Genomic DNA, 57,671 nt, shown 5'->3' on the forward strand with positions numbered 1-57,671 from the left:
GGCCCGCCGTCGGCCCGCCTGCCGTCGGCCCGCCCGCCGTCGGCCCGCCTGCCGTCGGCCCGCCTGCCGTCGGCCCGCCTGCCGTCGGCCCGCCTGCCGTCGGCCCGCCCGCCGCCGTCCCCCTTGCCGAGTCCTCTCCGCCCGCTGCCTCCCCGTCCGCCGGAGGCCGCCTCAGCAGCGGCAGCAGCAGGGCCTCCGCCTCCGCCGTCCGCCCTCGCCGCCGCAGCACGTCCGCGAGCTCCACCTCCACCTGCACCGTGTACAGCGCGGCCCGCTTGGACGCCAGCATGTCCCGGGCGATGCGCAGTTCGCGCTCCGCCCGCTCCAGGTTGCCGTCCTGCGCGTGGACGTAGCCGCGCATCCAGTGGCAGTGCGCCAGGTCGGTGTGGATCCGCAGCTGCTCGTACAGCTCCTGCGCCTTGGCCAGCGAGGCGTCCGCCTCGGCGGTGCGGCCCTCGGCGATGAGCGTGCGGGCCACGCCGCGGTGCATCCGGGCGATCAGCCCCGGGTCGTCCACGCTGGGGGCCAGCGCGAGCGCCAGCTCGGCGGAGCGCGCGGCGCGGGCGTGGGCGCCCATGTCCATGTACGGGGCGATGGCGGCGGTGTAGAGCAGCAGCAGGGCGTTCGGATCGTGCAGCCCCGAGGCGTTGAGCTCGTCGATGGCGTTCTCCAGGAGGTAGCAGGAGTAACGCAGCTCGCCCGACAGGAAGTGGACCACGGCCCGGCCGCGGATCGCCGGGACCCGCCGGGGCAGCGGCTCGTCGGCCAGCAGCCGCTCCGCCGCCTCGTAGTGGGCGCGCGCGGCGGCCAGTTCGCCGGTCTCCAGGACGCAGTCGCCGAGCCCCACCAGGGCGGTGGCCCGCTCGTCCCGGAGGCCGAGCAGCTCCGCCTCGGCCATCAGCTCCTGGAAGCGCCCGGCCGCTTCCTCCGCGTCGCCGGTGGCCAGCGCCTTGCGGGCGTCGGTGAGTCCGGCCCGCAGCCGGATCGCGTCGCGCGGGTCGCGGCCCGTGGTCAGCTCCTCGTAGCTGACGCCGAGGCGCTCGGCGAGATGGCGCAGCGCGGCCTCGGAGGGGCGCACCTTGCCCGACTCGAGGGTGGAGACATACGCGGCGGTATACGCAGGCTCGGCCAGCTGACGCTGGGTGAACCCCCGCTCGGTGCGCAGCCGGAGCACCCGGCGCCCGATCTCGGCGGCCCCCTCCGCCGTCCGTACGTCCCCGGCGCTTCTCTCGCCCACCGTGCCCTCTTCTCCCCGGAGCTAACTTAATTGCCGAGCTAAGTCCATTTACGTGAGGATTGAAAGATGTCGAAGACGATGGATCAGGGGCCGACCGGGCCCGAGGCGGCGACCGTACGTCAGCCGGGACTCCTGCTCACCGACCACCACTTCGACGTACCGCTCGACCATACGGCTCCCGCCGGCGAGCAGATCACCGTTTACGCCCGCGAGGTGATCGCCACCGACAAAGCGGAGAAGGCGGGGAAGGAGAAGACAGGGAAGGCGCGGCGCGACGGTCTGCCCTGGCTGGTGTACCTCCAGGGCGGGCCGGGCTTCGGCGCCGACCGCCCCGTGGGCCGCTCCGGCTGGCTGGACCGCGCCCTGGAGGAGTACCGGGTGCTGCTTCTCGACCAGCGCGGCACCGGCCGCTCCACCCCCGCCAACCGCCAGACCCTCCCGCTGCGCGGCACCCCGGCCGAGCAGGCGGAGTACCTGGCGCACTTCCGCGCCGACGCCATCGTCCACGACTGCGAGCTGATCCGGCGGCGGCTGGCCGGCGACCGGCCCTGGACCGTGCTGGGCCAGAGCTTCGGCGGCTTCTGCGCCGTGACGTACCTCTCGTACGCGCCCGAAGGGCTCGACACGGCGCTCATCGCCGGAGGTCTGCCGGCGCTGGGGTCCGATGTCCCCGCCGACGCCGTCTATCGCGCCGCCTACCCCCGGATGGTGCGCAAGTCGCTCGCGCACTACGACCGTTACCCCGGGGACGTCGCCGCCGCCCGCCGCATCGTGCGCCATCTCGCCGAGCGCGAGGAGGTGCTGCCGGACGGGACCGTGCTGACCGTCGAGGCGTTCCAGCAGCTCGGCATCCTGCTGGGCACCTGCGACGGCTCCCACCGGCTGCATTACCTCCTGGAGGACGCCTTCGCGCCCACCGCCGACGGGCCCCGGCTGAACGACACGTTCCGGGAGCATGTCGCCGCGGTCCTGTCCCGCGCCGACAGCCCGCTCTACACGCTGTTGCACGAGTCGATCTACGCCCAGGACGGCCGCGCCACCGACTGGTCGGCGCACCGGGTGCGGGCCGCGTTCCCGCAGTTCGACGCGGGGCGGGCGATCGCCGAGGACCGGCCGGTGCTGTTCACGGGTGAGACGGTCCACCCCTGGATGCTCCGGACCCACGCGGCGCTGCGCCCGCTGCGCGACACCGCCGAACTGCTGGCCGCCCGCACCGGCTGGGGGCCGCTGTACGACGCGGAGCGGCTGGCGCGCAACACGGTGCCGGTGGCCGCCGCGATCTACCACGACGACCTGTATGTGGACGCCGGGCACTCGCTGGCCACCGCCCGGGCCATCCGGGGCCTGCGCACCTGGGTGACGGACGAATACGAACACGACGCGCTGCGGGTGGACGGCTACCGGGTGCTGGACCGGCTGCTGCGGCTGGCGCGCGACGAAACCTCGTGAACCACGTGTCGGACACCGCGAAAACACCTGCCGCCCACCGGGAAACACCTGCCACACACCATGAAACACCTGGTCAGGACGGTTTCCCGGCAACCATCGCGACACCGGTGACGACAGCCGGCCACGGACGCCGACTAGAGACTTCCCTAATTCCCATTGCCGAACGGCGCCTGGAACCCCTAGGTTGAGCGGCGACTTAATCCTGCTTAACTGGCCGCTTATAAGGCCGAGTTCCGGGGGGTACTCCACCGTGCGCAGACGTCTGCCCGGACGTTTCTCCATACGCACCGCGGCCGTCGCCGGCGGCCTGGTCCTGACGTCGGCCCTGGCGGCGACGGCGTCGGCCACCCCGGCCGAGCCGCCCCCCACCCGCCTCGCGGGGGCCCATGACAGCTCGGCGCACGCCGCCCAGCGCACCCATGAGGTCGAGTACTTCACCCGCCCCGGCGGCCACCCCCGCCACACCGAGGTGCCGGCCGCCACCCCCGACCGCCTGGCCCGCGCCCACCGCGCCCTCTCCGCGTCCGAGGCCGCCGCCGACGGCGACGTCAGCTCGGTCATCCAGACCGGCCCGGTCGCCGACAAGCTCGACGTGGTGTTCGTGGGCGACGGCTACACGGCCGCCCAGCAGGAGGACTTCCACGCCGACGTGCGGTCCAAGTGGGAGCAGATCTCCGCCGTCGAGCCGTACTTCTCGTACAAGCAGCTGTTCAACGTCTGGGCGGTGGACGCGGTGTCCAACCAGTCCGGCGTCTCCGGCGACCCGGGCAAGGACGTCGTCCGGGACACCGCCCTCAAGTCGTACTTCTGGTGCGACGGGATCGAGCGGCTGCTGTGCGTCGACACCGACAAGGTCGAGTCGTACGCCGCCAAGGCCCCGCAGGCCGATCTGGTCGTCGTGCTCTCCAACTCCACCAAGTACGGCGGCGCGGGCTACACCCTCACCTCCCAGGTCGGTTACGACGGCATCGCCACCGCCTCCTCCGACCACGCCGACTCCGACCAGGTCGCCGTGCACGAGACCGGCCACTCCCTCGGCAAGCTGGCCGACGAGTACTTCTACGCCGAGTACGGCACCTACACCGGCGCCGAGCCCAGCGAGTCCAACGCCACCAAGCTGACGGCGGCCCAGCTGACCTCCCAGCAGAAGAAGTGGTACCGCTGGATCGGCCAGACCTCGCCCGACGGCGGTAAGGTCGGCGCGTTCGAGGGCGGCCGCTACTACCCCAAGGGCATCAACCGCCCCACCGAGAACTCGATCATGCGCACGCTCGGCCAGGAGTTCAGCCTCCCCGGCCGCGAGGCGATGATCGCGGGCTTCTACCGCCACGCCAAGGTGCTCTCCAGCCCGACCGGCACGGACACCGCGGTGAAGCGCGACGCGGCCATCAAGGTCACCCTCCCGTCCTCCGCGTCGGTCAAGTGGTCCGTGGACGGCAAGGAGGTGACCGCCGCGCGCGGCAAGAAGTCGGTCACCCCGGCCTCCCTCGGCGTCGCCGCCGACGGCAGGACGCACACCGTCACCGCCACGGCCACGGACAACACCACGGCGGTCAAGGACCCCGCCGTGCGCAAGCTGCTGACCGGCTCCCGCACCTGGAAGGTCGCCGCCTAGCCCACTCGCGCCGCCGCCACCCCCCAGCTGCCGCCCCGTGGACCCCCGCCGCGGGGCGGCTTCCTTTCCCCTGTTTCCGGGGCTGCTTGTCTTCAGGTCCGCCCGTCTCCTGGGCCGCCCGTCTCCAGGTCCGCCCGTCTCCAGGTCCGCCCGTCTCCTGGGCCGTCTGCCTCCAGGGCCGTCTGCCTCCGGGGAGTGTCCGGCGGATCAGGGCCGCCGCAGCAGGCCCCGCTCCATGGCCACCACCACCGCCCTGGTCCGGTCGTTGACGTCGAGCTTCGCGAACAGCCGCAGCAGATGGGTCTTGACCGTGGCCTCCGTGATGACGAGGCGCTTGCCGATCTCCGCGTTGGTCAGGCCGTCGGCCACCGCGTTGAGCACGTCGGTCTCGCGTGCGGTCAGCGGGTCCTGCACCGGGCGGCGCATGCGCGCGATCAGCTTCTCGGCCACCCGGGGCGCGAGGACGGTCTCGCCGCGCGCCGCCGAGCGGATCGCGTCGGCGAGCTGTTCCCGGGTGGTGTCCTTGAGGAGGTAGCCGATGGCGCCCGCCTCCACCCCCCGCTCGATGTCCTGGTCCGTGTCGTACGTCGTCAGGATCAGCACCCGGGTGCGCGGGTGCCGGGCGACGATCTCGGCGGTCGCCCCCACGCCGTCGAGCACCGGCATCCGCAGGTCGACGAGCGCGACATCGGGGTCGTGCCGCTCGACGAGTTCCAGGGCCGCCCTGCCGTCCCCCGCCTCCCCGACGATCTCGATGCCGTCCTCCCCGGCGAGCAGGGCGACCACGCCCGCCCGCATCACGGTGTGGTCGTCCACCACGACCACCCGGACTCGTCCGCCGGTCATCCCGCCCCCTCGCTCGTCTCCAGAGGATTCTCCAGAGGAATCTCCGCAGCAGTCTCCAGAGGAATCATCGCCAGGATCCGTGTGCCGTCGCCGACCGAGCTGGTGACCGTCAGCCGGCCGCCAAGCTCCGCCAGGCGTTTCCGCATCCCGTCGAGGCCGAAGCCCGCCGATTCCTCCGGGTCGAAGCCGGTGCCGTCGTCGGTGATCTCCAGCTCCACCCCGTACGGCCGGCGGGTCAGGTTCACCCCGACCGTGGACGCCCGCGCGTGTTTGCGGACGTTGGCCAGGGACTCCTGGGTGCAGCGCAGCAGCGCGATCCGGGTCTGCTGGTCGCACACCACCTCCGCCAGGTCGGCGGCCTCCGTGAGCCCGGTGTCCTCCGCGAAGCGGTCCAGGACGCGGCGCAGTGTCCGCGCCACCGAGCCGCCCGCCGCACCGTCCTGCCGCCGCTGCGCCGAACCCACCAGCTCCCGCGCCTCGGCCAGGTTCTCGCGGGCCGTCGACTCGATCGAGCGCAGCTGCTGGGCGCTGCGCGCCGGATCGGAGGCGAGCTGGGCCCGGGCCGCCTCCGCGAGCACGACGATCGACGCGAACCCCTGCGCGAGGGTGTCGTGGATGTCCCGCGCCATCCGCTCCCGCTCGTCCGCCGCGCCCTGCCGCTGGTGCGCCTCGGACAGCTCGGCCTGGGTCCGCTCCAACTCGACGATCAGCCGGGCCCGTTCGGCGCTCTGAGCGACCACCGAGTGGGCCCACAGGCCGATCAGGACGCCCACGGCCACGACGATCAGGGTGGACACCAGTGTCTCGCTGAAGAACTCCAGGGACCAGCCCTGCCGGGCAATGCTCCCCGCCAGCGTCGCGGCGGTCGCGAGCCCCAGGAACCCCATGGAGGCCCTGGGGGTCCGCCCGAACATCCAGTAGTGCGGCAGCGTCACCATGAACAGCGCCGCGTAGCTGCTGCGCAGATACGCGAGCCCGCCGAGCGCGAGCACCAGCACGGACAGATAGACGTGCGGCCGTACGACGGGGTTGCCGGGGAAGCGGTCCAGCAGCGCGTAGCACAGCACCACGCAGCCGAGCAGCGCCAGCGCCCCGTACCTGCTCCCGCCGGGCTGGTCCATCGCGGCGAGCCCGACGGCCATCGCGGCGAACAGCACCCAGCACACCGCGTTCCAGCGGCGCAGCGACGCGGCCCAGAAGGCGTCGGCGGAGGGCCCGGCAAGAGCAGTCATACCGATCAACGTACGTCGACCACCGGCTGCCCGTGAGGCGCCTGGTCCGGCACGGCCGCGGGACGCCGCCCCGGCCGCGACGGCCACCAGGTGGCCTCGCCGAGCAGCAGCAGGGCCGCGGGCAGGACCATGACGCGGACGACGAAGGCGTCGAGCAGCACGGCCGCCGCCAGGACGAAACCGATCTGCTTCATCTCGATGATGTGCAGGAAGACGAAGCTCACGAAGACGGTCGTCATCACGACCGCGGCGCTGGTGACCACGCTCGCCGAGGTGCGGAGCCCGTCGAGTACCGCCTGCCGCGTGGGGACACCGGCGAGCGCGGCCTCCCTGATCCGGCTGACCACGAACACCTGGTAGTCCATGGAGAGCCCGAAGAGGATCACGAAGAGGAAGAGCGGGACCCGCGATCCGATCGAGCCGGTGGAGTGGAAGTCCAGCAGCCCCTCGGCCCAGGTGTTCTGGAAGACGAGCACGAGCAGCCCGAGCGCGGCCGCGGCCGACAGCAGGTTCAGGACGACACCGACCAGGCCGAGCACGACGGAGCGGAAGGCGTACACCGTCATCACGAACGTCACCAGCAGCAACGCCCCGATCACCAGAGGCAGTTTGGAGTTCTGGTGGGCGGGATAGTCCGCGTAGCGGGCGACGTCGCCGCTGACGCCGTACTCCGCGCCCTCGATCCGGCCGACGGTGGCGGGCAGGTAGTCGTGGCGCAGATGGTCGAGGGAGGCCTCGGCCTGGGGGGAGTTGCCGAGGTACGGCACCTTCAGCCGCAGGACGCTGATCCGGTGGTCGGCCGAGGTGTCGATCCGCGAGCCGTCGGCGAACAGCGGATCGCGGTCGGCCAGCCCGGCGAGCCTGCGCAGCGCCCCGGTGACCTCCTCGGTGCGCGAGGCGTCGGCGCGTACGACCACGTCGTGGGTGACCCTCCGCTCGGGGAACGCGTCGTTGAGGCGGTCGTACACCCGCATGGCGGGGATGGCGCGGGAGTGGGTGTCCCGGCTCATCTCGGTGATCTTCAGCTGGCCCAGCGGAACGGCGAGGGCGAGCAGGGCGAGCACCGAGACGCAGAGCGTGGCGAGCGGGTGCCGGGCGGCGGGACGCAGCAGCGCCGCCCAGATCCGGCCACCGCCCTCGCCGCGCGTCCGCCGGGCCGGCTTGCCGCGCTCCGCCCGGCGCAGCGCCTTGCGCTCCGCCCGCTTCCCGAGCACGACCAGCAGCGCGGGCAGCGCGGTCAGGGAGCTGGCCACGGCGACCAGGACGACCACGATGGTGCCGGTGGCCAGCGAGGAGAAGATCACGTCGGAGGCCAGATACAACGTCGCCGTGGAGGCCATGACCGCGAGACCCGACACCACCACCGCACGGCCCGAGGTGGCCGCCGCCAGCTCCACCAGCGCCTCGCTGCTCAGCCGGCCGCCGGCGCGGGCCCGCTCCTCGCGCTCCCGCTTGAGGTAGAAGAGGGTGTAGTCGACGCCGACCGCGAGGCCGATCATCAGGATCACGTTGGTGCCCACCCCGACGTCGGGGGACACGTGCGAGACCACCATCGACAGGCCGATCGCCGCCGCGATCGACGACAGGGCGAGCAGCAGCGGCACGGTGGCCATGACGACCGAGCCGAAGGCGATCAGCAGCGTGATCAGCGTGACCGGAAGCGTGATCTTCTCGGACAGCGCCAGGTCGTCGTTGCGCTGCTGATCGACCCCCTTGCTGGTGGAGGGGGATCCGGTCTCCTCGAGCAGCAGCCGGGGGTGGGACTTCTGCACGGCCTCGGTCTGCTCGACCAGCGCGCCGACCTTGGCGTCCGCGTCCAGCTCCTCGCCCTTGATGGCCACCTCGACCATGAGGATCCGGCCGTCGCCGGACCACAGCGGCGCTGCCACGCTCGCCACCTCGGGCACTTGCTTCATCCGCGCCGTGAGGTCCCGCGCGGCCGCCTCGGCGGCCCGCTTGCCGGCCTGGCCGTCGAGGGCGCCGCCGGGGCGGGCGGAGATCAGCACCTGCTCGGTGGGGCGGCGCTCCAGGTGCCCCTCGGCCGCCATGGCCTCCGCCCGCCCCGCCTCGCCGACCCGGTAGTCCGCCGTCGTGGCGCTGTTGGTGCCGACGGCTCCGCCGACGACCAGGCACAGCGCCACGAACACAAGCCATCCGACGACCGCCCGCCAGGGGTGCCGCGCGCTCCAGCGAGCGGCGCGCACAGTGAGTGAATTCATGCCCGAAAGCCTTGTTGACCAGGGCGGTTGGCGGACAGAGGCGTCAGGTTGAACCTGCCGTCCACCGATCGGTGGACCGGCGGGCTGGGGAAATCCCCCGTACTCCCCTGAGGCTGCCCCCCAGGAGACACCCCCGGCCTAGGAGGTCAACTCCCGCTCCAGCGGCGTACGGAACCGGGGCGTGACCCGGACCTCCCCCAGCCACCCGCTCAGCCGCGCCGCCTCCGCCTCCACAGCGGCCGCCCCCTCCCGGCCCACGTCGCTCAGCGCGCGCCAGACCACCTCGCCGTCGGCCCGCTGGGCCCAGCCGCCGACGACGCGGCCGTTCCACCACACCGTGGGGCCGATGTTGCCGCTGCGGTCGAAGAGCGGCTTCACATGGTCCGGGTCGAGGTACCAGCCGCGGGACTGCCAGCCCATGGCGGTCGGGTCCAGGGCGGGCAGCAGCGCGGCCCAGGGCTCGTCCTCCCCGGCCGGCCCGCCGACACCGGGCACATCCCCGGGCACATCCCCGGGCACCACGTACCCCGTGCCCTCCTCCAGCGCCACGCCCTCCGCCCCGATGTCGGCCAGCGCCCGCCGGGTGTCGGTCGCCGTCCACCCCGTCCACCACTTCAGGTCCGCCTCGGTCGCGGGCCCGTACGCCGCCAGCCAGCGGCGGGCCAGCTCGGCCTTCGCCTCCCGGACGGGCAGGTCGGGGAGGGCCGGGGCCGGGGCCCACGGGTAGAGGCTGCTGGTCCAGGAGCCGCGCGGGCGGCAGCGGCGCAGATGGCCGTCGGAGGCGAGCAGCCGCAGCAGCCGGCTGCCCACGGTCTGCCGCGCCGCGTACGGCTTGCCGGGGGCCATCACGATCCGCTCACGCAGCGCGGGCACGTCCTCGGCCACCTCGGCGGTCGTCGCCTCCCCCCGCGCGGCCACGGCCGCCAGCACGGCCTTCTCCACCTCGGCCAGCCGCGCCTCGTCCCAGTGCTCCTCGGCGCGCTCCCGCAGATGCTTCAGCAGCGTGGCCCGCTCCCGGGCCGCGATCGCCCGCGCGGTGGAGGACCCGACGACCGGCGCCAGCTCCGTCGTCACGGCGAAGATCGTGCGGCGCATGCTCAACAGCTTGACCAGCGACACGTCCTCGTACAGCGCCCGCTCCACCTTCCCCGCCCCCGGCTCCCGCAGCCGCGCGCACGCGGACAGATACACGGTGGCCGGATCGGTCGCGTGCAGCCCGACGACCGCGTCGGCCACCTCCTCGACGGTGGCCGCCCGCGCGGAGGGCGCGAGCAGATGCCGCCGCCCGAGGCGGGCGCGGCGCTGGGCGGGGGTGACACGGGGGAGGGAGTCGCTCATGGGGCCGACCGTAGGGAACGTACCTGTCATCTTCTGTCAGGTTTCCGGTGTACGCCACCTCGGCGGGGGCGTGGCGTCGCGGCGGAGGCGCGGGGCCTCAGCGGACGTACGCCACCTCAGCGGACGTGCGGCGTCGCGGCGGCGATGAAGTCGCGGACGCCCTGCCGGGACCGCTCGCGGAGCTCGTCGAGCCGGTCGCGGTCCCCGGCGTGGTGCAGTTCGGTCACGTGCGCCAGGAGCCGCTCGGAGAGCTCCACGAGCGCGGGGTCGTCCGAGAGCATCTGCGCGCGGAACATCGCCTCCTGCGCCGCGTAGCGCAACTCGTAGACGTGCTCCCGCAGCTCCGGGGTGTCCTCGTCGGGCCGGTTCTCGTGCTGCACGAACCACCGCTGGACCAGCACCCGGCGGTAGTTGAGCAGCGCCCCCGCGTAGGCGCAGTACGCGTCGATCCGCTCCTGCCGCAGCCGCTCCGTCCGGGCGAACTGCTCGCTCCGGTCGGCGGACCGCCGCTGGAAGGCATGGGTGACGCCGGAACCCAACACCGTGCCGAGCACGGCTATGACGCTGGCCAGGACCGCTTCCATGGAGGGCAGTTCACCACAGGGCGGGCGGGACCGGGGCGGAGGGCATCGGGGGCGTGGGGCAAGATGAGGCCATGGGTAGCTTCGGGGGAAGTGGCCGGCTCCTGGCCGGGCGCTATCAGCTGGTGTCACGGCTGGGGCGCGGCGGCATGGGGACGGTGTGGCGGGCCGTGGACACCTTGCTGGGCCGGGATGTGGCGGTCAAGGAGCTGCACCACGACGAGGGGCTTGACGGGATGTCGGCCCTGGACGTCCAGGTGCAGCACGAGCGCACCCTGCGCGAGGCCCGTACGGTGGCGCAGATCAAGCATCCGAACGTGATCGTCCTGCATGACGTGGTGGAGGAGGGCGACCGTCCCTGGATCGTCATGGAGCTGGTCGACGGCTGCTCGCTCGCCGACCGGCTGGCCGCCGAGGGGCCCGTCGGGCCGCGTGAGGCGGCGCGGATCGGGGTCGCGCTGGTGGACGCGTTGAAGGTGGCGCATGCGCGCGGGGTGCTGCACCGGGATCTGAAGCCGGCCAATGTGCTGATGGAGTCGGGCACCGGGCGGGTGGTGCTGACGGACTTCGGGATCGCCCAGGTGGCGGGCAGCACGACGATCACGGAGACGGGGACGTTCGTCGGCTCGCCCGAATACACCGCGCCCGAGCGGATGTCGGGGCGCCGCACGGGCCCGGAGTCGGACCTGTGGTCGCTGGGTGTGCTGCTGTGCACGCTGGTCAGCGGCGAATCGCCGTTCCGCCGCGACTCGTTGGGCGGGGTGCTGCACGCGGTGGTGTTCGACGAGATACGGCCGCCCGAGGCCGCCGGGCTGCTGGGGCCGGTGATCGAGGGGCTGCTGCGGCGCGATCCCGACCTGCGGCTGACCGGGGACGAGGCGGCGCGGATGCTGCGGAGGTGCCTGGAGCCGGGGGACACCCCCGAGATACCCCTGGAGTACACGCCGACGCAGCCCGCCGTGCAGGCGCGGGGCCCGGACAGCGGCGGCCCGGGCGGGCACGGGCCGGGGCGGGGTCCCGGGCATGGTCCTGGGCAGGATCTTGGGCATGGGGCCGGGCCGGGTGGCGCCGCCGGGGCCGGCCCGGGCGGGCCCGGTGCGGGCGGTGCCGCTCCGCCGGGAGCGGCCACCCCCGCCACGCCCGTCGGCCCCGCCACGCCCGTCGCACCCGCCACCCCGGCCACCCCCGCGCCGCGCGGCCGGGGTCCGCGTCGCCGTACCGCGCAGGTGGCGGCCGTCGCCGTGGTGGCGCTGGCCGGGATCGGGGCCGGGATCGCGGCGCTGGCGTTCGACCGGGACGGGGACGACACCGCGAGCGACGGCGGGAGCCGGGACAAGCCCACCGCCACGGCCACCGCCACGAAAACCCCGGGCGAGAAGCCGTCGAAGCCCTCGCCGTCGGGCAAGTCGTCGGCCCCGCCCTCCAAGTCCGCCGTCCCGGCCGGCTACGAGCTGGTCGACGACCCGTTCGGCTTCTCGATCGCCGTCCCCGAGGGCTACTCCCGCGTGGTCAAGGGCCCGCGCGTCTACTACAACTCGCCAGGCATGGAGTTCCGGATCGGGATCCACGTCCAGGAGCGGGACCCCAAGGGCCCGCTGCGGCTGAGCCGGGAGGCGGACGCCAGGGGGCCGCAGGACTACCCGGGCTACCGCAGCGGCCAGGTCATCGAGACCCAGCGCGACGGGCTGCCCGCCGCGCTGTGGGCGTTCATCTGGAACGGCTCGGCCGACGACGGCGGATCGCGTCAGACATACGACCTGACCTGGGACGAGGCGGGCAAGATGTACGACGTGTGGGTGTCCGCCCCGGTAGGGAAGAAATCCGAGGGAAAACAGCATTTCGACACGGCTGTCGACAGTTTCTCCCGGCCCGCCGACCAGAACTGAACAGCACCGCAACGGCTTTGTCACGAGCGGCCCCTGCCGCCCCGGAGCCGGTGGCGGGCCGTGGACCGGACCAGGTAATCATGGAGCCATGACGAACGACGGGGGACGGGCGGACGAGCCCACGAGCTATGAGCTGCGGCCGCCGCAAGCCCGGACGGCGCAGGTCCCGGCCGCGCAGGTCCCGGCCGCGCAGGCGTCGCCGCCGACTGTGCCATCGCAGACCGCCCCGCCGCAGACCGCTCCGCCGCCGGCCGCGCAGGCGCCGACCGCACCGGTGCCGCCCCAGGTGCCGCCTCGCGCGCCGGCTCAGGAGTCGCGTCGGGCGGACCCCCAGGACCGCCCGCACCTTCCGTACGAGCCCACGCAGTTGGACGGCCGGGCCGCCGCCGGCCGGCCTGCTGCCGGGCCTCCCGACTCAGGCCGGCCGGCCTCCGGCCAGGCAGCCTCCGAACCGCCGGCCTCCGAACCGCCGGCCTCCGAACCGCCGGCCTCCGAACCGCCGGCCTCCGAACCGCCGGCCTCCGAACCGCCGGCCTCCAGCCAGGCTGCCTCCAGCCAGGCCGCCCCCGGCCAGGCCGGCCCCGACCCCCGCACGTCACCGCCCGCGCCCGCCGTGGCCGCCGACCCCGACGTCGGCCGCGTCGTCGGCGGCCGCTACCGCCTCGTCTCGCGCCTGGGCCACGGCGGCATGGGCACGGTCTGGAAGGCGCACGACCAGGTCGTCGACCGCGATGTCGCGGTCAAGGAGCCGCGCGTGCCCGACACCCTGCCGGAGAGCGAGCGGCAGAAGGTGTACCAGCGGATGCAGCGCGAGGCGCGCGCCGCCGCCCGTATCGACCACCCCTCCGTGGTGTCCGTGTACGACGTCGTCGTCGAGGACGGCCGACCCTGGCTGGTGATGGAGCTGGTGCGCGGCGACACGCTCGCCGACCGGCTGGCCGAGGGCACGCTGGACCCGCGCGAGGCGGCCCGGATCGGCGTCGCGGTGCTGGGCGCGCTGACGGCCGCCCACGAGGCAGGGGTGCTGCACCGCGACGTCAAACCGGACAACGTCCTGCTGGGCCGCAACGACCGCGTGGTGCTGACCGACTTCGGCATCGCGCAGGTGGAGGGCGAGCAGGGGCTGACGGACACCGGCGCGTTCGTCGGCTCCCCCGAATTCATCGCGCCCGAGCGGGTGCTGGGCCAGCGGCCCGGGCCCGAGTCGGACCTGTGGTCGCTGGGCGTGGTGCTGTACGCGGCGGTCGAGGGCATGTCGCCGTTCCGCCGCTCGCACGCCCCCGCGACCCTGCAGGCCATCCTGTCGGCCGAACCGCAGACCCCCGCGCGCGGCTCGGGCGCGCTCGGCACGCTGATCATGCAACTGCTGCGCAAGGACCCGGCGGCCCGGCCCACGGCGGCCGAGGCGCGGCAGACGCTGGAGTCGGTGGTGCGGCCCCCGCAGCCGATCCCGACGGTGCTCGCGGCCAACCCGTACGCCCAGGCCCAGGGCGCGGGCGGGGATGGCCGGCAGAGCGCGGGCAGCCGCTTCGTACCGCCGGTCCTGCACAAGAACCGCAAGGCGCAGTGGGGCCTTGGCGGCGTGGTGCTGGCGGTGGCCGCCGTGCTCGTGCTGGTGCTGATGAAGCCGTTCGCGAGCGAGGGGAGCGGCATTCCGGACGGGTGGACGGTACGGGACGAGCGCGAGGTGGTCGCCGCGTCGCTGGCGGTCCCCGAGGACTACAAGCGGGTGTTGGAGGACAGCGACAAGGACAACCAGGCCGTCACCTTCAAGGACCCCAGCGGCGTCTACACCATCCATCTGCTCCGGGCCGTCAAGGACGGCGAGGGGGACGTCACCGGACTCAAGGACGCGGTCCAGCAGACGATCGCGGTCTACAAGGACAGCCGCCAGGCCCACTACGCGGACGCCGAGAGCACGCAGGCGGAATCCTCCCAGCAGGGCCAGCCGGCGGCGGATGTGAACACCACCTACCGCCCCTTCGGCAGCAGCAGCGACGACTACATCCCCTACCTCGACCGCAACCACATCTATGTCGACTCCGACAAGACGCGCTGGCAGCTGGTCGTGACCATGCCCGCCGAGGGGGAGGCCCGTAAGACCGGCGACAAGCTCTACGAAGAGGTCGTCAAGCACCTGGAGATCCAGGACCTGAAGAAGGCCGCCCCCTGAGGCGACCCGCACGCCATCGCGCCAGCGTCCGCTGGCGCGATTGTGTGTGAGCCGTGAAAGCGGGTTACCGACGGGTACCCAAACCGGCCGGGCGCGCCTACGCTCGCCCCCATGACGGAGTCGCAGGACAGCGCACAGGCACCGCAGGGCAAGGCCGAGGCGCCGCAGGGCAAGGCCCACGCCCCCGCCGACGGCAACCCGGTCGCCCCCGCCGGCGCCCGCACCGCCGCCCACGTCGCCACCCCCGAGCTGGTCGCCCGGCTGGCGCGCGGCGTGGTGGGCAGCGGCAGCACCACCAGCCACACGCCCTTCACCGGGGAGGTCCTGGCCGAGCTGCCCGAGTCCACCCCCGAGGACGTCGCCGAGGCGTACGAGCGCGCCCGCGTGGCCCAGCGGGCATGGGCCCGTACGCCCGTGCGCCGGCGCGCGGCCGTACTGCTGCGCTTCCACGACCTGATCATCCGCCGCCAGTCCGAGGTGCTGGACCTGATCCAGGTGGAGACGGGCAAGACCCGGCTGCACGCCCACGAGGAGGTGCAGGAGGTCTCCCTCACCGCCCGCCACTACGGGCGCAGGGCCCCCGCCTACCTCGGCGCGCGCCGCCACACCGGCGCCGTGCCCGTGCTGACCAAGGTCACCGAGCTGCGCCAGCCCAAGGGCGTCGTCGGCCTGATCTCCCCCTGGAACTACCCGCTGTCGCTGTCCGTCGGCGACTCGCTGCCCGCCTTCGTCGCGGGCAACGCCGTCGTGATGAAGCCGGACACCGAGACCGCGCTGACCGCCCTGTGGGCCCGCGAGCTGCTGATCGAGGCCGGGCTGCCCGAGGGCGTGTGGCAGATCGTCCTGGGCGAGGGGCCGGTCGTGGGACCCGCCGTCGTCCAGCACGCCGACTACGTGTCCTTCACCGGCTCCACCCGCACCGGCCGCGAGGTCGCCCAGCGCGCGGCGGCCCGGCTCATCGGCTGCTCCCTCGAACTCGGCGGCAAGAACGCCATGCTGGTCCTCGGGGACGCCGACCTCGACAAGGCCGCCGAGGGCTCGGTGCGGGCCTGCTTCTCCTCGGCCGGGCAGCTGTGCGAGTCCATCGAGCGCCTCTACGTGCACGAGTCGATCGCCGACGCCTTCCTGGAGCGGTTCGTCGCCCGCACCAAGGCCATGCGCCTGGGCACGGCCCTCGCCTACGGCGCCGAGATGGGCTCCCTCGCGGGCGAGCGCCAGCTCCGGACCGTCGTACGCCATGTCGACGAGGCCCGGGAGAAGGGCGCGACGGTGCTCACCGGCGGCCGCGCCCGCCCCGACATCGGCCCGTACTTCTACGAGCCGACCATCCTCGACGGGGTCGAGCCGCCCATGGCGGTGTGCGCCGAGGAGACCTTCGGACCGGTCGTCTCCGTCTACCGCTTCGCCGACGAGGACGACGCGATCGAGCGCGCCAACGCCACCCCGTACGGCCTCAACGCCAGCGTCTGGACCAAGGACGGCCGGCGCGGCCGCGCGGTCGCCGCCCGGCTGCGGGCCGGCACCGTCAACGTCAACGAGGGCTACGGCGCGGCGTACGGCAGCGTCCGCGCGCCGCTGGGCGGGATGGGCGACTCAGGGCTGGGGCGCCGCCACGGCGCGGAGGGGATCCTCAAGTTCACCGAGGCCCAGACGGTCGCGCACCAGCGGCTGCTGCCGCTCGGCCCGGCCTTCGGGATGACGGACGAGAAGTACGCGGCGTTCATGACCCGCAGCCTGCGCGCGATGAAGGCGCTGGGCCTGCGCTGACGGCGCGCGGCGAGGGGACAGGAGTTACTGCTGTGGACGATGCCCACAACCGCGATGCCCACAACCGCGATGCCCACGACGGCGATGCCCACGACGGCGAGGCCCACGACGGCGATGCCCACGACCGCGATGCCCACGACGGCGACGCCCACAACCGCGAGGCCCACGACGGCGACGCCTACGACTACGACGTCATCGTCGTCGGCTCGGGCTTCGGCGGCTCGGTGACGGCGCTGCGCCTGACCGAGAAGGGCTACCGCGTCGGGGTGCTGGAGGCGGGCCGCCGCTTCACCCGCGAGACGCTGCCGAAGAACTCCTGGCACCTGCGCGACTACCTGTGGGCCCCGGCCCTGGGCTGCTACGGCATCCAGCGCATCCACGTCCTGGGCAAGGTGATGGTGTTGGCGGGCGCCGGGGTCGGGGGCGGCTCCCTCAACTACGCCAACACCCTCTACGTACCACCCGAGCCCTTCTTCCGCGACCCGCAGTGGGGCGCCATCACCGACTGGCGGGCGGAGCTGGCGCCCTACTACGACCAGGCACGGCGGATGCTCGGGGCGCGCCTGAACAAGACCATGACGCCCTCCGACGAACACCTGAAGGCCGCCGCCGAGCGGATGGGGGTGGGCGAGACCTTCCACATGGCGCCGGTGGGCGTGTTCTTCGGGGACGGCGACGACGCCGACGGGACGGCCACGGCGGCGCCGGGGGAGCGCGTCCCCGACCCGTACTTCGGCGGCGCGGGCCCCTCCCGCCGGGCCTGCACCGAGTGCGGCGAGTGCATGACCGGCTGCCGCCACGGCGCGAAGAACACCCTCAACGAGAACTACCTCCACCTCGCCGAGCGGGCCGGGGCCGTCGTCCACCCCATGACCACCGTCGTGGCCGTCGGCGAGGACCGGCGCGGCGGCTACCGGGTCACCACCGTCCCCACCGACCGGCGCCGCAAGGCCCGGCCGCGCGTGCTGCGCGCCCGCCAGGTCGTGCTGGCCGCCGGGACGTACGGCACCCAGTCCCTGCTGCACACCATGCGGGACAAGGGCCTGCTGCCGAGGATCTCCGACCGGCTCGGCATGCTGACCCGGACCAACTCCGAGGCCCTGGTGGGCGCCCAGACCACGGACCGCCGCTACCGCAAGGTCCGGCCGGGGCGGCGGCGGGCCGACTTCACGCGCGGGGTGGCGATCACCTCGTCCATCCACCCCGACGACACCACCCACATCGAGCCCGTCCGCTACGGCAAGGGCTCCAACGCGATGGGGCTGCTGTCCGTCCTCCAGATCCCCGAGGGCGGCCGGCTGCCGCGCTGGCTGCGGTTCCTGGCGAACAACCTGCGGCACCCCACCCTCGCGGCGCGCTCGATGTCCACCCGCCGCTGGTCCGAGCGCACCATCATCGGCCTGGTCATGCAGACCCACGACAACTCGCTCACCACCTACCGCAAGCCCAAGGGGATCGGAAAGGGCCTGCTGACCGCTCGGCAGGGCCACGGCGAGCCCAACCCCGACCACATCCCCGAGGGCGCGGAGGCCGCCCGCCACCTCGCCGAGTCCATCAACGGCTTCCCCGGCAGCAACGTCGGCGAGCTGATGGGCACCCCGCTCACCGCCCACTTCCTCGGCGGCTGCCCGATCGGCCCGGACCCCGCGCACGGCGTCATCGACCCGTACCACCGGCTGTACGGCCACCCGGGCGTCCATGTCGTCGACGGCGCGGCGGTCTCCGCGAACCTGGGCGTCAACCCGTCCCTGACCATCACGGCCCAGGCCGAGCGCGCCATGTCCCTGTGGCCCAACAAGGGCGAACCGGACCCCCGCCCACCCCAGACCGCCCCCTACAAACGCCTCCCCCCGATCCCACCCCACACCCCGGCCGTCCCCGCCCACGCCTTCGGCGCCCTGAGGCTCCCCCTGCTGCCGGTCCCGAAGGTCCCCCCGGCCGCCGGCCGGTGAGCGAGGCTTTGACTGGCCGGATTCCGTCGGCGCACGACTGGATTCAGAGACCTCTGTGCCAATATGGCCGCAAGGGGGCAGGTCAGGACAATAGCGGTCACCGTCTCGGCCTGTGCTCGGGGAGCGAATCTTCAGACACGGGGGTGTCATGACCTGGCACGAGTGGGAGCAACTGAAGAAGTCGGCGACCGAGAAGATCCAGCTCGACTCCGCCGGATCGGGGGGAGGATTACCCGAAGACGGCATCGTGGTGCATCGGGACGACCTGGGCGCCGTTGGGTCCGAAGCCTTCCGCCTCCACGCGGAGCTGAAGGCCAAGGCCGACTTGGCCGGTATGGGGACCGACAAGCACGGGGACAGCTCCACAGCGCAGGCGGCAGCCGGCCTGAAAAGGCGTGGATTCGCCATGGCCGGTGCGCTGGACAAGACGCTGAGGACATGGTCGATGCAGGTCAAAACGGTTATGCAGGCATGCGCCAATATTTCCAACCACCTGGATTACAGCCAGAAGCTCTTTGACCAGGAGGATGCGAAGATCGCCGCCGATCTGCGGGGCAAGGACGGGCTGACGGTGCCCGCGTCGCGCTTGAACGAGTACTTCAAGTAAACGGGGGCGTCATGGGGATCGGCTACAGAGACCTGGCGGAAGCAGATCTGGAGAGCCTCGGCACGGCGGTCGGACACTGGAAGAAAGCGGTGCAGGATCTTGAAACCCTGGCCACGGATGCCCGGGACGGGCTGCAGGCGAAGGCGGATCGCGCACGCTGGAAAGGCGTGAATGCCACCGTCTCCCGTGGCTTCATCCACAAGACGGCAAAAGAGTTCGAGGATCTGCACGCAGAGGCCAGCAGCATCTATCAAGTCCTCGATGACGCCCACCGGGAACTGGTCCGCCTTCAGCAGAAGATCTCACGCCTGATCGACTCGGCCGGCAAGAAGGGTTTCGTCATCGCGGACAGCGGTGAGAGCCGCGTCACCGTGTCCATGCGCACGGCGCCGGGCGAGCCGGTCAACGAAACCGCGGAGACCAGGAAAGAGGAGAAGGGGTACGCGCATCAGATCAGTGCCTGCCTCTGGGAAGCCAATGTGATCGACCAATCCACGGCCATCGCGCTGTCCCGGTCCCACGGAAGCGACCCGCATAACCCGGGGCACGCCACGTATGATTCGCTGGATCAGGCGCGATACGACCTCTTCGAGTACCCGCCGGTGCTGGGCGAGGACCTGAACCGACCGGAATGGGGGAGCGCGGAGCCCGGGGCGAGCGACCGCCGGACTTTCTTGATGGCTTCGACCGTCGCCCTGCCTTACATGGCGTGGCAGGACAACAAAATGGCGTCCGATCTTTTCCAGCACTGGCTCTCGAACAGTGGTGAGGCCGCTACGATCAACCCCGCTCAGATGATGAACGATCTGCCGGAGCTGAAAAAGGCGGTCGCGCAGGAGATAAGGCCCGGAAGGTTCGACAGCGGGTGGAAGACCGACGCGGTGCATGAGCACTTGAGTCGCCCCGGGGGCGACAGCCCCAAGGTGCGCGATTGGTACTACGCCCTCAATGGTTACCAATATCGGGTAAGAGGCGATGTAGTGGACGATAACGGCGTTCTGAAGGGCACGGTGACGGTCGACATCTACAAGCGATACAACTGGGGAAACCCTGCCGGCGGCGACCATCGTTCCGATGTGGGGAAGGGGCCGGTGAAGATCTCCCAGAACGACCTTGCTCATCTCAATACCGTTGGCCTGGCGCGTGATTTCGACGTGGTCGGTCATGAGACCTATCAGATCGGATGAGCTGACTCACATGCCGAAGCGTCACCGTGCGGCGGTCCTGCTGGTTGTCGTCAGTTGCGCGACACTGCTTGTCGCGGGTTGCTCCGACGATAAATTCCCCCATCAGTATGCCAACACCGATGTCAACGTCTCTCTTGAAAAGGCCCTGCGTGATCACCGCATAGAGGTGCCGGAAAATGCGCGGCGCGTGAAGTACTCGGCCAACAGTGAATTGGAGGGTTATCCGCTGTATCTGACGTTCGACGCCTCTTGCTCCGAGATGGAGACCTTCTCCGAGCAAAATCAGTTCACGCGCTTGCCCATGGAGAAAATGTGGGGTACGAGCGCGGCAGTCGCTGCCCAGGGGCGCGGCTGGACTCACCGAGCGGGAGACTTCGGGTTCCATCGAGGTTCAGGAGCGAACAGCGTCTACGCCCTTGTATCCCCCGAGGGTTCGGTTTGCCACGTCTGGCTACAGAGCTAGCGGGGGTGTGACCCAGCGCGCGGTGCGCAAGGGCGCCCACCGTCTGCGGTAGGCGGTGTGCAGCACCGCCAGGGTCACGGAACCGGCCGCCACGCACCCGAGGAAGCCGCCGACCAGCACCCAGAGGGACGGGGCGTCCTGGTTCGCGTAGCGCAGGAGCGGCAGGAGGGGCAGCCCCAGGACGACGGGGCAGAGCAGCCAGCAGAAGGCATACGTCCGCAGGATTTCGCCCGACCGCAGGCGGGACTGGCCATGCAGGACGTACCGCGTCGTGGTCCGCGAGACCTCGTGCGTGACCTTGCCCTCCGTCAGGTAGTACCGCCGCAGCGGCGCTACGGGCAGATAGACCACCATGAACCAGCGCGTCGCGAAGCATCGCCCGTTCTCGTCCACGCGGGTGAACCCCTTGAGGCCGAACCCGATCCCGTTGAAGCTCCCCAAGTGTGGCGACTCGCCCTGCCCTATGGGCCACACGTCGTCGGTCATGCGCTGATTCTTGTCCGTTCGAGCGCGTCGCAAGCCCGGCAAAAGCCTGGGAAGCCGGTCTGCGCTCCGTTCCTTTTCCAGGCCCGTAACGGCCGGCTCGACCCGATCAGCCTGGCCTGCGCGACGCGCGAAGGGGCCGCCCCCGGCAGGGGCGGCCCCTTCCCGTGCAGCCCGGCGGCTCAGGCCGCCGGGTCCCGAGGCGTTACGCCGCGGCGGCACCGCTGCGGCGGCGGCGCACCACGAAGACCGCGCCCGCGCCCGCGGCCATCGCGACGCCGCCGATGACGGCGATCGTGGGCAGGGCGGAGGAGGAGCCCGTCTCGGCGAGGTGGCCGGTGGGGTTGATCTTCGTGTCGCCCTGCGGCTTGGGGAGCGGCTTCTTGCCGCCCTGGGGCTCGGGCTTGGGCTCGGCCGGCGGGATGTGGCCGGGCTTGGAGCCCGCGGGGAGCACGTCGAACTCGTAGTAGTCGCCGGCCGAGAAGACGCAGTTGCCCTCCTCGTCCGCGTACACGCCGAAGGTCAGCGCGTAGCCGAAGCCGTCGCCGAGGGCCTTGGCGGAGACGCTCAGCCGCATGTCGATGGTGATCGTCTCGTGCGCGCGCACGTCGGTGTAGCCGAGGTAGCCCGCGCCCGGGTCGTTCTCGTCGGTGGAGATGGACTCCCAGGCGCCGGTGTCCGGGTCCTTGTACTGCAGGGTCAGGAACTTGCCGGTGCCGTCGGGGTGCTTGGAGTCCGCGGTGCCGGCGAAGACACCGAGGTCCACGCGCTTGAAGGCCTTGTCCGAGTCGTTCTCGACCTTGAACGTGAAGTTGTGGAACCCGCTGCCCGCCACGACCTTCGACGGCAGCCCGGAGATGGTGGTGCTGAGGTCGGGGTCCTCGTTCCACGAGCCGTCGTCGTTGCACTCGTCGCCCGGCGTCGGGTCGTCGGTGGGCTTGTCGGTCGGCGGGGTGGTCGAGGGGGTGCCGGTGCTGGGCGTGGCGGTGGGCGACTTGGTGTCGCTCGGGTTGTCGGTGGTCGGCGGCGCGGTCGGCGGCGCGGTGTCCGTCGGCGTGTCGGTGGGCGACGGGTCGCCGGTGGGCGCGGTGGTCTCGGACGGCTGCTCGGTGGGCGTGACGCTGGTGCTCGGGTCGGCCGACGGCGACTCCTCCGCGAAGGCGGCGGGCGCCGCGAGCAGTGCGGCAGGGACTATGGCGGCCGTCGCTGCGGCGGTCGCCAGGGCGCGGCGAAGCTTCATGAAAGACCTCTTCTGGGTCTGTGCGTGCCGTTGGGGGACCCGGCGGCGCGCAGTGGAAGGCCGTCGCGTGTGGGGCGCGGTCTGGCCGTGCGTTGCACGTACATGACCAGCCAGGTGGCTGAAAGGTTGCTCCCCTGGTTGCTCACAGAATGGTCACAGAAACAACCGGCCAAGATCACAGATCCTGGTCGAGATCACAGGCCCCCAGGGGGCGCGCAGTCCCCGCGAGAGGCCCAGAAGCCGCGAAGGGCCCCGGGAGCCGCCCGAGCGGGGCGGTGTCCACGGGGCCCCAGGCGGTCGGCACCGGCGTCAGGGCAGCGCCGGTGCCGAAGGGCGGCGCCGGGGGAGCGCCGCTGGCCTTCGGTGCCCGCTGGTCACACGGGTGGTGCGAACAGGGGGTGGTGCGAATCAGGGGTGGTGCCAGTGGTGCGAGGGCGCGAGTGGCGCGAGGAGAAGGGGACGCACGCCCATGTGATCGGACCCATGACGGTGGGAAGGTCCGGGGCGTTCCCCCTCGGTGCGTCGTGTCTGTGCATCGTGGTGGATACGGCGCTCCCGGCGCAACCGTTTCGACCGGATACGGTCGGTCCCAGGCGTCCCCGGGACCGACCGTTCTTTGGGGTGGTGACCGGGCTGCTGTCCCCTGCTGACCGGTCACCTCGCCGAAGCGAGGTCCCACGACGCGCGCCGCCTGAATCACCGCAGGGGCCGCGTCTCATCGCTTCGGCGGATCTGAAGCCACGCGTGGATTTTTTCCGGGCCGCTCCTGGCTGGCGCGGACACCGGGCTCAACGAAGCGACTGACGGGCCGGTCACGTGGCGTACGGGTGACGCTGTGTGACGGCGCGAGCCCCGAAAGCGCCGATGACGAGCCCGTTAGAATCGAAGTCCAACCCCCAGATCCACCGCAATCACCGCCGGAAGGCCGCCGAAGTGCCATCAGCGTCCCCTGCTGCCGCCCCCGACACCGTTCTGGTCGTCGACTTCGGCGCGCAGTACGCCCAGCTCATCGCCCGTCGCGTCCGCGAGGCCCGGGTCTACAGCGAGATCGTCCCGTCCACCATGCCGGTGGCCGAGATGCTCGCCAAGAAGCCGAAGGCGATCATCCTCTCCGGCGGCCCCTCGTCGGTCTACGCGGAGGGCGCGCCCCGCGTGGACCGCTCGCTGTTCGAGGCCGGGATCCCGGTCTTCGGCATGTGCTACGGCTTCCAGCTCATGGCCACGACGCTCGGCGGCACGGTCGACAACACCGGGGCCCGCGAGTACGGCCGTACGCCACTGACCGTGACCAAGCCCGGCTCCACCCTCTTCGAGGGCACCCCGGCCGAGCAGACCGTGTGGATGTCGCACGGCGACGCCTGCTCGGCCGCCCCCGAGGGCTTCACCGTCACCGCCTCCACCGACCTGGTGCCGGTCGCCGCCTTCGAGAACGACGAGAAGAAGCTGTACGGAGTGCAGCACCACCCCGAGGTGATGCACTCCACCTACGGCCAGCAGGTGCTGGAGCACTTCCTCTACCGGGGCGCCGGGCTGGAGCCGAGCTGGACCACCACCAATGTGGTGGAGGAGGCCGTCGCCGCCATCCGTGAGCAGGTCGGCGACAAGCGCGCGATCTGCGGCCTGTCCGGCGGCGTGGACTCCGCCGTTGCCGCCGCCCTCGTCCAGCGGGCCATCGGCGACCAGCTGACCTGCGTGTACGTGGACCACGGGCTGATGCGCAAGGGCGAGTCCGAGCAGGTCGAGAAGGACTTCGTCGCGGCCACCGGCGTCCAGCTCAAGGTCGTGGACGCCGAGGAGCGCTTCCTGACCGCGCTGGCCGGGGTCTCCGACCCCGAGGAGAAGCGGAAGATCATCGGCCGGGAGTTCATCCGGGTCTTCGAGCAGGCCCAGGCCGAGATCATCGCCGACGAGGGCCCGGCCGTGGAGTTCCTGGTGCAGGGCACCCTCTACCCGGACGTGGTGGAGTCCGGCGGCGGCACCGGCACCGCCAACATCAAGTCCCACCACAACGTGGGCGGGCTCCCGGACGACATCGAGTTCAAGCTGATCGAGCCGCTGCGCCGGCTGTTCAAGGACGAGGTGCGGATGGTCGGCCAGGAGCTCGGCCTCCCGGACGAGATCGTCCAGCGCCAGCCCTTCCCGGGCCCCGGCCTGGGCATCCGTATCGTCGGCGAGGTCACCAAGGAGCGGCTGGACCTGCTGCGCGAGGCCGACGCCATCGCGCGCGAGGAGCTGACCGCCGCGGGCCTGGACCGGGACATCTGGCAGTGCCCGGTGGTGCTGCTCGCGGACGTCCGGTCGGTGGGCGTGCAGGGCGACGGCCGCACCTACGGCCACCCGATCGTGCTGCGCCCCGTCTCCTCCGAGGACGCCATGACCGCCGACTGGTCGCGGCTGCCGTACGACGTGCTCTCGCGGATCTCGACGCGGATCACCAACGAGGTGGACGAGGTGAACCGCGTGGTCCTGGACATCACCAGCAAGCCCCCGGGCACCATCGAGTGGGAGTGATCCCCCACCCCCACCCTCTGGCACCACGCCGACGCCGCCGTCCCCTCTTCCGGGGCGGCGGCGTCGGAGTGTCCGGCCCTGTCACAGCTCTGGCGTCCTGTGATACCCCCGGGTAGCTTCCGCTCCTAGCCCTGAGAGCAGCAGCGCGCCAAGGAGTGAGCCGCCGATGCCCCCGATGCCGCCCGTGCCGCCGAAGACCCCCGTGCCGCCGACGCCCCCGGAGCCGATCCCCACCGACCAGTTGCACTTCACCCTCCCGCCGCAGCACGCCTCCCCCGAGGACGAGCGGCGCCACCGTAAGGAGCGGCTCGCCGCCGCCCTGCGCCTCTTCGGGCGGTTCGGGTTCGAGGAGGGCGTCTCGGGCCACATCACCGCGCGGGACCCGGAGTTCACCGACTGCTTCTGGGTGAACCCCTTCGGGATGTCCTTCGGCCACATCACGGTCAGCGATCTGATCCTCGTCAATCAGGCGGGGCGGGTCGTCCAGGGGCGCCACCACGTCAACCAGGCCGCCTTCGTCGTTCACTCGTCCGTGCATCAGGCGCGGCCGGACGTCGTGGCCGTCGCGCACTGCCACTCGCCGCACGGCCGCGCCCTCGCGGCGCTCGGCGAGCTGCTGGAACCCATCACCCAGGACGCCTGCGCCTTCTTCGAGGACCACGCGCTCTACGACCGCTACACCGGCGTGGTCGTGGACGAGGCGGAGGGGCGGGCCATCGCGGCCGGGCTGGGCCCGCACAAGGCCGTCATCCTGCGCAATCACGGTCTGCTGACGGTCGGCGACTCGGTCGACGCCGCCGCCTGGTGGTTCATCGCGATGGAGCGCTCCTGCCAGGTGCAGCTCGCCGCGAAGGCCGCGGGCAAGCCGGTGCTCATCGACCACAGGAACGCCGCGCTGACCCGTGAGCACCTGGGCACCGACCTCGTCGCCTGGATCAACTATCAACCTCTGTACCAGCAGATCACCCGCGGTGAGCCGGACCTGCTGAGCTGAGACCCCCCGAGTTACGGCACAATCCCCAGTCAAGACATGTCAGTTGGGACCAGCACCACTGACCCGGGAGAACGACGAGCGGGAGAGCCTCGTGGCGGTGAACACGGCGGACGACGCCACGACGGCAGGCAGCCATCAGCACAGCGGATGCGCATGCGGCGACTGCGCCCGCGAGGGGCACCGGCGGGCGGTGGCCGCGTTCCTGGCCCTGCGCGACCGGTTCGCGGCCGGGGAGGGCCTGCCCGCCGCGCTCGCGCACTCCGCCGAGGCCTCCCGGCAGTGGGTGTCGGACGAACTGACGCAGGCGGCCCGTACGACCTGGGACACCGGCCGCGCGGAGAGCCTGGCCTGGGGCGGGGCGGTACGGCGGCGCACGCTGCTGGTGGTGTGGGGCGCGGTCGGGGCGCTGCTGATCGGACAGCTGGCCACGGCCGTCGGCGCGGGCTGGTCCGCGGCACGCACGGCCGCCCTGACCGTCGCGCTGCTCGCCGCCGGCCTGCTGACCCTCGCCGCCCGGCTGCACCGCGGCAGCGGCGGCCCGCTCGCCCCGCTGGTCGGCGAGGACAACCGCCTGTCCACCTCCCGGGCGGTGGCCGCCGCGTGGCTGCTGTTCGCGGTCTTCGCGGTGCTGATGCTCGCGGTGGAGCTGGCCTTCGCCCCCGGGGCGGCGGAGCGCACCGCCGACGGGCTGGCCCCGGGCGGCGCCGCGGCGCTGCTCACCGTCACCGCCCTGACCTGCCTGGCCGCGGTGGCCGCCCGGCTGGTCGTGGCGGCCCGGGTGCGGACGCAACGGCTGCAGAAGGTGCGGGCGCTGCGCCCGCGCGCCGCGGATCTGCTGACCGACGACGCGGGCCGCGGCAGCCTGGCGGACGCGCAGTACGTGGTGGTGCACGCGGCCGCGCTCGTCTTCGCCGCGGTGCGCCTGGCGCGCGAGCCGTGGCGGCTGCCCGACCTGTCGTGGGGCCTGGCGCTGCTGGCGGCCGTGTCGGTGCTGATGTATCTGGCCGGGAAGTACGCGGAGGGCGGGCGGCCCACGGTGCTCTCGGTGGTCCGGGTGCGGCCCGACGAGGGCGGCTTCGACCGGGACGCGCCGATCCGCACCGGCGACGACATCGAGATCCGCGGCAGCGGCTTCGTGCCGCCGGGGGCGCAGGAGCCGGACCGGCTCGCCCGGATGGTGGTGCGCATCGGGGCGGTGCATGTGCAGGTGCCGCTGGTGCCGGTCGCCGGGGGGTTCGGCAATCCGACCGACACGGTGCTGACCGTGCCGGTGCCGGTGGACGTGGAGCCGGGGCGGGTGGAGGTCCAGGTGGTGACCGCGGCGGGGGCGGAGACCAACCGTTACCCGATCGACGTTCTGGACTGAGTCGCCGGCCCGCGGCCTCCGTAAGGTTTTGTTGACCGGGCAACGGGAGAGGCGGGCGTCATGAGGCATGCGGACAGAACGGTCGGGGCGGGCTCGGGCCGGCTGGGCGGCGTGGGCGGGACAGGCGCGGGCGGGCGCACCGGCGGGGGCGGATGGCGGGACACCGCCGCGCGGTACGCGCTGCTGCCGCTGCGCCTCTTCCTCGGGGTGACGTTCGTCTACGCGGGGATCGACAAGCTGACGGACTCGGCGTTCCTGGCCGACAGCGGCGACGGCTCGGTCGGTGCGCTGATGCGGCAGGTGCGCGACTCGTCCGCGGTGCCGTGGCTGGTCGACCTGGCGCTCAAGGACCCGTCGGCCTTCGGGTACGCCATCGCCTTCGGGGAGCTGGCGGTGGGGCTCGGCACGCTGGTCGGGCTGCTGGCGCGGCTGGCGGCGTTCGGCGGCGCCCTGATCTCGCTGAGCCTGTGGCTGACGATCAGCTGGCAGTCGGATCCGTACTACTACGGAAACGATCTGGCGTATCTGATGGCCTGGCTGCCGCTGGTCCTGGCGGGCGCCCCGTATCTGTCGCTCGACGTGGTCCTCTCCAGGCGCCGCAGGCGCCAGGGCGCGCAGCTGTTCACCTGACGGCCGGCCGCTCAGCCGGCTGCCTCCTCCCGTTCCTCCCGTTCCTCCCGCTCCTCCCATGCCGCCCGGCCCCGGGCCCGGCCCCGGGCCCGGCCGCGCTCGGCGCGCCGGGCGCGGCGCATCCGGGCGCCGAAGGTGAGCGCCGAGACGAGCCCCGCCAGGCACAGCCCGGCCACGAGCGGGGGCAGCGGCGCGAAGGGCGGGAGGTCCGCCTCCCCGGCGGCGTCGAGGGCGTACAGGAGGCCCGCGGCGAGGACCACGAGTCCGGCGATCAGCTTGCCCGGCTCGAACGGGTGGCGGTTCACGAGCGGGTCACCTCCACAAGGCCCACGCCGATCTCCAGGTCCAGCCGCAGGGTGCCCCGGGCGGCGCGGCCGTCGGGCGGGTCCACGGTCACGGTGCGGTCCTCTCCCGGCTTGATGTCGATGTCGTCGCTCTGCTCGCCCGGCAGCCGGATGTCGCCGACGCCCATGTGGATCGACAGCTCCAGCCGCGCGTCCTCGGGCACCGTGACCGCCAGCTTCCCGGCGCCGACCTCGGCGTGCGTGGTGACGGTACGGCCCTTCTCCAGCGCCAGCCGGTCCAGCTTCAGCTCGCCCCAGCCGCCGCCCAGTTCGTACGAACCGCGCACGGCCGCCGGGGAGGCGGGCGCCCAGGTGCGGTGGGTCCAGTCGGTGGGGACGGACTTGGGCAGCCAGGCCGCGCCCGCCAGCAGCGCGCTCGTCAGCACGGCCAGCACGATGGTGCCCGCGCCGGTGCGTCCGTAGCGGGAGCTGACCGCGATGCCGAGCCCCAGGACGCCCAGCGCGCCGGCGAGCCCGATCTCCAGGCTGGTGCCGAGCGGCTGGGAGGACCACGAGGCGCCCGTGCCCACCGCGGCGGCCGCCAGGGCGAGGAGGAACAGGCGGCCGCCGATCGACGCGCCCCTTTCCTGGGACGCCCTGCGGAAGCGGCGGGACCAGTCCCGCCCGGCGCCCTGGGCGTCGTCCGGACGGCCGTCCGACCCGTCGTCGGGGCCCCACAGATAGCCGGACTCCCAGCCGACCGGGCCCGTCGTGCCGTCCTTGACGATCGGGTCCCGCCACCAGGACGGGCCGCCCCAGGCCGGCGGCGGGGCCTTGGTCTCGGGGGGCGCGTCGGCCACCGCCCGCTCCGTCGCGGGATCCACCGCGCCCTCGCTCTCCGCCTGGCGCCGGTGGTGCGACCAGTAGCCGGCGCCCGCCGCGGCGAGGGAGAGCAGGACGGAGAAGAAGATCACGCTGCCGCTGTTGAGCATGGATAGGAACAGCCCGCAGCCGACCAGCGCGCACAGCACCGCGGTGAGCGCCGGGCCCTCCACCCGCCCCGACAGCAGCTTGCGGCCCTCGTTCTCCTCCTCGCCCCGGAGGGGGACCAGCAGCCAGCAGAAGCCGTACACGATCAGGCCGAGGCCGCCGGTCACGGCGAGCACGGACAGCACCACCCGGAAGATCACCGGGTCCATGTCGCAGAACCGGCCGAGCCCCCCGCACACGCCCGAGATCACCTTCTGATCGCGGCTGCGGCGCAGCGGCGTCCGGCCCCCGGGGCGCGGATCGCCGGGCGCTGCCCCGCCGTGGGGCGGGCCGGTGACGGTGGGTGCGTCGGTCATGCCCACCATGGTGACAAGCGGGCGGGCCCGGCGGCATCCGTCACAACCCTGGCCCTTCCCTGAGATCGTCCCCGAGTGCGCGGCGGCTATCGTGGCGGATCGAACGTATGCGGGGGGCCACGGCCAGCCGGGGGAGCGGGAGGGGCACACGGTGTCAGAGGCAGGGCGGCTCATCGCCGGGCGGTACCGGCTGGCCGAGCAGATCGGCCGTGGGGGCATGGGAACGGTCTGGCGGGCCCAGGACGAACTGCTGGACCGCCAGGTCGCGTTGAAGCAGCTGCACATCTCCCCCCATCTCACCGACGACGAGGTCACCACCCTCTTCGAGCGGACCCGCCGCGAGGCGCGCAGCGCCGCGCGGATCGCGCACCCCAATGTGGTGGTGGTCCACGACGTGGTGGAGGACGCGGGGCTGCCGTGCATCGTGATGGAGTACGTGCCCTCCACCACGCTGGGCGATCTGCTCAAGAGCGGCCGGACCGTCACCCCCGACGAGGCGGCCCGGATCGGCCGGGGAATGATCGCCGCGCTGCGGGCGGCGCACGCGGCGGGGGTGCTGCACCGCGATGTGAAGCCCGGCAACGTCCTCCTCGGCGAGGACGGCCGGGTGGTGCTCACCGACTTCGGCATCGCCATGGCCACCGGCACCTCCACGCTCACCAAGACCGGGGAGGTGGTCGGCTCCATCGACTACATCGCGCCCGAGCGGATCAGGGGGCGCACCCCCGGGCCCGCCTCGGACCTGTGGGCGCTGGGCGCGACGCTGTATCAGGCGATCGAGGGGCGGCCGCCGTTCCGCAAGGCCACCCCGATCGAGACCGGGTACGCGATCGCCGTCGACCCGCTGGAGCCGCCGCTGCGGGCCGGGCCGCTGACGGGGCTGGTGGAGGCGCTGCTGGCCAAGGAGCCGGAGGACCGGCCCACGGCGGAGCAGACCGAGAGGGCGCTGCGCGGCCCGGCCGGGCTGCCGGAGACGAAGTCGATGCCCAGGCCGGACCCGATGGCCGAGACCACCCGGCTGGCGGTCGCGCCCGTGCCCCCGGCCGATCCCGCGCCCACCCCCACGCCCACGCACGCTCCCACGCACAGCCCCACGCCGCACACCCCCACGCCCATGCCCGGGTCCGCCTTCCCGGCCCCGCCCGGACCCCCGAACCCGTACCCGTCCCCGGCGGCGGCCGGGGGCGGCGGCAACGAGGGCGGCGGCCGCCGGGGCCGTACGGCGCTGTGGAGCGCGGTGGTGGCGGCGGTGGCCGTGGTCGGGGTGGCGGTCGGGGTGTATCTGGCGGGCGTCGACTTCGGCGGGGGCGACGACGACGGGGCGCGGCCCGGCCCCAGCGGGTCGAGCGCGTCGAATGCCCCCACGTACACGATCCCGCCGCTGCCCGCCGGCTACCACCGGGTCCAGCTGGAGGAGTTCGGCGTGTCCCTGCCCGTGCCGGACGACTGGAACCGCCAGCCCAACTCCAGCCCGGACGGGACGGTGGACGACACCCAGGAGGTCAGGTTCCTGGACCCCACCCAGAAGGTCAGGCTGATGGTCAACGTGCTCGACTCGGCGGGCCCGAACCAGGTGCGGCACTTCGAGGAGCTCGAGACCAAGCTGAAGGAGACCTACCCCGTGTACGAGCGGATGCGGATGCAGCCGACGAAGTACCGGGGCCAGCCGGGAGCGATCTGGGAGTTCAAGTTCCAGGGGCGGGAGCGCTGGTACCGCGCCATCGACCTCGGCTTCGGCGTGGAGGGCGGCAAGGAGTACGCGATCTACCTGAGCGCGCCCGCGGACGAGTGGGGCGACTACCTGCCGGTCTTCCGGAACGTCAAGGAGGGCTTCAAGATCGAGGACGGTACGTCCTGAGCCGCCTCCCGAGCCCGTGACCCCGGCCCTGTCGGTGACCACCCTGTAGGTGAACACCCTGTCGGGGAACGATCAGGGGCGACCCTGATGCCCGGCGCCCGCCGCACGTGTGACGATCGGGGCATGACCGCCGCCGTGCCCCCCGTCGCCGAGCCGCCCCCGCGCAAGCTGTACCGCAGTGCGGAGGGGCGGATGCTCGGCGGCGTGGCCCGCGGCCTGGCCGGACACCTGGGACTGCCGGTGTCCTGGGTGCGGTTCGTCTTCCTCGCGCTGCTCATGGCGGAGGGCTTCGGCGCGCTGGTGTACGCGCTGTTCTGGTTCGTGGTGCCGCTCGGCGTCGGGGGTGTCGAGGCCGCCCGCCCGGCGTCCGAGCGGGGCCCCGACGGCGGGCGCCGCGTCCTGGCCCGCAAGCCGGACAAGGGCCAGGTCTTCGCGCTCGTCGCGCTGCTGGTCGGCATGGGCGTGTTCGTCGAGCACTTCGAACTCGGCGGCGCCAACGCCTACATCTGGCCGCTGCTGCTCATCGGCGCGGGCGTCGCCCTGGTCTGGCGCCAGGCGGACAACGCGCGGCGCGCCCAGTGGGTCGAGCTCAGCCGCCGCAAGCAGGTGCTGCCCATCGCCCGGGGCGCCGCCGGGGTGCTGCTGGTCGGCGCCGGGGTGACGGGCATCGTCGTGCTCCAGGGCTCGGCCAAGCACCTGGGGGCCGTGCTGCAGGCCGCGCTCGCCGTGCTGGTGGGCATCGCGCTGCTCGCGGGCCCCTACCTGGTGCGGATGGCCCAGGACCTCTCCGAGGAGCGCCTGATGCGCATCCGCGCCCAGGAGCGGGCCGAGGTCGCCGCCCACGTCCACGACTCCGTACTGCACACCCTCACCCTGATCCAGCGGAACGCGGAGGACCCCCGGGAGGTCGCCCGGCTGGCCCGGGCCCAGGAGCGCGAGCTGCGCGCCTGGCTGTACCGGCCGGAGGGCACCGGCAAGGACGAGGCCGAGGAGCCGGACACCCTGGCCGAGGCGGTCAGGAAGGCCGCGGCCGAGGTCGAGGACCACCACGGGGTGCCGATCGAGGTGGTGGTCGTCGGCGACTGCCCGCTGGACGAGAAGCTGGCCGCGCAGCTCCAGGCGGCGCGCGAGGCGATGGTCAACGCCGCCAAGTACGGTGGCGACGGCGGGGCCGTCCAGGTCTTCGCCGAGGTCGAGGGGGCCACGGTGTTCATCTCCGTACGGGACCGGGGCCCGGGCTTCGACCTGGACGCGGTGCCGGAGGACCGGATGGGCGTGCGCGAGTCCATCATCGGCAGGATGCGGCGCAACGGCGGCACGGCGCGGCTGAGGTCCGCGCCGGACGGGGGGACGGAAGTGGAGCTGGAGATGGAGAGGGCGGCGACGACATGACCGAGGCGAGCGGGGCGACGGGCCGTACGGCGAGCGGCGCGACGGGTCGTACGGGGAACGCGACGGGCGGGGCGGCCGGCGAGGCGGGTCGTACGGGGAACGCGACGGGCGGGGCGGCTGGCGCGGCGGGTCGTACGGGGAACGCGACGGGCGGGGCGGCCGGCGAGGCGGTCGGCGCGGCTGGCGCGGCGGACCCGGCGGGTGGGGCGGCGCCGCGCCGGGTGCGGGTCGTCCTCGTCGACGACCACCGGATGTTCCGGACCGGCGTGCAGGCCGAGATCGGGGAGACGGCCCGCACGGGTGTCGAGGTGGTCGGGGAGGCGGCCGACGTCGACCAGGCCGTCACGGTCATCGGCGCCACCCGCCCCGAGGTCGTCCTCCTCGACGTCCACCTCCCCGGCGGCGGCGGCGTCGAGGTGCTGCGCCGCAGCGCCGCGCTGATGGCCGACCCGAACCGGCCGGTGCGCTTCCTGGCGCTGTCGGTCTCGGACGCCGCCGAGGACGTCATCGGCGTGATCCGCGGCGGCGCCCGCGGCTATGTCACCAAGACCATCACCGGCACCGACCTGGTCGACGCGATCTTCCGGGTCGCCGAGGGCGACGCCGTCTTCTCGCCCCGCCTCGCCGGCTTCGTCCTCGACGCCTTCGCCTCCACGGACGCCCCGCCGGTGGACGAGGACCTCGACCGCCTGACCCAGCGCGAGCGCGAGGTGCTGCGGCTGATCGCCCGCGGCTACGCCTACAAGGAGATCGCCAAGCAGCTGTTCATCTCGGTGAAGACGGTCGAGAGCCATGTCTCGGCGGTGCTGCGCAAGCTCCAGCTCTCCAACCGCCACGAGCTGACCCGCTGGGCGACGGCCCGCCGTCTGGTGTGACGCCGGTGCGTCATTAGCCGATCGGTGTCCCCCCGATCTCCGCGGGCCCGCGGAGCGGCCGGCCGCCCCCGCCCGCCCCGGCGGCGGGGGCGGGCGAGTCGTAAGACCCCCTCCCGGGGGCGGGCCCGTCAGCCGTCGGCGCGGGCCATGGTCCGCTTGGCCAGCTCGTACGCGGGCAGCATGGCCTTGTGCTCCTCGGTGTCGAGGCCGCCGAGGTGCAGCACGACGCCGCCCCTCGGGGTGACCACCGCGAGCGCCCGCTCCGGCTTGGGGGTGTCCAGGGACGGGTCGTCGAGGGTGTAGCTGACCTCCGCGGCGGGCAGGTCACCGGCCTTCGCCTCGGTGTACCGGGCGTCGCGGATGTGCTTCTCCCCGGTCATGAACGCCTTCAGCAGCCGCCGGGGCTCGCCGCCGGACGCGGCCTTCCCCTTGTCCCCGGTCCACACCCGCAGAAAGCCGATGTGCCCGGCGGGCTTCGCGTCGATCTCGCAGACGAGGGTCACCGGGCCCTGCTTCACGAGGGTGGAGCCCAGCTCGGGGTCCACGCCCTTCAGCTCCTTCACCGCCTCCGGCTTCCACGACTTGGCCAGCTCGAACCGCACCGGCAGCTCGCACGCCGTCCCCGCGCCGCCCACCTTCCCGCCGGCGGCCGCCACCTCGACCCCGCCGCCCCGGGACCCGCTCCTGCCGCCCTTGCCCCCCTTGCCGTCCCCGCCGTCGCCGTCCGAGTCCGAGGAGCAACCCGTCAGGGCCCCCAGCATGCCGATCACGCCGATCGCCACCGCGGCGCCCACGCCTGCCCGACCAGGTTTGCGCATCGCGCCGTTCCCCGCCTTCTGCACAGAAAAATCGGAAATTCGCCGCAGCATATACGGAACGGGAGCCCATTGACGGGGCGTGACCTGGCTCCAGCGATTGCCCGCGGGCCGGAAGGAGACGCGGGCGACGGGCACCGCGATACGGCCCGGTCAGCCGAAGCCGGGGCGGCGCGGCGCGGCCACGTCGAGGGTGTCCTTCACCATGGCGAGCGCCGCGCCGAGAGGGCTGGAGCGGCCGCCGCTGACCGTGATGTCGCCCGCATCCGGGCAGCCGTAGACCACGGCCTTCTCCGGCCCGGTGAGCGCGTGCAGCGGGTCGCCGGGCGCGGTGCGCTCCAGCCGGACCCGGACCAGCAGCGGCTCGTCGGCGGCCGCGCTCGCGACCGCCCGCAGACGGTGGCCCGAGGCGGCGGCCGCCCGTGCCTCCCGGGCCGTGTCCTCGTCCACCCCCTCGGTCTCGGTACGGACCGCCGAGGCGTCCCAGCCCCACAGCAGGGCCGCCAGCAGCCGCGCCTTCGTGGCGGCGTCGGCGCCGGACAGGTCGGCGCCGGGATCGGCCTCGGCTATGCCGCGCCGCCGCGCCTCGGCGACCGCGTCGGCCAGGGAGTCGCCGGCCGCGAGGCGGTCGAGCACGAAGGTGGCGGTGCCGTTGGGGCAGGCGCGGATCGTACGGCAGCCCAGGCCGCGCACCCCGGCCCTGGCCAGGTCGCCGGCGGGCAGGGCGGCGCCGGTGGCGCCCGAGATCCTGATCAGGCCGCCGCCCTCCGCGGCGGCCACGCCCAGCGCCCGCCAGTGGCTGAGCAGGTGGCTCTTGGTCGCGGTGACGACGTGCACGCCGCGGCGCAGCGCGAGCAGCGTCTCGGCGGCCGCCTGGTCACGCACCTCGGGGGAGGACGGCACGCACTGCACCAGCACCCCGGCCCCCGTCCGGTCCAGCGTCTCGGCCAGCGGCGGCAGCGGCCCCCACGCGGCCCGGGGCGGCGGGGGCGCCCAGGTGTCCGTACCGTCGCCCGGCGGCAGGTACTCGGCCGCGCTGGCCCGTACGGCCGCGAGGCGCAGCCGCACCCCGTGGTCCCGCGCCAGGGCCTCGCCGTGCGCGGCCAGGTGTCCGACGTAGGCCCGGCCGACCGGGCCGTAGCCCGACAGCACGACGGCGGCCGGGGCCGGAGCGGCGGCCCCGGCGGCGGGTTCGGGGGGTTCTTCCGGCACGGTGGGGTCTCCTTCGCGCGGCTCGACGCTGATCGCCGAGAACGCTACGCGGCCGCCGCGGGCGGGATCACGCGGGCGGGTTCACGCGGGCGGGTTCACGCGGGCCGGGTCGCGCCCGCGAAGGGCATCTGGTCGATGGGCGCCACGCGGACGGGCGCGCCGGGGCGCGGGGCGTGGATCATGCGGCCGTCGCCGATGTAGAGCCCGACATGGCTGACGCCGGAATAGAAGAAGACCAGGTCACCGGGGGCGAGTTCGGCGCGGGAGACCCGTCGGCCCGCGTTGATCTGGGTGTAGGTGGTGCGCGGCAGGGCCACGCCCGCGGCCCGCCAGGCGGCCTGGGTGAGCCCCGAGCAGTCGTATCCGTACGGGCCGGTCGCGCCCCAGACGTACGGCTTGCCGAGCGCCCCGTACGCGTACGAGACGGCGCGGGCCGCGCGGCCGGACATGCTGGGCGCCGCGGCGCCGGACGGGGTGTCCCGGCCCGCTTCCCCGGCCGCCTTCGCGGCCCGCTCCGCCTCGTAGCGGCGGCGCTGCTCGTCGGTCAGCCGGTCGAGGAGGGCCTCGGCGGCGGCGAGCTTCTCGCGGGAGTCGCGCTTGTGGCGGGCGAGCGCCCCCTGGCACGCGCGGAGCTGGTCGAGGGTGTGCCGCGCCTCCCCGCGCAGCCGGCGTAACTGCCGGGTCTGGCGGGCGATGCTCGCGACCGCGGCGGCCCGGCGGCTGCCCGCACGCTCGGCGAGCGAGGCCCGGCGCAGGTACTGCTCGGGGGAGGAGGAGAGCGCGAGCCGGAGGGTGGAGGAGACGGTGCCGGAGCGGTACTGGGCGGCGGCGAAGGCGCCCAGCGCGTTGCGCGCGGCGTTCAGCCGCGCCGTCCGGCGGGCCGCCTCGTCGCGCAGCTCGTCGAGCGACTGGCGGGCCTCGTCGGCCTTCTCCTTGGCGCCGTTGTACTTCTCGTTGGCCTCCTCGGCCTCCCGCTGGTAGCGGTCCACCTTCGCCTGCACCTGGGCCGGGGTGGGGCGGGTGTCGGCGTGGCCGGTGCCGCCCATGGCGGTGGCCGCGGCCCCGGCGAGCGCGACCGCGGCGGCTGTCCAGGCGGTGCCGCCGGTGAGCGAGCGCTGCTTGGGCTTCCTGTGCGACGCCACGGCGGCGGGTCACCTTCCTTCGTGTTCCTGTGCGTAACTGCTGGGCGGGTCCGGGCAGGTGGCAGCCTGCCCATGAGGCGGGGACCCTCGATTGACGGGAAGCGGGCTGCCACCTGGAGGAGGAAGCTAGGCGGGCGGGGGCGGGCGGGCGGTGCGATGAACGGGAGTGGACGGTTTCGGTGCGCGGCTGCCCGTAATCGACCGCCCGCCGCCCGGCCCGCCGATGCCTGGGTGGCGGCCGTGACCGAAGTGGCGATCGCGACCCACCCGGCTGTCGGGGGCTGCTATGGGCCGGGCTACGCTCGACAGCCATGGACGTCCTCATTCATGTTTTCGTCGGGCTGCACATCGTCGGCATCGCCGCGCTGCTCGGCGGCTTCCTCGCGCAGCTGAAGCCGATGCGCGCGGGCGAGGGCCGGATGACCCAGGGGATGCTGCACGGCGCCCTGACCATGCTGGTGACCGGTGCCGCGCTGGTGGGGTTCAACCAGGCCGACGACAACAGCGTGAACAACATCAAGATCGGCGTGAAGCTGGCGCTGCTGATCGTGGTCCTGGGGCTGGTCTATGTGAAGCGCGACGAGGAGAGGGTCGAGGCGGCGGCCCTCGGCGCGGTGGGACTGCTGACCACGGCCAACATCTTCATCGCCGTCCTGTGGACCTGACCGTTCTCTGACAGGTTCCGTGCAACCACCTGCCCCCGCTGTCGGTCTTATGGGACAAGGCAGCCGAAGGGAGCGGGCAATGGGGGTAGTTGCGGCATGGAGCCGCCGGGCGGGCCTGGCGTTGGGGGTGGCGGGGATGGTGGTGCCGCTGGCGGTCGCGCTCGGCACTCCGGCGCAGGCCGCCTCGTCGTGCACGACGAGCACGGGGCCGTACCAGAAGCAGGCGGAGAAGTTCCTGGGCCGTCCGGTCGACGGGCGGCAGTCGCGGGCGGACTGCCTGGCGATCCAGAAGTTCCAGGTCAACCACGGCATCAGCCCGACCATCGGGTACGCGGGGCCGGTCACCTGGGGCGTGATGGACCTGATCAACAAGCAGAAGGCGGCGGGGCACAACCCGAACAAGGCGAGGAAGTGCCCCACCAACAAGGGCCGCATCGCCTGCGTGGACCTCACCCGCCAGCTGAGCTGGATCCAGGACGGCTCGCGGCTGAAGTTCGGCCCGGTGCCGGTGCGCACCGGCCGTGACCGGTACGAGACCCGGGGCGGGCTGAAGAAGATCTACTGGCGGGACATCGACCACTGGTCGACGATCTACGACGTGGCGATGCCCTACAGCCAGTTCTTCGACGGCGGCCAGGCCTTCCACTCCATCGCGGGCAGCGTGTGGTCGCCGCCCGGCTCCCACGGCTGCGTCAACATGCGCAAGGCCGACGCCAAGAAGTACTGGAGCATGCTGCGGAACGGCGACGACGTCTTCGTCTACGGCCGCAAGCCCGGCACCTGAGCCGGCCCCCGGGCCCTGGGCGGCGGCGGTCGGCCGCCGTCCGGGGCCCGGGAGCGCGACCGGTTCGACCCGACCGGTTCGACCCGACCGGTTCGACCCGACCGGTTTGACGCGACGGGCTGACCTGCCCGTTGGCGTGACCGGCTACGCCGGGCGGACGCTTCCGTAGATCGGCATCTCGGTGATCGGCGCCTTCTTGACCACATCACCCGGCTTGGGGGCGTGGATCATCATTCCGTCGCCTATATAGAGACCGACATGGCTGATGTCGTCATAGAAGAAGACGAGATCGCCCGGCTGGAGGTCGGAGGTCGACACGCGGGTGCCGACCTTCACCTGGTCCCAGGTGGTGCGCGGCAGTGAGACCCCGGCGGTCTTCCATGCGGCCTGGGTGAGCCCCGAGCAGTCGTAGGAGTTGGGGCCGGTCGCGCCCCAGACGTACGGCTTGCCGAGCTGCGAGCGCGCGAAGGCGATGGCCTTGTCGGCCCTGGTGGAGTGCGAGCCGCCGGAGGTGTCGGAGGACCCCGACGGGGTGGTCGAGCCGGAGCCGCCGCCCTGGTCCTGCTGCTGCTCCCGCTGCCGCTCCGCCGCCTCCCGCTGCTTCCGCGCCAGCTCCGCGGCCTTGCGGCGGGCCTCCTCCGCCTTCTTCCGCTCGATCGCCGCCAGCCGCGCCTTCTCCTCGGCGGTCAGCTCGGACAGCAGCCGGCGGGCCTGGGTGAGCTTGTCCTGGACGGTCTTCTTCCTGGTCTTCAGCTGCTCCTGGGAGCGGGTCAGCGCGGCCAGGGACTCGGTGGCCTTCGCGCGCTCCTCGGCGGCCTTCGCCTGCTGCGACCTGAAGTCGGCGACGGCCTTCTTCTGCCTTTTGGTCAGCCGGTCCATCAGGTGGGACTGGTCGAAGATGCCCTGCGGGTCGGAGGCGAACAGCAGGGTCGCGGTGGAGGAGGCCATGCCGCCGCCGCGGTACTGCGCCGCCGCGTAGGTGCCCAGCGTCCGCTGTGCCTCGTTCAGCTTCTCGGCCCGGTCGGCGATGCCGTCGAGCAGCTTGTCCACCTTGGCGCGCTGCGCGCCCGTGCGCTCCTTGGCCGCGTTGTAGCCCTGGGTGGCGGACTCCGCCTGGTGGTAGAGCGTGTCGACCTTCTTCTTGACCTCTTCGATCGACGGCTTGGGCTTGCCGGGCTCGGCGCTCGCCGTCTGGCTCAGCAGGGTGACGGACGCGAGGGCCGCCATGGTGACGGAGACGGCGGTGCGGCGGCCGGTGGCCGAGTCCAGTGTCCGGGCCCGGGGCTTGCGGTGCGACGCCAAGGGAGGCGACTCCTTCCGTGGACCGCCTACCGGGTTAGCTGTCGGGTTCGGGCGTCGGAAGGCTGCCCTACGGGCCGTGCGGCGGCTGGGTCGCCGCACGGGCCGATTCACCCCGGTGATGCGCGTGGGTCCCCGGCTCCAGCCGCCTCGCGGCGGGGCCGGACTCGGCGGAGACAGCCCGTGCCGGCGCGGTCGCCGACGGGTTCCGGGCCGCCTGACGGTGGACGGTAGCGGGCTTGTGGGGCCCGTGTGAAGCCTGTGTTCGAATTGCCCCGAAACCGTTTCGTGACATCCGTACGTACGCTGTCAGTGCGGCGTCCTAGACTCGGTGAGCGATGAGCAGCCTCTTTGACGACAGCTTCCTGGCGGATCTCGGGCCCCCGGACGAGGAGCCCCCGCCGCCCGAGGACGACGGCCGGCCCGCCGGTGAGGACGTCCCGCACGACCTCTTCGCCGGGAGGTTCGACGCGCCCGCCCCCCGGGAGGCGTACTACCGCGACGGCGCCGCCCGGCCCGCCGTGGACCCGGCCGCGCTGCTCGAGGGGCTCAACGAGCAGCAGAGAGCCGCCGTGGTCCACACCGGCTCGCCGCTGCTGATCGTCGCGGGTGCCGGATCCGGCAAGACCCGGGTGCTCACCCACCGCATCGCGCATCTGCTCGGCGCGCGCGGGGTCCACCCCGGCCAGATCCTCGCCATCACCTTCACCAACAAGGCCGCGGGCGAGATGAAGGAGCGGGTCGAGGAGCTGGTCGGCCCGCGCGCCAAGGCCATGTGGGTATCGACCTTCCACAGCGCCTGTGTGCGCATCCTGCGCCGCGAGTCCAAGAAGCTCGGCTTCACGTCCTCCTTCTCGATCTACGACGCGGCCGACTCCAAGCGGCTGATGGCGCTGGTGTGCCGGGACCTGGACCTCGACCCCAAGCGGTATCCGCCCAAGTCCTTCAGCGCCAAGATCTCCAACCTGAAGAACGAGCTCATCGACGAGGAGACCTTCGCCGGACAGGCGTCGGACGGCTTCGAGAAGACCCTCGCCGAGGCGTACGCGATGTACCAGTCGCGGCTGCGCGAGGCCAATGCCCTCGACTTCGACGACATCATCATGACGACGGTCAATCTGCTCCAGGCGTTCCCGGACGTCGCCGAGCACTACCGCCGCCGCTTCCGGCACGTCCTGGTCGACGAGTACCAGGACACCAACCACGCGCAGTACACGCTGGTGCGCGAGCTGGTGGGCACCGGCCCGGTGGCCGCCGGCGGCGACGGCGGCGAGGGTGACGGCGGCGACGCGATCCCGCCCGCCGAGCTGTGCGTGGTGGGCGACGCCGACCAGTCGATCTACGCCTTCCGGGGCGCCACGATCCGTAACATCCTCCAGTTCGAGGAGGACTACCCGGACGCCACCACCATCCTGCTGGAGCAGAACTACCGCTCCACCCAGACGATCCTCAGCGCGGCCAACGCCGTCATCGAGCGCAACGAGAACCGCCGCCCGAAGAACCTGTGGACCGAGGCCGGCGCCGGCGCCACCATCACCGGCTATGTCGCCGACACCGAGCACGACGAGGCGCAGTTCGTCGCCGACGAGATCGACCGGCTGACGGACGCCGGCGAGGCCCGGGCCGGGGACGTGGCCGTCTTCTACCGGACCAACGCCCAGTCCCGTGTCTTCGAAGAGGTCTTCATCCGGGTCGGGCTGCCGTACAAGGTCGTCGGCGGCGTGCGCTTCTACGAGCGCAAGGAGGTTCGCGACGTCCTCGCGTATCTGCGGGTGCTGGCCAACCCGGAGGACGCCGTCCCGCTGCGCCGGATTCTGAACGTGCCGAAGCGCGGCATCGGCGAGCGCGCCGAGGCGATGATCGACGCGCTGGCGCTGCGCGAGAAGATCACCTTCCCGCAGGCGCTGCGCCGGGTCGACGAGGCGTACGGCATGGCGGCCCGCTCGGCAAACGCGGTGAAGCGGTTCAACGTGCTGATGGAGGAGCTGCGGACGATCGCCGAGTCGGGCGCGGGGCCGGCCACCGTGCTGGAGGCGGTGCTCGAGCGCACGGGCTATCTGGCCGAGTTGCAGGCGTCCACGGACCCGCAGGACGAGACCCGTATCGAGAACCTCCAGGAGCTCGCGGCCGTCGCCCTGGAGTACGAGCAGGAGCGCGGCGAGGAGAACCCGGGCACGCTCGCGGAGTTCCTGGAGCAGGTCGCGCTCGTCGCCGACTCCGACCAGATCCCCGACGACGACACCGAGGGCTCCGGGGTCATCACCCTGATGACGCTGCACACCGCCAAGGGCCTGGAGTTCCCGGTGGTCTTCCTCAGCGGCATGGAGGACGGGGTCTTCCCCCACATGCGCGCGCTCGGCCAGACCAAGGAGCTGGAGGAGGAGCGGCGGCTGGCGTACGTCGGCATCACGCGCGCCCGCGAGCGGCTGTATCTGACGCGGTCGACGATGCGCAGCGCCTGGGGCCAGCCCGCGTACAACCCGCCGTCCCGCTTCCTGGAGGAGATCCCCGACCAGTACGTGCGCTGGCAGCGGACCGGGCCCGCCACCCCGTCGGCGTCGATGGGGGCCGTCGGGGCCGTCGCGGGGGTCGCGTCCTCGCTGTCCTCGTCGCTGTCCTCCTCGCGTGCGCGGGCGGGGGCCGGGGCCGCCGGTTTCGCCACGCGGCGGGCCAAGGAGCGGCCGGTGGTCTCGCTGGCCATCGGGGACCGGGTCACCCATGACGCGTTCGGGCTCGGCACCGTGGTCGCGGTGAAGGGGAGCGGGGACAACGCGGAGGCGACGATCGACTTCGGCGACGAGAAGCCGAAGCGGCTGCTGCTGCGGTACGCCCCGGTGGAGAAGCTGTAGCCGGCTCACCCTCGTCCCGGGGGTGAGCCTGCCTCCGGGGTGAGCCCGCCCCCGGGTGAGCCTGTTTCGGGGGTGAGCTGTTTCGGGGGTAGGCCGTCTCGGGGTGGGTTACGCGGGGTTTACGCGGGTTACGTCGGGTCGAGCCCGTGGCTGCGCAGCCACGGCAGCGGGTTGATGGCCGCGCCGCCGCCGGGGTGCACCTCGAAGTGGAGGTGCGGCCCGGTGGAGTTGCCGGAGTCCCCGGAGTACGCGATGACGTCCCCGGCCTTGACCGATCCGGCCCGGATCTTGGCGGTGCTCAGGTGGCAGTACCAGGTCTCGGTGCCATCCGGGCTGGTCAATATGACCATGTTGCCGTAGGCGTCGTTCCACTGGGTGCGCACGGTGCCGTCGGTCGCGGCCATGACCGGGGTGCCGTTGTCGACCGGGAAGTCGATGCCGGTGTGCAGGGACATCCAGTTGACGCCCGCCTGGCCGAAGCCGGCGCTCAGTCCGTGCTGCGAGACGGGCAGCGCGAACTTCGGCCGCAGCGCCTCCTTGCGCGCGGCCTCTGCGAGCTTGCGCTTGCGCTCGGCGGCCTGGCGCGCGTGGAGGTCGATGCGCTCCTGGGTGCGGCTGGCGCGGTCCCGGAAGTCGTCGGCGTCCTCGAGGCCCGCGGCGAGCTGCGTGTCCAGCTTGCTGTTGGCGACCGAGGGATTGACCGGCGGGGTGTCCGCGGCGGCCTGGGTGGTCTTGGTGTCCTTCTTGTCGTCGCCGAAGTTGCTGACGGAGGCGGCGGCCACCGCGGTGACGCCCAGCGCGCAGACGGAGGGAACGGCGACGGTGAGGAGCGCGGAGCGTTTGGGGCGGGCCGCGGGGGCGCGGCGGCGGCTGCGGCCGCCGTCCCGGCGGGATGCGGCGGACCGGGGGGAGGGAAGCGAGGCCGTCTCGGCCGGGGCCCGATCCTCGTCGTCGGTCGCGCCGCCCTCGGCGTCGTGGGGGTCGGCGGTGCCGGTGCCCGCCGTGCCGGGCATGTCGGTGTCGGCGTCGGGCGAGTCGAGGTCCAGGACCATGAGGGCGGTCTGGGTCTCGGCCTCGTGCACGGCCACCGCCCCGGGTTCGGACTCCGCCTCGGGGACGGCGTACGGCTGCTCGGCGGGCTGCTGGTAGCCGCCGTGCTCGTAGCCGCCGTCGTGGTACCCGCCCTGCTCGTGCTTTTCGTAGTTCTCGTAGTTCTGGTGCTGCTCGTACTGCTCGTACGGCGCGTGCTGCTCGTAGGGCGTGTGCTGCTCGTGCTGCTCGTACTGCGACTCGTCGACGGTCGCGTAGGCGCTCATGTCCCAGCACTGGGTCTGGCCGGTGTCGACCCCGGAGGTGTCGTACTGCCCGGTGCCGCTCCACTGGGCGGCCGCCAGGTCGTGGTGGCCGGTGGTGTCCCAGGCGGTGGCGTCCCACGGGCCGCCGGTGTCCGAGTCCTGCTGGGCCGGGATGGTGCCGGCCGCCGGCACGCCGGAGTCGGCCCACATCGCGGTGGTGTCATAGGTGCCGGAGTCGTACGGGCCGGCCGCGGCCCCCCACTGCGTGGCGTCGTACTGCCCGCCCGTGGACCCGTCGAGGCCGCCGGCCCCGTAGCCGCCGTCCTGGCCGCCGGGGAGTGAGCCGAAGAGAGGGTCGCCGTCGCCGTACGCGGCGGTGAGGTTGTCGAAGTTGCCGGTGGAGTAGCCGTCGTACCCGGCATAGCCGTGCGCGGTGCCCTGCTGGTCGTAAGCCTCGTAGTAAGGATATGAGGCGTCAGGAGCGGGGACGGTCGAGGTTGTGATCCCCGACGGGTGACGGTCGTTCACCACCAACTTCTCTTTCGCCTCGGCAGCAGGAGAATTAGCGGCGACTGTACCCGGCGGTTCGGGACGGCGACAATCTTCCTCAGGTTTTGAGTAACGCCGGAACGGGCATTTGGCCGCCTTTCGGTTGACCGCATGCCGTAATTTGGCCGGATGTTCGATTACTGTTCGGCAACTTCCGGCCCCGTCACGCAACCGAGACGGCCCCCGAAGCGTCTGCGTCGACCTCGTCGGCGGCGTCCAGCGCCTCGCGGACTCGAGCCGCGACCGCGTAATGCACTGGAAGGGCGAGATGCCCGATTCCCTTGACGGGGACGCTGCGCGCCCGTAGATCCGGATGGTCGATCCGGGCGGTTTCCGCGGGGATCATCAGCTGATCCACATCGCTCCAGAAACTGACGAACCGCGTACGGCAGTCGGGGGCGGGGCGCCGTAATTCCTCGATCACATCGGAATCCGGACACATCTGGCGCACCAGTGGGTGCGCGGCCAGCAGGGGCGCGGTGCGGGTGCCGGAGTGCGGGGTGCCGAGGGTGACCAGCGTGTGCACCCGGGCGTCCCCGCCCAGCCGCTGTACGTAGTAACGGGCGATCAGACCGCCCAGGCTGTGGCCGACGACATCCACCCGGCTGTGGCCGGTGCGCGCGCAGATCTGGCGCACATGGCGATCGAGCAGCGCGGCGGCGGCCCGGATATCGCAGGTCAGCGGCGAGTAGTTGAGCGCCTCCACGTGCCGGCGGCCGTGCCGGCGCAGCGAGCGGCGCAGCAGGACGAACACCGAGCGGTTGTCGATGAAGCCGTGCAGCAGGAGGACCGGGCGGCGGTCCGGACCGTCGGTGGGCAGCGCGGCCACGGCGCCGGGCGCTGCGTCGGCGGGTGCGGCGGGCGATCCGTCGGGCGGGGTGGCGGGCGGCGCGGCGGGCGATTCGCGGGGCGGGCCGGCGGGCGGCGCGGCGGGTGATTCGCGGGGCGGGCCGGCGGGCGGCGCGGCGGGTGGTGTCGCCGGCGGGCGCTCCTGGAGCAGGCCGGTCGGGTAGAGGAGGAGATGCCCGGCGAGGATCGCCAGGTCGAGGACGGTGGCGCGGATCCGTGCGAGGCCCATGGCGGCCGACCTCCCCAACGGCGCACGGAAGGCGCGGCGCTGCCCCGGTGTGCCCTCGCGGACAGCCCTTCCCGGGCTCGTCCGGTACGACCGCTCCGTCGCACCGCGGCGCCAGGCGGCCCTCACTGACGGCGCGGCGCGGTGCGACGGTCCCCGCTGCGGCTCCCCTGATGGCCGGCCCGATGCGTGGGTCCGCCCCGCGGAATTCGAGGCGAATGTGGGTGCGGCCGAGGTGAATGTGTCCCACGTGTGATTTCCCCCTCGCTGCGCGCCGTGAAACCGCTGCGTGCGGGATGCTGGAGATAACGTTCGTTCACGTTCACGTCCCCCGACGGCGGTCGGCGAGATCCGCGCGACGCGCGGCGGGGTGGGATGACGACATGGAGGCTGCGATGGGTGTGACCGGTCCGATCCGCGTGGTGGTGGCCAAGCCTGGGCTCGACGGTCACGATCGCGGGGCGAAGGTCATCGCACGGGCGCTGCGCGACGCGGGCATGGAGGTCATCTACACCGGCCTGCACCAGACGCCTGAGCAGATCGTCGACACCGCGATCCAGGAGGACGCCGACGCGATCGGGCTGTCCATCCTCTCCGGTGCGCACATGACGCTCTTCGCGAAGGTGATAGAGCTGCTGCGGGAGCGCGACGCGGAGGACATCAAGGTGTTCGGCGGCGGCATCATCCCCGAGGCGGACATCCCGCTGCTCAAGGAGCAGGGCGTCGCCGAGATCTTCACCCCGGGCGCCACGACCGTATCGATCGTGGAGTGGGTCAGGGAGAACGTCCGGCCGGTGGCCGCGTAACCGGAGCGGCGGGGCGGGCCCCGGACCGCCCCGCCGCGGCCGGTGCGGCCGGTCACGGGGCCGGCTCCGGGCGGGCCGGGGGGCCGGTCACGGGATCGGCTCCGGGCGGGCCGGGGGCCAATTACGGGATCGGCTCCGGGCGGGCCGGTCACGGGGTCGGTGCCGGGCGGGCCGCCGCCGCGGCGGGCGGTTCGAGCTCGCGCCGCATCGCCGCGCGCAGCCGGAGCGTGCCCACCAGCCGCTGGAACGCCTCCGACCAGTAGCCCCCGGCGCCGGGCGAGCCGTCCTCCGGCTCGTCCGATATCGCGGTGAGCACCTCCAGCCGGTCGGCCTGGTCCGGGTCCAGACAGCGCTCGGCCAGCCCCATCACGCCGCTGAAGCTCCACGGGTAGCTGCCCGCGTCGCGGGCGATGTCGAGCGCGTCCACGACGGCCCGGCCCAGCGGCTCGGCCCACGGCACCGCGCACACCCCCAGGAGCCGGAAGGCGTCGGACAGCCCGTGGGCCGCGATGAAGTCCGCGACCCACTGGGCCCGTTCGTCCGGCGGCAGGGCGGACAGCAGCTTCGCCGGATCGCGCCAGGACGGGGCGGCCTGAGCGGCGGCCGGGGCCCCTGCACCCGCCCCGCCGGCCCCGTCCGCTCCGCCCGGCGCGGCCGAGGCGGCCGGGGCGGTGGGCGGCGCGGCGGGGGGCGCGACGGGCGCGCCCAGCAAGGCGCGGGACCACTCCACGTTCCGCTGGCGCACGGCCGCCCGGCACCATGCCGCCTGAAGGTCCGCCTGCCAGCCGTCGGCCACCGGCAGCGCCACGATCTCGGCCGCGCCCCGCCCGCCGAACCAGCCGCTCCAGCACTCCAGCGGCGTCGCCTCGACCAACTGGCCCAACCACCAAGCGCGTTCCCCGCGCCCCGAGGGGGGCTTGGCCACGACACCGTCGCGCTGCATGCCGCTGTCGCACTCGGCCGGCGCCTCGACGGTGATGACCCCGGAGTCGAGCGAGACGCAGGCGCGGGACCGCTCGGCCATACGCGAGGCCAGCGCGGAGCCGGGGAGCGCGGACAGCAACTCGGCGGCCGTGGCCCGGACGTTCCGGCTGCGGTCGGCCAGGGCCTGCTCCAGGAACGGCTCGTCGGAGGGCGAGAGGTCGTCGCGGAGCGAGTCGAGGAACATCAGCCGGTCCTCCGCGCGCTCCGTGGACCAGGTGCTCCCGAGCAGCGCCAGGCCGACCTCCGGATCCCGGTGCCGGACCGCGGCCAGCAAGGAGACCCGCTCCGCGAACAGCCCCTCCTCCCACTGCCGCCGCACCCCGGCGGGTACGGCCACCGCAGCCGCGCCGTCCGCCGGATCCCCGGCTTCCGCACCGGCCAGCGCCTCCGCTTCCGTCTCCGCATCCGCCGGCGCCTCCGCCGCGCGCCCCGCCCCGCCGGTGCGCAGCGCGAACTTCCACTCCGGGTTCAGCCGGGCGAGCCACAGCGCGCGCGGACCGCCGAGGGCGAGTGCTTCGGGGCGCAGATCGGTGCGGGCGCGGGCCGCGTCCAGGAGGGCCGGGAGGAGGGCGGCGGGTGCTTGGTAGCCGTACTGGTTGGCCATGGTGAGCCACTGCGGGAGCAGCTCGGCGAGGTCGGGCGCGGAGCGCCGGCCGCCGCCGGGGGCGGAGCGGCCGGCGAGCAGCATGGCCAGCCGGCTGCGGGCGGCCGGGGGCAGCGGTGGGCGGGGATCGGCGGGCGCGGGGGAGGGGGCCGGGCGGGCGGCCGCGGTGCGCAGCCCGGCGCGCCGCCGCAGCGTGCTGAGCGCGGCGGCGTCCAGCAGGGCGGCGGGCGGATCCTGGCCGGGGCGCGGGGTGACGGGCGGGGTGCGGCGCTCGGTGCCGAGCAGGGCGGCGGCGACCAGGTCGTCCCAGGACGCGGTGGTGCTCACGGCATGCCTCCGTGGAGTGTCGATCCGGCGCCGGACGGGCTCTGGAGCGGGACCGGGGCCGGATCCCAGGTGGTGAGGGGGGCGAAGCCGCGGTGGCCGCATTCGCCGAAGACCGTGACGGGGCCGCCGCCCGAGACCGCGGTCAGCTGCCACAGGTCCGTACGCCCGGCGCACCGCGGGTCGATCGGCAGGGCGGCGCCCGTCCGGGGGTCCGCCAACTGCCAGCCGTCCTCGCCGCCCGGGATCGGGGTCACCCCCGAGAGCACGACCGGCCAGGCGTCCAGCCAGGGGTCCTCGCGCAGCGCGTCCCCGTAGGCGGCCAGCGCGGTGGGGATGTCGCTCCCCGGGGGCACCGGCGGCGACGGGGCCGAAGGGACCGGCGGGACCGGGGGCGAAGGGGCCGACGGGGTGGGCTGGGCCGGCGCGGCGGACGGCGCGGCGGGGGCAGGGGGCGGCGGCGGGTCCGGGTGGCGGGTGCCGAGCGCGGCGCGCAGCGGGCGCCCGGCCGGGTAGTAGGTGAGGTCGGCGTCCAGCACGATCCCGACCGGCAGGGCGAGTTCGGGGGTGTGGCCGGCCGCGCCGAAGGAGAGCAGCAGGGCGATGCGCCCGGTGTCCTGGCCGCGGAGCCAGATGCGGCGCGTCGTCAGCCGGCCGTCGCTGTCGTCCTGCCGCCCGAGGACGAGCCAGCGGTCGCGGACGGCGGTGCCGGAGGCCAGCAGCTCGGCCGTGGGCGTGGTGAGGCCGACGCGCGAGCGGGTCGCGGCGGCCAGCGCCTCGGGGAGCCGGTCGAGGCGCGCGTAACCCTCGCTCAGCAGGTGCAGCAGCGCGCACTCCTCGAGCAGGCGCCCCGGCCAGCCGGGCCCTGAGGAGCGGACGGCGCCCAGCTCCCGCACCCGCGCCCCCAGGCCGGGCGCCTGGGCGTCGACCATGCGCGCGGCCGTCTCCTCCCACACCGCGTGACCGGAGCGATCGACGCCGGCCAGGCCGTCGCGGAGCAGGTCCGCCAGGCGCTGCTCCAGCTCGGAGGCGCCCGCCGCGATGCGCTGGGCGCGCCGCTCGGCCCGGCGCCTGGCCGCCTGCGGATCGGCGACGCCGCCCGGCTCCTTCCGCCCGCCCGCGGCGGCCTCGGCTGCCGCGCCGGACGCCTCGCGCGCGGCGCGCTCCCGGCGCCCGGCCAGCCACTCCCCGGCCCACTCGGGCGGCCCCTCGGCCTCCGGGACGCCCCCGCCGCCCGCCCACAGGAGCAGCAGGCCGAGCGCGTGCTTGCACGGGAACTTCCGGCTGGGGCAGCTGCAGCGGTAGGCGGGCCCGTCGAGATCCACGACCGTCTGGTACGGCTTGCCGCCGCTGCCCGCGCACAGCCCCCACACGCCCCCGCCGTGGGCACCCGCCGCCGACCAGGGGCCGGGCGTGGCGAGCTTGCCGCCCGCCTTGCGTGAGGCGGCGTCAGGAGCCAGGGCCAGCACCTGCTCCGCCGTCCAGCGTTCCCCCTGCGCATTCATGTCACCGACGGTACGTGCGGCCACTGACAACCGCCCTGGCCTGGGGGTTCGTTGGCATGCGGGCGGATTGTCAGTGGTGTGGTGCAGGGTGGTGAACGGGTCCGGAAACGGACGGAGAGACGAGTCGTGGGGGAGCTGTGACCGTGCCTGTGCCCAGCGCAGACGAGACCGCCGAGACGGCTGAGACCGCCGGGGCGGCGGGGACCGCCGGGGCCGCCGAGACCGCCGGCGGCGAGGCCCTGCGTCCGCACGCCGAGGACGCCTTCGCCGACGAGCTCAAGGCGCTCGCCGCGGCCGACGACCGCCCGCGGCCCGCCCGCTGGCGCCTGTCGCCGTGGGCGGTCGCGACGTACCTGCTGGGCGGCACGCTGCCGGACGGCACCGTGATCACCCCCAAGTACGTGGGCCCCCGGCGCATCGTCGAGGTGGCCGTCACCACGCTGGCCACCGACCGCGCCCTGCTCCTGCTGGGCGTGCCCGGCACGGCCAAGACCTGGGTCTCCGAGCATTTGGCGGCGGCCATCAGCGGCGACTCGACGCTGCTCGTCCAGGGCACCGCGGGCACGCCCGAGGAGGCCATCCGCTACGGCTGGAACTACGCCCGGCTCCTCGCCCACGGCCCCAGCCGCGAGGCGCTCGTGCTCAGCCCGGTGATGCGGGCGATGGCCGGGGGGATGACCGCGCGCGTGGAGGAGCTGACCCGTATCCCCGCCGACGTCCAGGACACGCTGATCACCGTCCTGTCGGAGAAGACCCTGCCGATCCCCGAGCTGGGGGAGGAGGTCCAGGCGGTCCGCGGCTTCAACCTGATCGCCACGGCCAACGACCGCGACCGGGGGGTCAACGAGCTGTCCAGCGCCCTGCGTCGCCGGTTCAACACGGTCGTGCTGCCGCTGCCCGCGACCGCCGAGGAGGAGGTCGACATCGTGGCGCGCCGGGTGGCCCAGATCGGCCGCTCGCTGGACCTGCCCGCAGTGCCCGAGGGCGTGGCCGAGATCCGCCGCGTGGTCACGGTGTTCCGCGAGCTGCGGGGCGGGACGACGGAAGACGGGCGCACGAAGCTCAAGTCGCCCTCGGGCACGCTGTCGACGGCGGAGGCGATCTCCGTGGTCACCGGCGGGCTCGCCCTCGCCGCCCACTTCGGCGACGGCGTTCTGCGGGCGGGCGACGTGGCCGCGGGCATGCTCGGCGCGGTGGTCCGGGACCCGGCGGCGGACCGGGTCATCTGGCAGGAGTACCTGGAGACGGTGGTCCGCGAGCGCGACGGCTGGAAGGACTTCTACCGCGCGTGCCGTGAGGTGGGCGCGTGACCGGCGCCGCCCCGGGCCTCGCGGCGCCCCCGCCCGGCGCCCGGCCGGACGCGGCCGGGGCACCGTGGCCGCTGCTCCTGGGCGTGCGGCACCACGGCCCGGGCTCCGCGCGGGCGGTGCGGGCCGCGCTCGACGCCTGCGGGCCCGCCGCCGTGCTGATCGAGGGGCCGCCGGAGGGGGACGCGTTGGTCGGGTTCGCCGCGGAGGAGGGCATGCGGCCCCCCGTCGCCCTGCTCGCCCACGCGGTGGGCGACCCGGGGCAGGCCGCGTTCTGGCCGCTGGCCGAGTTCTCCCCGGAGTGGGTGGCCATCCGGTGGGCCCTGTCCCGCGGCGTCCCCGTGCGCTTCATCGACCTCCCGGCGGCGAACTCCCTGGCGATGGCCGTCCGTACGGAGGACCGTACGGAGGACCGTACGTCCGACCGCACGCCCGACCGTACGGACGGCCGTACGGACGAGGACCCCGGGCCGGATCCGGCCGGGCGGCTGCGCGTGGACCCCCTGGGGGTGCTCGCGGAGACCGCCGGATACGACGATCCGGAGCGCTGGTGGGAGGACGTCGTCGAGCACCGCGGCGTCGGCACCGGCGCGCCGGGCGGGGTCGGCGCGCCAGGCGGGATCGGCGCGGTGGCCGGCTCGGATGCGGCGGCGGGCTCGGATGCGGTGGCCGGCTCGGACGCGGCGGCCGGCTCGGACATGGCGGGGGCCGTCGCGCCGTTCGCCGCGCTCGGCGAGGCCATGGCAGCCCTCCGCGCCGAGTACGGCCACGGCGGACACGAGCACGACGCCGTGCGCGAGGCGCACATGCGGCTGCGGCTGCGCGAGGCGCGGCGGGAGTTCGGCGACCGGGTCGCCGTCGTGTGCGGGGCCTGGCATGTCCCGGCGCTGGCCGGGCGCACCACCGCGACGGCCGACCGGGGCCTGCTCAAGGGGCTGCCGAAGGTCAGGGCGGAGCTGAGCTGGGTGCCGTGGACCCACCGCCGGCTGGCGCGGCACAGCGGCTATGGCGCGGGCATCGCCTCCCCCGGCTGGTACAGCCATCTCTTCCACGCCGAGGACCGCCCGCTGGAGCGCTGGATGACCAAGGTCGCCGGGCTGCTGCGCGCCGAGGACTTCGCCGTCTCCTCCGCGCATGTCATCGAGGCGGTGCGGCTCGCCGAGACCCTCGCCGCCGTGCGCGGCCGCCCGCTCGCCGGGCTCGCCGAGACCACGGACGCGGTGCGGGCGGTGCTGTGCGAGGGCTCCGACGTGCCGCTCGCGATCGTCCACGACCGGTTGGTCGTCGGGGACGTGCTGGGGGAGGTGCCCGAGTCGGCCCCGGCGGCTCCGCTCCAGCGGGACCTGGCGCGCACGCAGCGTTCGCTGCGGCTCAAACCGGAGGCCATGGAGCGCGAGTTGGAGCTGGACCTGCGCAAGGAGACCGACGCCGCGCGCAGCCGCCTGCTGCACCGGCTGCGGCTGCTCGGCGTCGACTGGGGGACCCCGGCCGCCTCGCGCGGCAGCACGGGCACGTTCCGGGAGACGTGGCGGCTGCGCTGGGAGCCGGAGCTGTCGGTGCGGGTCGCCGAGGCCGGGGTGTGGGGCACCACCGTGCTGTCGGCCGCCACGGCGAGGGCGGAGGCCAAGGCGGTGGACGCCACCGCGCTCGGTGAGGTCACGGAGCTGGCCGAGCGCTGTCTGCTCGCCGCGCTCCCCGACGCGCTGCCGGTCGTGATGCGCGCGCTCGCCGACCGTGCCGCGCTCGACGCGGACGTGGGCCACCTCGCCCAGGCCCTGCCCGCGCTCGTCCGCTCCGTGCGGTACGGAGACGTGCGCGGCACGGACACCGCCGCCCTGGCCGAGGTCGCGATGGGCCTGGCCGAGCGCGTCCTGGTCGGGCTGCCCCCCGCCTGCTTCGGCCTCGACGCGGACGGCGCCGCGGAGATGCGCGGCCACCTCGAAGCCGTGCACCAGGCCGTCGGCCTGCTGGCGGAGATCCGGCCGGGCGGCGCGGCCCGCGCCGAAGCGGGGCTAGCCGACCCGGAGGGCGCGGGTCGCGGAGGCGGCCCGGGCGATGCGAGCGGCCGGGGCAGCGCGCAGGGCGCGGTCGGCGCGGGCGGCGGGGCTGCCTCGGGCGGTGCGGAGCACGCCGAAGCGGGCCCGGCCGGCCATAACGTCCCGGTGGGCTCTGGTGGCCCGGCTGGGGCTAACGGCCCGGTGGGCCGGGCTGGTCCTGGCGGCTCGGCTGGCCCGGCCGGGGCTGGCGATGCGAGCGGCCGGGGTGACGGGCTGCGGGGGCGTTGGGGCGCCGTGCTGCGGTCGCTCGCCGGAGCCGATGGGGTCTCAGGGCTGATCCGGGGCCGGGCCGCGCGTCTGCTCCTGGACGACGGGCGGCTGGCCGAGGGTGAGGCGGCCCGGCTGATGGGCCTGGTGCTCTCGCCCGGCACCGCGCCGGCCGAAGCGGCCTCCTGGATCGAGGGATTCGTGGGCGGCGGCGCGGGCGGGGGAATGCTCCTGGTCCACGACGAGCGGCTGCTCGGGCTGCTCGACCGCTGGCTCACGGGCGTCCCGGCGGAGGCGTTCACGGACGTGCTGCCGCTGCTGCGGCGCACCTTCGCGGCGTACGACGCGGGCGTGCGCCGCACGCTGGGCGAGCTGGTCCGCCGCGGACCGGCCCCGGCCGACGGTCCGCGCCCGGCCGGCGGCCCGGCCGCGCCCGGCTTCGGCCCCGGCCTGGACGAGGACCGCGCGGCGGCCGTCGTGCCGGTGGTCCGCCTCCTCCTCGGCCTCGACCACAGCCACGTCGGCCATGACAACCATCACAACCACCACAACCGCGCCTCGGAGGTGGCCGGATGACCGGGGAGACGACCGCGAGCGAGCGGCTGCGCCGCTGGCGGCTGGTGCTCGGCGGGCAGGGCGGCGGCGACGGGACCGGGTGCGCGCTGAGCGGGCAGGACGCCGCGATGGACCGCACGCTCGAGGCGCTCTACGGTGCGGGCGGCGAGAGCGGCCCCGGCGGCCCGGCCGCCGCCCGCGGCGGCTCCGCCGGGAGCGGCCCGCGCTCGGCGGGGCTCGGCGGCTCCGCGCCCCAAGTGGCGCGCTGGCTCGGCGACATCCGGCGGTACTTCCCCACCTCCGTGGTCCAGGTCATGCAGCGGGACGCCATCGACCGGCTGGGCCTGGCCGCGCTGCTCCTGGAGCCCGAGATGCTGGAGGCCGTGGAGGCGGACGTACACCTGGTCGGCACCCTGCTCTCGCTCAACAAGGCGATGCCGGAGACGACCAGGACCACCGCGCGCGCCGTCGTCGCCAAGGTCGTGGCGGACCTGGAGAAGCGCCTGGCCTCCCGCACCCGCGCCACCCTCACCGGCGCCCTCGACCGCTCGGCCAGGACCAGCCGCCCCCGCCACCGCGACATCGACTGGGACCGCACCATCCGGGCGAACCTGAAGCACTACCTCCCCGAGCACCGGACGGTCGTCCCCGAGCGGCTGATCGGATACGGGCGCGCCGCCCGCGGGGCGAAGAAGGACGTCATCCTGTGCATCGACCAGTCGGGGTCGATGGCCGCGTCCGTCGTGTACGCGTCCGTCTTCGGCGCCGTGCTGGCCTCGATGCGCTCCCTCACCACCCGGCTCGTCGTCTTCGACACCTCCGTCGTGGACCTGACGGAGGAGCTGGCCGATCCGGTGGACGTGCTCTTCGGCACCCAGCTCGGCGGCGGCACGGACATCAACCGCGCCCTCGCCTACTGCCAGTCGCGGATCACCCGCCCCGCCGACACCGTCGTCGTGCTCATCAGCGACCTGTACGAGGGCGGCATACGCCAGGAGATGCTGGGCCGGGTCGCCGCGATGAAGGCGTCCGGCGTGCAGTTCGTCGCACTGCTCGCGCTGTCCGACGAGGGCGCCCCCGCCTACGACCGTGAGCACGCCGCGGCGCTCGCCGCGCTCGGCGCGCCGGCCTTCGCCTGCACCCCCGATCTCTTCCCGGACGTCATGGCCGCGGCGATCGAAAAGCGCCAACTGCCCATACCGGAAAAGGGGCTCCATCGGTAACCGGGGGGTTGCGCCGCCCCCCGTCCGTCGTGCAAGGATCAACCCATCGCCCCGGAAGTGAATCTGACCTTCCGGTTGGTCGATCCGCATCTGCTTCGCCCTGCTCCGTATGCCCGTATGCCCGTACGTCTGGGAAGGCCCCCTCTCTTGTCCGCTGTGCTCGCCATGCCTGCCGCCGTGCGCCTGCCGCGCACCGCGGCCGCGCGGCGGGCGCTGCTGGCGGCGCTGTTCCTCGGGGGTTTCCTGGCGCTCGCGTTCCTCTTCGGGGGCAGCGCGCACGCCGCGGAGCGTACGGACGCGGGCGCGGCCGCCGACCGGGCCGGCGCCTCCGGGCTGCTCGACCCGGGACGGGCCGACGACACCGTGGCACGGCACACCAAGGACGCGACCGAGGCCGCCCAGGCCACGGACGACGCCGTACGGGAAGCCGTACGGCCGGTCGAGGAGCAGACCCGGCAGCTCACCGAGCCGGTCACCGACCTGCTGGGCCGGACGGGTGACTCCCTGCCCGTCCACCTGCCCGCAGGAGCGCTCGGCGGGGCGGGCGGCGACACCGGTCCGAGCGGCTCCGCGCCTGCTCACCAGCCGTCCGACAGCCACCGGGCCAAGGACGACACGGCCTCCGGATCCCCGGCCGCGCACGCCGCCGCCCGGATGGGGCCCACGGCCCCGCGATCGGCCGTGACCGCGCCGCGCACCGCCGCCGACCACGACCGGGCCCCGGTCGTACGGGGGGCGCACGGCCCGGTCCAGGGCGAGGGCGCCCCGGCGCCGCTGCCCTTCCCCCTCCCCGGTTCCCCGGTGGGGACCGCCGCCTTGTGCACCGGCGACAGCGGCGCCCCCCGTGGCGGGGACACCCACGCCACCCTCGTGCCGGGCGGCCCGGCGGGCCACTGGCTGCGGCCCGGCGCCGTCCGCGCGGAGAGCTCCGCGCCCACGCGCGAGCGATTCAACGAAGTCCTCGAATTCCCCGGCTAGGGCAGACCTTCACCCCCGTCTGCTGAGACCTGCCGCGCGGGGGCGGGTCAGGTCTGCCCGTCCGACATCCCCCTGAATTCGAAGGACTTCCCCTCATGCGTAGCAACATCCGCCGTTCCATCGTCGTCGCCGCTGCCGCCACCGGTCTCTGGGCCCTCGGCTCCGCCGCCGCCAACGCGGCCGACCTCCCCGAGGCCCCGTCCACCGACAGCGTCACCAGCACCGTCGGCGGCGCGACCAAGACCGCCGGGGACACGCTGCCGACCGACGGCGTGAAGGACGTGACCAACGGCGTGGCCGACACCTCCAAGGTCACCGACGCCGCCGGCCGGACCGTGGACGGCGCCGAGGCCACCGTGGACGGCGTGACCTCGAAGGTCACCGGCGCCGCGAAGGACGCCCTGCCGGGCGTCGACGAGGTGACCGGCCTGGCCGACGGCCTCACCGACGGCGCCACCGGCACGGCCGAGCCGGCGAAGGCCGCCGACAAGGCCAACAAGGTCAACAAGGTCAAGAAGACGGTCAAGAAGGCGCAGAAGGCCGCCAAGAAGGCCACCGACATCATCGACCTGCCCACCGGCGAGGTGCCCGGCGTCGTGCCGCAGCTCCCCGGCCTCGGCTCGCTGCCCTCCGTGCCCGTCACCCCCGCCGTGCCCGCCCTCCCCGCCGTCCCGGGCGAGCTGCCGGCCACCCCCGAGCTGCCCGCCGCCCCCGGCTCCGTCGACAACCTGCTCGCCGCCCTCTCCGGCGCGGGCGTCCGCCCGGAGGAGCTGGCCGGCAAGGCCCAGCGCACGCTGGGCGACGCCCAGGCGACCGCCGCCGCCGTGGCCCCGGGCGAGCTGCCCCCCACCGGGCACGACGTCCTGGCCAAGGTGACCCCCGTCGCGCAGCAGACCGTGGGTGACGCCGGCACGCTGGCCGACGACGTCTACCTCCAGGTCGCCCCGTACGTCCTGAACGTGGCCGGTGGCGCCAAGGGCGGCGTGGAGTGCGTGGCCGACGACACGGTGCTGCTCGCCCAGGGCCTCACCCTGACGGTCACCACCGACGCGCAGATCACCGTCAGCAACGCCGCCTCGGGCGCGGAGACCCTGGTCCCGGCGCTGCCCGGCGACCTGACGGACGCCGCCAACATCCCGGCGCTGCCGCTGCTGCCGGCCGTCCCCACGGTCCCGGCCGACCTGCCGACCGTCCCGGTCGTGGCCCTGCCGACGGTCCCGGCGGCCGACCTGCCGACCGTCCCGGCGGCCGAGGTCCCGGCTGTCCCGGCGGTCCCGGCTGACCTGCCGACGGTTCCGGCTGAGGTTCCGGCCGTTCCGGCTGACCTGCCGACCGTCCCGGCGGCCGAGGTCCCGGCCGTTCCGGCTGACCTGCCGACCGTCCCGGCCGAGGTCCCGGCCGAGGTCCCGGCCGACCTGCCCACCGTCCCGGCCGAGGTCCCGGCCGACCTGCCCACCGCCGACGGCATCGACGGCGTTGGCGGCATCGACGGCCTCGGCGGGCTGAACGTCTGATGACGCCATCTGCCGTACGCGTTCGCGTACGCCGTACGGCACCTGCTTGACCGATCGGGCGGCCCTCGTTGGGGAGGGGGCCGCCCGATCGGCGTTGCCCCTGTCCGCAGCCCGAGCTCGCCCCTCCGAGCAGCGAGGCTGTACAAAGATAGGTGGGTATGGTCGCGATCTGTGACCGTAATCACCGCGCCAGTGTGATCTGCGATTTAGGGACGCAGGTCCCTCGGGGATAACCTGCGAGACGGACATGCCGCGTACCCGGCGCACGTGTGCCGCCCTCGTCAAAGATCGCGTCCTCACGCTGCCACCGCGGCACGCCCGCGCAGACAACGAACCGCGATTTCCAGGAAAAGGGACGGACGCGCGTGGACCTGTTCGAATACCAGGCGAG

General features: G+C 73.7%; 44 protein-coding genes and 1 riboswitch (1 of these 45 running past the window's edge). Of the genes, 26 read left to right on the top strand and 18 right to left on the bottom strand.

Annotation, left to right across the window (positions count from 1 at the left end; translation table 11 throughout):
• On the bottom strand, positions 1-1,237 hold a 1,237-nt coding region (locus ABFY07_RS34425; protein WP_346178265.1), incomplete at its 3' end, for a helix-turn-helix domain-containing protein.
• 66 nt (positions 1,238-1,303) lie between these two features.
• Between ABFY07_RS34425 and ABFY07_RS34430 the strand changes: the two genes are divergently transcribed.
• Positions 1,304-2,686: an alpha/beta fold hydrolase gene (locus ABFY07_RS34430; RefSeq protein ID WP_346178266.1), complete on the top strand. Its 1,383-nt coding sequence runs from the start codon at positions 1,304-1,306 to the stop codon at positions 2,684-2,686.
• Between the two features lie 250 nt (positions 2,687-2,936).
• On the top strand, positions 2,937-4,301 hold the full coding sequence (locus ABFY07_RS34435; RefSeq protein WP_346178267.1) for a M64 family metallopeptidase: 1,365 nt from the start codon (positions 2,937-2,939) through the stop codon (positions 4,299-4,301).
• A 207-nt stretch (positions 4,302-4,508) separates the two neighbouring features.
• Here the strand turns inward: ABFY07_RS34435 and ABFY07_RS34440 are convergent, their stop codons facing one another.
• The 5 genes from ABFY07_RS34440 to ABFY07_RS34460 all read right to left on the bottom strand — a co-directional run bounded on the left by ABFY07_RS34440 (position 4,509) and on the right by ABFY07_RS34460 (position 10,520).
• Positions 4,509-5,147 (bottom strand): response regulator, encoded by a 639-nt coding sequence (locus ABFY07_RS34440; RefSeq protein ID WP_065960842.1) that lies wholly within the window; start codon positions 5,145-5,147, stop codon positions 4,509-4,511.
• Positions 5,144-6,379 carry a sensor histidine kinase gene (locus ABFY07_RS34445; protein ID WP_346178268.1) on the bottom strand — a complete coding sequence of 412 codons (1,236 nt, stop codon included), beginning with the start codon at positions 6,377-6,379 and terminating at the stop codon, positions 5,144-5,146. Before ABFY07_RS34445 ends, ABFY07_RS34440 begins: the two co-directional genes overlap by 4 nt.
• A 5-nt stretch (positions 6,380-6,384) precedes the next feature.
• Positions 6,385-8,598: an MMPL family transporter gene (locus tag ABFY07_RS34450; RefSeq protein ID WP_346178269.1), complete on the bottom strand. Its 2,214-nt coding sequence runs from the start codon at positions 8,596-8,598 to the stop codon at positions 6,385-6,387.
• Positions 8,599-8,736: 138 nt separating this feature from the next.
• The gene (locus tag ABFY07_RS34455) at positions 8,737-9,936 is read right to left on the bottom strand and encodes a winged helix DNA-binding domain-containing protein (RefSeq protein ID WP_346178270.1); all 1,200 of its coding nucleotides are present in this window, start codon (positions 9,934-9,936) and stop codon (positions 8,737-8,739) included.
• A 116-nt stretch (positions 9,937-10,052) separates the two neighbouring features.
• Entirely contained in the window at positions 10,053-10,520 is a 468-nt protein-coding gene (locus ABFY07_RS34460; RefSeq protein WP_346178271.1) for a hypothetical protein, read from the bottom strand.
• A 71-nt stretch (positions 10,521-10,591) separates the two neighbouring features.
• Between ABFY07_RS34460 and ABFY07_RS34465 the strand changes: the two genes are divergently transcribed.
• The 7 genes from ABFY07_RS34465 to ABFY07_RS34495 all read left to right on the top strand — a co-directional run bounded on the left by ABFY07_RS34465 (position 10,592) and on the right by ABFY07_RS34495 (position 20,552).
• Entirely contained in the window at positions 10,592-12,403 is a 1,812-nt protein-coding gene (locus ABFY07_RS34465) for a serine/threonine-protein kinase (RefSeq protein WP_346178272.1), read from the top strand.
• A gap of 88 nt (positions 12,404-12,491) precedes the next feature.
• A complete protein-coding gene (locus tag ABFY07_RS34470; RefSeq protein WP_346178273.1) occupies positions 12,492-14,576 on the top strand; it encodes a serine/threonine-protein kinase in 2,085 nt (694 codons plus the stop codon).
• A gap of 111 nt (positions 14,577-14,687) precedes the next feature.
• Positions 14,688-16,343: a succinic semialdehyde dehydrogenase gene (locus ABFY07_RS34475; protein ID WP_346178274.1), complete on the top strand. Its 1,656-nt coding sequence runs from the start codon at positions 14,688-14,690 to the stop codon at positions 16,341-16,343.
• Between the two features lie 194 nt (positions 16,344-16,537).
• Complete coding sequence (locus ABFY07_RS34480) at positions 16,538-18,295, top strand: FAD-dependent oxidoreductase (protein ID WP_346178327.1); 1,758 nt, start codon at positions 16,538-16,540, stop codon at positions 18,293-18,295.
• A gap of 148 nt (positions 18,296-18,443) precedes the next feature.
• Positions 18,444-18,902, top strand: coding sequence for a hypothetical protein (locus tag ABFY07_RS34485; RefSeq protein ID WP_346178275.1), 459 nt, complete (start codon positions 18,444-18,446; stop codon positions 18,900-18,902).
• Positions 18,903-18,913: 11 nt separating this feature from the next.
• Positions 18,914-20,089: a hypothetical protein gene (locus tag ABFY07_RS34490; protein ID WP_346178276.1), complete on the top strand. Its 1,176-nt coding sequence runs from the start codon at positions 18,914-18,916 to the stop codon at positions 20,087-20,089.
• A 10-nt stretch (positions 20,090-20,099) separates the two neighbouring features.
• Positions 20,100-20,552 carry a hypothetical protein gene (locus ABFY07_RS34495; RefSeq protein WP_346178277.1) on the top strand — a complete coding sequence of 151 codons (453 nt, stop codon included), beginning with the start codon at positions 20,100-20,102 and terminating at the stop codon, positions 20,550-20,552.
• Here ABFY07_RS34495 and ABFY07_RS34500 read toward each other — a convergent pair.
• Both ABFY07_RS34500 and ABFY07_RS34505 read right to left on the bottom strand, forming a co-directional pair.
• Positions 20,541-21,038, bottom strand: a complete 498-nt coding sequence (locus ABFY07_RS34500) for a hypothetical protein (RefSeq protein WP_346178278.1) — start codon at positions 21,036-21,038, stop codon at positions 20,541-20,543. The two genes, ABFY07_RS34495 and ABFY07_RS34500, sit on opposite strands and share 12 nt — an antisense overlap.
• A 202-nt stretch (positions 21,039-21,240) precedes the next feature.
• A complete protein-coding gene (locus ABFY07_RS34505; protein ID WP_346178279.1) occupies positions 21,241-22,275 on the bottom strand; it encodes an LAETG motif-containing sortase-dependent surface protein in 1,035 nt (344 codons plus the stop codon).
• Between the two features lie 933 nt (positions 22,276-23,208).
• Here ABFY07_RS34505 and guaA point away from each other — a divergent pair.
• The 4 genes from guaA to ABFY07_RS34525 all read left to right on the top strand — a co-directional run bounded on the left by guaA (position 23,209) and on the right by ABFY07_RS34525 (position 27,776).
• On the top strand, positions 23,209-24,786 hold the full coding sequence (gene guaA / locus ABFY07_RS34510) for a glutamine-hydrolyzing GMP synthase (protein ID WP_346178280.1): 1,578 nt from the start codon (positions 23,209-23,211) through the stop codon (positions 24,784-24,786).
• Positions 24,787-24,952: 166 nt separating this feature from the next.
• A complete protein-coding gene (locus ABFY07_RS34515) occupies positions 24,953-25,780 on the top strand; it encodes a class II aldolase/adducin family protein (RefSeq protein ID WP_346178281.1) in 828 nt (275 codons plus the stop codon).
• Between the two features lie 91 nt (positions 25,781-25,871).
• Positions 25,872-27,146, top strand: a complete 1,275-nt coding sequence (locus ABFY07_RS34520) for a hypothetical protein (protein WP_346178328.1) — start codon at positions 25,872-25,874, stop codon at positions 27,144-27,146.
• 60 nt (positions 27,147-27,206) lie between these two features.
• Positions 27,207-27,776: a DoxX family protein gene (locus ABFY07_RS34525; RefSeq protein ID WP_346178282.1), complete on the top strand. Its 570-nt coding sequence runs from the start codon at positions 27,207-27,209 to the stop codon at positions 27,774-27,776.
• Positions 27,777-27,787: 11 nt separating this feature from the next.
• Here the strand turns inward: ABFY07_RS34525 and ABFY07_RS34530 are convergent, their stop codons facing one another.
• A complete protein-coding gene (locus ABFY07_RS34530; protein ID WP_346178283.1) occupies positions 27,788-28,081 on the bottom strand; it encodes a hypothetical protein in 294 nt (97 codons plus the stop codon).
• On the bottom strand, positions 28,078-29,406 hold the full coding sequence (locus ABFY07_RS34535) for a PspC domain-containing protein (protein ID WP_346178284.1): 1,329 nt from the start codon (positions 29,404-29,406) through the stop codon (positions 28,078-28,080). The genes ABFY07_RS34530 and ABFY07_RS34535 overlap by 4 nt, the downstream gene beginning before the upstream one ends.
• 151 nt (positions 29,407-29,557) lie before the next feature.
• Here ABFY07_RS34535 and ABFY07_RS34540 point away from each other — a divergent pair, with 151 nt between their 5' ends.
• From ABFY07_RS34540 to ABFY07_RS34550, 3 genes are all read left to right on the top strand, one after another.
• A complete protein-coding gene (locus tag ABFY07_RS34540; protein WP_346178285.1) occupies positions 29,558-31,264 on the top strand; it encodes a serine/threonine-protein kinase in 1,707 nt (568 codons plus the stop codon).
• Positions 31,265-31,387: 123 nt separating this feature from the next.
• A complete protein-coding gene (locus tag ABFY07_RS34545) occupies positions 31,388-32,656 on the top strand; it encodes a PspC domain-containing protein (protein WP_346178286.1) in 1,269 nt (422 codons plus the stop codon).
• Positions 32,653-33,531: a LuxR C-terminal-related transcriptional regulator gene (locus ABFY07_RS34550; protein ID WP_346178287.1), complete on the top strand. Its 879-nt coding sequence runs from the start codon at positions 32,653-32,655 to the stop codon at positions 33,529-33,531. Before ABFY07_RS34545 ends, ABFY07_RS34550 begins: the two co-directional genes overlap by 4 nt.
• A 128-nt stretch (positions 33,532-33,659) precedes the next feature.
• Here the strand turns inward: ABFY07_RS34550 and ABFY07_RS34555 are convergent, their stop codons facing one another.
• The 3 genes from ABFY07_RS34555 to ABFY07_RS34565 all read right to left on the bottom strand — a co-directional run bounded on the left by ABFY07_RS34555 (position 33,660) and on the right by ABFY07_RS34565 (position 36,700).
• A complete protein-coding gene (locus tag ABFY07_RS34555) occupies positions 33,660-34,349 on the bottom strand; it encodes a lipoprotein (protein ID WP_346178288.1) in 690 nt (229 codons plus the stop codon).
• Between the two features lie 150 nt (positions 34,350-34,499).
• A complete protein-coding gene (locus ABFY07_RS34560; protein WP_346178289.1) occupies positions 34,500-35,558 on the bottom strand; it encodes a homoserine dehydrogenase in 1,059 nt (352 codons plus the stop codon).
• A 95-nt stretch (positions 35,559-35,653) separates the two neighbouring features.
• Positions 35,654-36,700, bottom strand: coding sequence for a C40 family peptidase (locus tag ABFY07_RS34565; protein WP_346178290.1), 1,047 nt, complete (start codon positions 36,698-36,700; stop codon positions 35,654-35,656).
• A 311-nt stretch (positions 36,701-37,011) separates the two neighbouring features.
• Between ABFY07_RS34565 and ABFY07_RS34570 the strand changes: the two genes are divergently transcribed.
• Both ABFY07_RS34570 and ABFY07_RS34575 read left to right on the top strand, forming a co-directional pair.
• Positions 37,012-37,365 carry a hypothetical protein gene (locus tag ABFY07_RS34570; RefSeq protein WP_346178291.1) on the top strand — a complete coding sequence of 118 codons (354 nt, stop codon included), beginning with the start codon at positions 37,012-37,014 and terminating at the stop codon, positions 37,363-37,365.
• Between the two features lie 79 nt (positions 37,366-37,444).
• Entirely contained in the window at positions 37,445-38,149 is a 705-nt protein-coding gene (locus ABFY07_RS34575; RefSeq protein ID WP_346178292.1) for a L,D-transpeptidase, read from the top strand.
• A 144-nt stretch (positions 38,150-38,293) separates the two neighbouring features.
• Here ABFY07_RS34575 and ABFY07_RS34580 read toward each other — a convergent pair whose 3' ends face one another.
• Positions 38,294-39,451 carry a C40 family peptidase gene (locus tag ABFY07_RS34580; protein ID WP_346178293.1) on the bottom strand — a complete coding sequence of 386 codons (1,158 nt, stop codon included), beginning with the start codon at positions 39,449-39,451 and terminating at the stop codon, positions 38,294-38,296.
• 8 nt (positions 39,452-39,459) lie between these two features.
• Positions 39,460-39,631, bottom strand: a riboswitch (cyclic di-AMP (ydaO/yuaA leader).
• A 155-nt stretch (positions 39,632-39,786) separates the two neighbouring features.
• Here ABFY07_RS34580 and pcrA point away from each other — a divergent pair.
• Entirely contained in the window at positions 39,787-42,297 is a 2,511-nt protein-coding gene (gene pcrA / locus ABFY07_RS34585) for a DNA helicase PcrA (protein ID WP_346178294.1), read from the top strand.
• Between the two features lie 128 nt (positions 42,298-42,425).
• On the opposite strand, the gene ABFY07_RS34590 is transcribed toward pcrA, so the two are convergent.
• Both ABFY07_RS34590 and ABFY07_RS34595 read right to left on the bottom strand, forming a co-directional pair.
• Positions 42,426-44,120, bottom strand: a complete 1,695-nt coding sequence (locus ABFY07_RS34590; RefSeq protein ID WP_346178295.1) for a M23 family metallopeptidase — start codon at positions 44,118-44,120, stop codon at positions 42,426-42,428.
• Positions 44,121-44,304: 184 nt separating this feature from the next.
• Positions 44,305-45,219 (bottom strand): lipase family alpha/beta hydrolase, encoded by a 915-nt coding sequence (locus ABFY07_RS34595; protein ID WP_346178296.1) that lies wholly within the window; start codon positions 45,217-45,219, stop codon positions 44,305-44,307.
• 392 nt (positions 45,220-45,611) lie between these two features.
• Between ABFY07_RS34595 and ABFY07_RS34600 the strand changes: the two genes are divergently transcribed.
• On the top strand, positions 45,612-46,022 hold the full coding sequence (locus tag ABFY07_RS34600) for a coenzyme B12-dependent isobutyryl CoA mutase small subunit (RefSeq protein WP_065960779.1): 411 nt from the start codon (positions 45,612-45,614) through the stop codon (positions 46,020-46,022).
• A gap of 148 nt (positions 46,023-46,170) precedes the next feature.
• Here the strand turns inward: ABFY07_RS34600 and ABFY07_RS34605 are convergent, their stop codons facing one another.
• A complete protein-coding gene (locus tag ABFY07_RS34605) occupies positions 46,171-48,039 on the bottom strand; it encodes a DUF5691 domain-containing protein (RefSeq protein ID WP_428837058.1) in 1,869 nt (622 codons plus the stop codon).
• Complete coding sequence (locus tag ABFY07_RS34610; protein WP_346178298.1) at positions 47,934-49,439, bottom strand: SWIM zinc finger family protein; 1,506 nt, start codon at positions 49,437-49,439, stop codon at positions 47,934-47,936. Before ABFY07_RS34610 ends, ABFY07_RS34605 begins: the two co-directional genes overlap by 106 nt.
• A 137-nt stretch (positions 49,440-49,576) precedes the next feature.
• On the opposite strand from ABFY07_RS34610, the gene ABFY07_RS34615 reads away from it, so the two are divergent.
• The 6 genes from ABFY07_RS34615 to sucC all read left to right on the top strand — a co-directional run.
• On the top strand, positions 49,577-50,749 hold the full coding sequence (locus ABFY07_RS34615; RefSeq protein ID WP_428837059.1) for an ATP-binding protein: 1,173 nt from the start codon (positions 49,577-49,579) through the stop codon (positions 50,747-50,749).
• On the top strand, positions 50,746-53,586 hold the full coding sequence (locus ABFY07_RS34620) for a DUF5682 family protein (RefSeq protein ID WP_428837060.1): 2,841 nt from the start codon (positions 50,746-50,748) through the stop codon (positions 53,584-53,586). The genes ABFY07_RS34615 and ABFY07_RS34620 overlap by 4 nt, the downstream gene beginning before the upstream one ends.
• On the top strand, positions 53,583-54,788 hold the full coding sequence (locus tag ABFY07_RS34625; protein WP_346178299.1) for a VWA domain-containing protein: 1,206 nt from the start codon (positions 53,583-53,585) through the stop codon (positions 54,786-54,788). Before ABFY07_RS34620 ends, ABFY07_RS34625 begins: the two co-directional genes overlap by 4 nt.
• Positions 54,789-54,944: 156 nt before the next feature.
• Positions 54,945-55,766, top strand: a complete 822-nt coding sequence (locus ABFY07_RS34630) for a hypothetical protein (protein ID WP_346178300.1) — start codon at positions 54,945-54,947, stop codon at positions 55,764-55,766.
• A gap of 95 nt (positions 55,767-55,861) precedes the next feature.
• Complete coding sequence (locus tag ABFY07_RS34635) at positions 55,862-57,280, top strand: hypothetical protein (protein ID WP_346178301.1); 1,419 nt, start codon at positions 55,862-55,864, stop codon at positions 57,278-57,280.
• 365 nt (positions 57,281-57,645) lie between these two features.
• Positions 57,646-57,671 carry the start of an ADP-forming succinate--CoA ligase subunit beta gene (gene sucC / locus ABFY07_RS34640; RefSeq protein WP_346178302.1) on the top strand. Its footprint extends 1,150 nt past the window's final position, so the window shows 26 of its 1,176 coding nt (coding positions 1-26); its start codon is at positions 57,646-57,648; its stop codon lies off the right edge, out of view.

This window comes from Streptomyces sparsogenes subsp. cuspidosporus, from assembly GCF_039532705.1.
In the GTDB taxonomy this organism is placed as follows: Bacteria; Actinomycetota; Actinomycetes; order Streptomycetales; family Streptomycetaceae; genus Streptomyces; species Streptomyces sparsogenes.

What these genes read in the sequence shown, in the direction of transcription:
- ABFY07_RS34545 (WP_346178286.1), top strand. Translation starts at nt 31,388, where the DNA reads ATGACCGCCGCCGTGCCCCCCGTCGCCGAGCCGCCCCCGCGCAAGCTG.
- ABFY07_RS34555 (WP_346178288.1), bottom strand. Translation starts at nt 34,349, where the DNA reads ATGCGCAAACCTGGTCGGGCAGGCGTGGGCGCCGCGGTGGCGATCGGC.
- ABFY07_RS34495 (WP_346178277.1), top strand. Translation starts at nt 20,100, where the DNA reads ATGCCGAAGCGTCACCGTGCGGCGGTCCTGCTGGTTGTCGTCAGTTGC.
- ABFY07_RS34505 (WP_346178279.1), bottom strand. Translation starts at nt 22,275, where the DNA reads ATGAAGCTTCGCCGCGCCCTGGCGACCGCCGCAGCGACGGCCGCCATA.
- ABFY07_RS34600 (WP_065960779.1), top strand. Translation starts at nt 45,612, where the DNA reads ATGGGTGTGACCGGTCCGATCCGCGTGGTGGTGGCCAAGCCTGGGCTC.
- ABFY07_RS34460 (WP_346178271.1), bottom strand. Translation starts at nt 10,520, where the DNA reads ATGGAAGCGGTCCTGGCCAGCGTCATAGCCGTGCTCGGCACGGTGTTG.
- ABFY07_RS34445 (WP_346178268.1), bottom strand. Translation starts at nt 6,379, where the DNA reads ATGACTGCTCTTGCCGGGCCCTCCGCCGACGCCTTCTGGGCCGCGTCG.
- ABFY07_RS34440 (WP_065960842.1), bottom strand. Translation starts at nt 5,147, where the DNA reads ATGACCGGCGGACGAGTCCGGGTGGTCGTGGTGGACGACCACACCGTG.
- ABFY07_RS34605 (WP_428837058.1), bottom strand. Translation starts at nt 48,039, where the DNA reads ATGCGGCCACCGCGGCTTCGCCCCCCTCACCACCTGGGATCCGGCCCC.
- ABFY07_RS34535 (WP_346178284.1), bottom strand. Translation starts at nt 29,406, where the DNA reads ATGACCGACGCACCCACCGTCACCGGCCCGCCCCACGGCGGGGCAGCG.
- ABFY07_RS34475 (WP_346178274.1), top strand. Translation starts at nt 14,688, where the DNA reads ATGACGGAGTCGCAGGACAGCGCACAGGCACCGCAGGGCAAGGCCGAG.
- ABFY07_RS34575 (WP_346178292.1), top strand. Translation starts at nt 37,445, where the DNA reads ATGGGGGTAGTTGCGGCATGGAGCCGCCGGGCGGGCCTGGCGTTGGGG.
- ABFY07_RS34635 (WP_346178301.1), top strand. Translation starts at nt 55,862, where the DNA reads ATGCGTAGCAACATCCGCCGTTCCATCGTCGTCGCCGCTGCCGCCACC.
- ABFY07_RS34525 (WP_346178282.1), top strand. Translation starts at nt 27,207, where the DNA reads ATGAGGCATGCGGACAGAACGGTCGGGGCGGGCTCGGGCCGGCTGGGC.
- ABFY07_RS34595 (WP_346178296.1), bottom strand. Translation starts at nt 45,219, where the DNA reads ATGGGCCTCGCACGGATCCGCGCCACCGTCCTCGACCTGGCGATCCTC.
- ABFY07_RS34430 (WP_346178266.1), top strand. Translation starts at nt 1,304, where the DNA reads ATGTCGAAGACGATGGATCAGGGGCCGACCGGGCCCGAGGCGGCGACC.
- ABFY07_RS34490 (WP_346178276.1), top strand. Translation starts at nt 18,914, where the DNA reads ATGGGGATCGGCTACAGAGACCTGGCGGAAGCAGATCTGGAGAGCCTC.
- ABFY07_RS34515 (WP_346178281.1), top strand. Translation starts at nt 24,953, where the DNA reads ATGCCCCCGATGCCGCCCGTGCCGCCGAAGACCCCCGTGCCGCCGACG.
- ABFY07_RS34450 (WP_346178269.1), bottom strand. Translation starts at nt 8,598, where the DNA reads ATGAATTCACTCACTGTGCGCGCCGCTCGCTGGAGCGCGCGGCACCCC.
- ABFY07_RS34610 (WP_346178298.1), bottom strand. Translation starts at nt 49,439, where the DNA reads ATGAATGCGCAGGGGGAACGCTGGACGGCGGAGCAGGTGCTGGCCCTG.
- ABFY07_RS34570 (WP_346178291.1), top strand. Translation starts at nt 37,012, where the DNA reads ATGGACGTCCTCATTCATGTTTTCGTCGGGCTGCACATCGTCGGCATC.
- ABFY07_RS34455 (WP_346178270.1), bottom strand. Translation starts at nt 9,936, where the DNA reads ATGAGCGACTCCCTCCCCCGTGTCACCCCCGCCCAGCGCCGCGCCCGC.
- ABFY07_RS34465 (WP_346178272.1), top strand. Translation starts at nt 10,592, where the DNA reads ATGGGTAGCTTCGGGGGAAGTGGCCGGCTCCTGGCCGGGCGCTATCAG.
- ABFY07_RS34470 (WP_346178273.1), top strand. Translation starts at nt 12,492, where the DNA reads ATGACGAACGACGGGGGACGGGCGGACGAGCCCACGAGCTATGAGCTG.
- ABFY07_RS34625 (WP_346178299.1), top strand. Translation starts at nt 53,583, where the DNA reads ATGACCGGGGAGACGACCGCGAGCGAGCGGCTGCGCCGCTGGCGGCTG.
- pcrA (WP_346178294.1), top strand. Translation starts at nt 39,787, where the DNA reads ATGAGCAGCCTCTTTGACGACAGCTTCCTGGCGGATCTCGGGCCCCCG.
- ABFY07_RS34500 (WP_346178278.1), bottom strand. Translation starts at nt 21,038, where the DNA reads ATGACCGACGACGTGTGGCCCATAGGGCAGGGCGAGTCGCCACACTTG.
- ABFY07_RS34485 (WP_346178275.1), top strand. Translation starts at nt 18,444, where the DNA reads ATGACCTGGCACGAGTGGGAGCAACTGAAGAAGTCGGCGACCGAGAAG.
- ABFY07_RS34550 (WP_346178287.1), top strand. Translation starts at nt 32,653, where the DNA reads ATGACCGAGGCGAGCGGGGCGACGGGCCGTACGGCGAGCGGCGCGACG.